Source organism: Pseudomonas sp. SYWMCR5, assembly GCF_057197165.1.
In genome coordinates this window covers 225818-273123 of record NZ_JBXUNH010000008.1, presented here as the reverse complement: position 1 = coordinate 273123, position 47306 = coordinate 225818, and the positions used below count along the sequence as shown (strand labels likewise).

At 61.3% G+C, this 47306-nt stretch carries 34 protein-coding genes and 2 pseudogenes (1 of these 36 cut by a window edge); 12 read left to right on the top strand and 24 right to left on the bottom strand.

What is annotated here, in order from left to right; genetic code table 11:
* The first annotated feature begins 64 nt into the window (after positions 1 to 64).
* Positions 65 to 391 (top strand): hypothetical protein, encoded by a 327-nt coding sequence (locus tag AC2CGW_RS20710; RefSeq protein WP_484574512.1) that lies wholly within the window; start codon positions 65 to 67, stop codon positions 389 to 391.
* A 19-nt stretch (positions 392 to 410) separates the two neighbouring features.
* On the opposite strand, the gene AC2CGW_RS20705 is transcribed toward AC2CGW_RS20710, so the two are convergent.
* Positions 411 to 2141: a DUF4209 domain-containing protein gene (locus AC2CGW_RS20705; protein WP_484574511.1), complete on the bottom strand. Its 1731-nt coding sequence runs from the start codon at positions 2139 to 2141 to the stop codon at positions 411 to 413.
* Positions 2142 to 2705: 564 nt separating this feature from the next.
* Between AC2CGW_RS20705 and AC2CGW_RS20700 the strand changes: the two are divergent.
* Positions 2706 to 4034, top strand: a pseudogene (locus AC2CGW_RS20700) (tyrosine-type recombinase/integrase).
* 1381 nt (positions 4035 to 5415) lie between these two features.
* Positions 5416 to 7041 (top strand): TIGR04141 family sporadically distributed protein, encoded by a 1626-nt coding sequence (locus AC2CGW_RS20695; protein WP_484574510.1) that lies wholly within the window; start codon positions 5416 to 5418, stop codon positions 7039 to 7041.
* A 184-nt stretch (positions 7042 to 7225) separates the two neighbouring features.
* On the opposite strand, the gene AC2CGW_RS20690 is transcribed toward AC2CGW_RS20695, so the two are convergent.
* The 8 genes and pseudogenes from AC2CGW_RS20690 to AC2CGW_RS20655 all read right to left on the bottom strand — a co-directional run bounded on the left by AC2CGW_RS20690 (position 7226) and on the right by AC2CGW_RS20655 (position 16998).
* Complete coding sequence (locus tag AC2CGW_RS20690) at positions 7226 to 10456, bottom strand: RNA-directed DNA polymerase (protein WP_484574509.1); 3231 nt, start codon at positions 10454 to 10456, stop codon at positions 7226 to 7228.
* A gap of 409 nt (positions 10457 to 10865) precedes the next feature.
* Positions 10866 to 11164: pseudogene (locus AC2CGW_RS20685) on the bottom strand (type II toxin-antitoxin system RelE family toxin).
* On the bottom strand, positions 11154 to 11393 hold the full coding sequence (locus AC2CGW_RS20680; protein WP_186711455.1) for a type II toxin-antitoxin system RelB/DinJ family antitoxin: 240 nt from the start codon (positions 11391 to 11393) through the stop codon (positions 11154 to 11156). The pseudogene AC2CGW_RS20685 and the gene AC2CGW_RS20680 overlap by 11 nt, the downstream one beginning before the upstream one ends.
* A 243-nt stretch (positions 11394 to 11636) precedes the next feature.
* On the bottom strand, positions 11637 to 12290 hold the full coding sequence (locus AC2CGW_RS20675) for a glycosyltransferase family 25 protein (protein ID WP_186665716.1): 654 nt from the start codon (positions 12288 to 12290) through the stop codon (positions 11637 to 11639).
* A 186-nt stretch (positions 12291 to 12476) separates the two neighbouring features.
* On the bottom strand, positions 12477 to 12947 hold the full coding sequence (locus AC2CGW_RS20670) for an arsenate reductase ArsC (protein WP_484574508.1): 471 nt from the start codon (positions 12945 to 12947) through the stop codon (positions 12477 to 12479).
* A gap of 27 nt (positions 12948 to 12974) precedes the next feature.
* A complete protein-coding gene (locus AC2CGW_RS20665; RefSeq protein WP_484574507.1) occupies positions 12975 to 14258 on the bottom strand; it encodes an arsenic transporter in 1284 nt (427 codons plus the stop codon).
* Between the two features lie 18 nt (positions 14259 to 14276).
* The gene (locus tag AC2CGW_RS20660) at positions 14277 to 14624 is read right to left on the bottom strand and encodes a metalloregulator ArsR/SmtB family transcription factor (protein ID WP_186665710.1); all 348 of its coding nucleotides are present in this window, start codon (positions 14622 to 14624) and stop codon (positions 14277 to 14279) included.
* Positions 14625 to 14700: 76 nt separating this feature from the next.
* Positions 14701 to 16998: a TonB-dependent siderophore receptor gene (locus AC2CGW_RS20655; RefSeq protein ID WP_288376532.1), complete on the bottom strand. Its 2298-nt coding sequence runs from the start codon at positions 16996 to 16998 to the stop codon at positions 14701 to 14703.
* A gap of 139 nt (positions 16999 to 17137) precedes the next feature.
* On the opposite strand from AC2CGW_RS20655, the gene AC2CGW_RS20650 reads away from it, so the two are divergent.
* The 6 genes from AC2CGW_RS20650 to AC2CGW_RS20625 all read left to right on the top strand — a co-directional run bounded on the left by AC2CGW_RS20650 (position 17138) and on the right by AC2CGW_RS20625 (position 25329).
* On the top strand, positions 17138 to 17854 hold the full coding sequence (locus AC2CGW_RS20650) for a response regulator (RefSeq protein WP_186711458.1): 717 nt from the start codon (positions 17138 to 17140) through the stop codon (positions 17852 to 17854).
* Position 17855: 1 nt separating this feature from the next.
* Positions 17856 to 19223: an ATP-binding protein gene (locus AC2CGW_RS20645; protein ID WP_484574506.1), complete on the top strand. Its 1368-nt coding sequence runs from the start codon at positions 17856 to 17858 to the stop codon at positions 19221 to 19223.
* Between the two features lie 100 nt (positions 19224 to 19323).
* Positions 19324 to 19839: a sigma-70 family RNA polymerase sigma factor gene (locus AC2CGW_RS20640; RefSeq protein WP_186665702.1), complete on the top strand. Its 516-nt coding sequence runs from the start codon at positions 19324 to 19326 to the stop codon at positions 19837 to 19839.
* Complete coding sequence (locus tag AC2CGW_RS20635; protein ID WP_288376529.1) at positions 19836 to 20804, top strand: FecR domain-containing protein; 969 nt, start codon at positions 19836 to 19838, stop codon at positions 20802 to 20804. Before AC2CGW_RS20640 ends, AC2CGW_RS20635 begins: the two co-directional genes overlap by 4 nt.
* A gap of 104 nt (positions 20805 to 20908) precedes the next feature.
* A complete protein-coding gene (locus AC2CGW_RS20630) occupies positions 20909 to 23422 on the top strand; it encodes a TonB-dependent siderophore receptor (protein WP_484574505.1) in 2514 nt (837 codons plus the stop codon).
* Between the two features lie 524 nt (positions 23423 to 23946).
* The gene (locus AC2CGW_RS20625) at positions 23947 to 25329 is read left to right on the top strand and encodes an NAD(P)-binding domain-containing protein (RefSeq protein WP_484574504.1); all 1383 of its coding nucleotides are present in this window, start codon (positions 23947 to 23949) and stop codon (positions 25327 to 25329) included.
* A 31-nt stretch (positions 25330 to 25360) separates the two neighbouring features.
* Here AC2CGW_RS20625 and AC2CGW_RS20620 read toward each other — a convergent pair whose 3' ends face one another.
* From AC2CGW_RS20620 to tagH, 15 genes are all read right to left on the bottom strand, one after another.
* Positions 25361 to 25792 (bottom strand): hypothetical protein, encoded by a 432-nt coding sequence (locus AC2CGW_RS20620; RefSeq protein WP_186711101.1) that lies wholly within the window; start codon positions 25790 to 25792, stop codon positions 25361 to 25363.
* The gene (locus tag AC2CGW_RS20615) at positions 25792 to 26253 is read right to left on the bottom strand and encodes a hypothetical protein (protein ID WP_186665696.1); all 462 of its coding nucleotides are present in this window, start codon (positions 26251 to 26253) and stop codon (positions 25792 to 25794) included. The genes AC2CGW_RS20620 and AC2CGW_RS20615 overlap by 1 nt, the downstream gene beginning before the upstream one ends.
* Positions 26253 to 27167 (bottom strand): Ssp4 family T6SS effector, encoded by a 915-nt coding sequence (gene ssp4, locus AC2CGW_RS20610; protein WP_186711099.1) that lies wholly within the window; start codon positions 27165 to 27167, stop codon positions 26253 to 26255. The genes AC2CGW_RS20615 and ssp4 overlap by 1 nt, the downstream gene beginning before the upstream one ends.
* Positions 27168 to 27277: 110 nt before the next feature.
* On the bottom strand, positions 27278 to 28201 hold the full coding sequence (gene tagQ, locus AC2CGW_RS20605; RefSeq protein ID WP_063541541.1) for a type VI secretion system-associated lipoprotein TagQ: 924 nt from the start codon (positions 28199 to 28201) through the stop codon (positions 27278 to 27280).
* Positions 28202 to 28273: 72 nt separating this feature from the next.
* Positions 28274 to 30052 carry a formylglycine-generating enzyme family protein gene (locus AC2CGW_RS20600; RefSeq protein WP_484574503.1) on the bottom strand — a complete coding sequence of 593 codons (1779 nt, stop codon included), beginning with the start codon at positions 30050 to 30052 and terminating at the stop codon, positions 28274 to 28276.
* The gene (locus AC2CGW_RS20595; protein ID WP_484574502.1) at positions 30045 to 31253 is read right to left on the bottom strand and encodes an FtsX-like permease family protein; all 1209 of its coding nucleotides are present in this window, start codon (positions 31251 to 31253) and stop codon (positions 30045 to 30047) included. The genes AC2CGW_RS20600 and AC2CGW_RS20595 overlap by 8 nt, the downstream gene beginning before the upstream one ends.
* On the bottom strand, positions 31253 to 31957 hold the full coding sequence (locus AC2CGW_RS20590; RefSeq protein ID WP_186711096.1) for an ATP-binding cassette domain-containing protein: 705 nt from the start codon (positions 31955 to 31957) through the stop codon (positions 31253 to 31255). Before AC2CGW_RS20590 ends, AC2CGW_RS20595 begins: the two co-directional genes overlap by 1 nt.
* Positions 31957 to 34947 carry a serine/threonine-protein kinase gene (locus AC2CGW_RS20585; protein WP_484574501.1) on the bottom strand — a complete coding sequence of 997 codons (2991 nt, stop codon included), beginning with the start codon at positions 34945 to 34947 and terminating at the stop codon, positions 31957 to 31959. The genes AC2CGW_RS20590 and AC2CGW_RS20585 overlap by 1 nt, the downstream gene beginning before the upstream one ends.
* 8 nt (positions 34948 to 34955) lie before the next feature.
* Positions 34956 to 35675, bottom strand: coding sequence for a PP2C family protein-serine/threonine phosphatase (locus AC2CGW_RS20580; protein WP_186665686.1), 720 nt, complete (start codon positions 35673 to 35675; stop codon positions 34956 to 34958).
* Positions 35672 to 36334 carry a type VI secretion system-associated protein TagF gene (gene tagF / locus AC2CGW_RS20575; RefSeq protein ID WP_186711094.1) on the bottom strand — a complete coding sequence of 221 codons (663 nt, stop codon included), beginning with the start codon at positions 36332 to 36334 and terminating at the stop codon, positions 35672 to 35674. The genes AC2CGW_RS20580 and tagF overlap by 4 nt, the downstream gene beginning before the upstream one ends.
* The gene (tssM, locus tag AC2CGW_RS20570; RefSeq protein ID WP_484574500.1) at positions 36331 to 39837 is read right to left on the bottom strand and encodes a type VI secretion system membrane subunit TssM; all 3507 of its coding nucleotides are present in this window, start codon (positions 39835 to 39837) and stop codon (positions 36331 to 36333) included. Before tssM ends, tagF begins: the two co-directional genes overlap by 4 nt.
* Positions 39834 to 41141 carry a DotU family type VI secretion system protein gene (locus AC2CGW_RS20565; RefSeq protein WP_288376513.1) on the bottom strand — a complete coding sequence of 436 codons (1308 nt, stop codon included), beginning with the start codon at positions 41139 to 41141 and terminating at the stop codon, positions 39834 to 39836. The genes tssM and AC2CGW_RS20565 overlap by 4 nt, the downstream gene beginning before the upstream one ends.
* Positions 41142 to 41147: 6 nt before the next feature.
* Positions 41148 to 42482, bottom strand: a complete 1335-nt coding sequence (gene tssK / locus AC2CGW_RS20560) for a type VI secretion system baseplate subunit TssK (RefSeq protein WP_484574499.1) — start codon at positions 42480 to 42482, stop codon at positions 41148 to 41150.
* 15 nt (positions 42483 to 42497) lie between these two features.
* Positions 42498 to 42995: a type VI secretion system lipoprotein TssJ gene (tssJ, locus tag AC2CGW_RS20555; RefSeq protein ID WP_186721431.1), complete on the bottom strand. Its 498-nt coding sequence runs from the start codon at positions 42993 to 42995 to the stop codon at positions 42498 to 42500.
* Between the two features lie 48 nt (positions 42996 to 43043).
* Positions 43044 to 44375 carry a type VI secretion system-associated FHA domain protein TagH gene (gene tagH, locus AC2CGW_RS20550; RefSeq protein WP_484574498.1) on the bottom strand — a complete coding sequence of 444 codons (1332 nt, stop codon included), beginning with the start codon at positions 44373 to 44375 and terminating at the stop codon, positions 43044 to 43046.
* Positions 44376 to 44771: 396 nt separating this feature from the next.
* On the opposite strand from tagH, the gene tssA reads away from it, so the two are divergent.
* The 3 genes in view from tssA to tssC are tightly spaced (at most 57 nt apart) and all read left to right on the top strand, a layout consistent with a single transcriptional unit that may run on beyond the window.
* Positions 44772 to 45809 carry a type VI secretion system protein TssA gene (gene tssA, locus AC2CGW_RS20545; protein WP_484574497.1) on the top strand — a complete coding sequence of 346 codons (1038 nt, stop codon included), beginning with the start codon at positions 44772 to 44774 and terminating at the stop codon, positions 45807 to 45809.
* Positions 45810 to 45866: 57 nt separating this feature from the next.
* Positions 45867 to 46382 (top strand): type VI secretion system contractile sheath small subunit, encoded by a 516-nt coding sequence (gene tssB, locus AC2CGW_RS20540; protein ID WP_054891229.1) that lies wholly within the window; start codon positions 45867 to 45869, stop codon positions 46380 to 46382.
* 10 nt (positions 46383 to 46392) lie between these two features.
* Positions 46393 to 47306: the 5' portion of a type VI secretion system contractile sheath large subunit gene (gene tssC / locus AC2CGW_RS20535; protein ID WP_186711087.1), read on the top strand. Its footprint extends 580 nt past the window's final position; the window shows 914 of its 1494 coding nt (coding positions 1-914); the start codon lies at positions 46393 to 46395; its stop codon lies off the right edge, out of view.

Sequence of the window (47306 nt, the reverse complement as noted above, 5' to 3'; positions counted from 1 at the left end):
CGTGGAATTGCACACCTCAAATACATAGCTGAGTGCTCTGCCCATCGTTGGTTAGGTGGGGTTCATGGAGCGATTACACTTCAACCTGGTGGTGGGGCAGAAGTTCAATGCGACGATCGGCGGCGACCTGTATGAGCGGATCGAAGGAATGCGGAAATGCATCACGGCAGGTAGTCAGCGCCTGCAGGCGCCTAAAACTTGGCTAGGGTCCAAAGATGTGAACATTATCCAGCTAATTTACGACCTAGCCTTAATAGTTATTGAAATGAATCAACAACTGGCCTTACACAAACACGGACCAACACCACCACCTGACAACCAAGCAATTTTTTCCAACATGTTTGAAAAAACCTCTCTGATTGCCACCTCTTTGGAAGAAGTTAAACTATAGAGAACCCTCACTATCAGGTTTACCCATAGGTCTTTTTCCAGTACCCAGCAAACGGACGCATTATGATTTGTAAAATTTGCCACCAGAAAAAAATGGCGCCGCTGCTATACATGTAATTGCTAGGCACATACCCGTGCGAGACCTGATTTCTTAAATCACCATATATTTTGTCTGTGAGGATTGCCTTTATTCCAAACATGGCATCCTTACCGAGCGCACTCACGACCTCCTCATTGTCAAGCAGTGAGGAAAGACTTTCGCGCTCCTGGGTTCCATCTGAAAATTTTCGAGTATTCTCTCTTGCTTTTTGGCGCAAAATATATCGCAGCGAGTTCTCAACCTGAGGGATAAGAAAATGTGTCGACCCCAGAAAGTCACCCCGTAACCCGGCGTTTAGGCCTCTCAGGTAATATTCTTCGTGCCCTGTTGGGACGAATGGATGATTTCGAAGCAGTCCCATCCAAAATTCATCTTCCCAGTAATAATTCAAAGATAATTCTTGTAGCGCCGGCAATATACGAGCCTGGACCATAAATTCATGCTCAAGCTTCAAATGCTGCATCATTTGAGCCCATATACCCTCCTCATCTTGTTCCTCGGATGTCACACCAGGAACTATGGCGACCGGAAGCCCTTCATGATCTATGTGCTCAGCTCCCATATGAGCAAAGATATTATCGTCTAGGGACTTCAAAGCGTCATCTCGCAACTTGCTTACGCCAGATGGACGAGCAACAAAAAGAACCAACCGAAATAAGCTGTCGAAAAAATCAGTGCCAGCAACCACCTTTTTAGCATCGGCGACATCTTCAGAGATATCTGGCGAAGGAATGGAAAATGAAGACATATACTGTCGCCAGTCTCGTTGATGCTCTCTGAGGTCTGAATACAGTGAATCTCGCTCCGAACGAGTATTAGGTATCCTTTCAAGAGCTTCAATCGCCGAGATAATACACGCACAGCTCATAAAATTATTGTGAGCCCTAGCCTCTGCCAGATGGCAATCAGCAATCTTGCGAAATATTTTATTCACTAACTCTGGATCGGACATTGCACAATTAGCTGCCAACTCCAGTAATGAAACAGCTATGCGATAACTCTTCTTATCAATATGCCGATCGGCAAAGCTCAAGCAAACTGAACAAATCCAACCATTATCCTTGATGCGCAAATCATATAAGACCCTTACTGATTTCAATTGCTGATCGTCAAAAGACCCTAACTCCAATTGATCAATCAGATACTCGGACAAGCCTGAATAGACTTCTCCAAACGCTTTCCTATATCGGAATCCAAGGCGTAGCCCCCGCTCAATCCTCTGGAGCGCCGTGAATATATCTCCGGCAACGATAAGTTCCTTAGCACTTTGCCAGTACGCATTCACAGCGATTTCTGCTTGAGCTACCAGTCTAGGTAATCTAAGCACGACAATATCACTTATCCTAGCCCTTAATTCGGAGCTACTAATCTCCGACGTAATTGCGGCCAAGCAGAAAATATCTTGATCACTGAAGAAGTCTAAGGTGGCACTCGTTTGAGTTCCAAAGCGACACAGCGGTACTAACGGCGCTTGCGCACTCGAAGCGTCGAGCATCATCGAAGTGGCCCACGCCAAAACCTCACTGAGTTCTGAGTCCGCAGCACTGCTTAACTTAGTCATTATCTCCGAACAGCTCATACCTGGAGATAACTTCAACGAATCAATTATTTGCAGCATCTCCAGCGGAGATGCGTGATTAGGCTTATCCATATCCCACCCTAAATTTCTGCTGTTGTTTTCTTAGCAGGTAAACGCTGCTTGGGTAAAGAAAAAAGCGTGAAGAAATCACTTATCCCCCTCCCGCCGACGCGCTTCGCCTCGGAAAAAAATGCAAAGGGCTTGGGCTGTGCAATGGCTGGCTACGGCAGGCGCGACGTGGGCCACAGGGAGCTGGCAGGCATTGCACAGTGTGCAAAGGATTGAAGGGATGTGCAGGGTTGAGCTGCAGGGAGTGTCCACAAAGTGTCCACAGCGCTCTCGGATACCTGACCCAAATATCCCTAAATAACCAACAAAATCAGGTGATAGCTGGCTTTTATCAATGGATGCTAGGCGATAGGGTGGACTTGTAATCAGTAGGTCCCGGGTTCGATTCCTGGTGCCGGCACCATATCCAGCTCCATCGCATTCCACCGAATGCCTTGGAAGCCCCTAAAACCCGCCCTTTGGCGGGTTTTTTCGTTCCAGGACCCTCCGTCGGAATCCAACAAAATACCCCATCCCCGGGGGTATTTTTAGGGTACAGCGTCTTGCCTGCATGGAGAACGTACCCTTATGCCACGTCTAGCCGTTCCTCTCAGCGACCTCAAATGACGTACGGCGAAACCTCGCGAACGTGCCTACAAGCTGTTCGACGGTGGCGGCATGTACCTCTTCGTGAAACCCAACGGCGTGAAAACGTGGCGATTGCGCTATTTCAAGCCCAGCGGCAAGGAAGGCACGCTGATCATCGGCAACTACCCCATCATCTCGCTGGCCGTCGCGAGGACCAAGCGCGATGAAGCCAAGGCCCTGTTGATCGACAACATCGACCCGATGGAAGAGAAGAAGAAAGCGAAGCTTGCTGCTCAACGGGCTTCCCTGCTTTTTGAAACCGTCGCCCTGGTATGGCACGCCGAAATGTCGCGGCGCTGGACGGAGGGACACGCCAAGACCGTCATGAGCCGGTTGCGCACCCACGTCTTCCCCCTGATCGGCCAACGTCCCATCGCTGAGCTTGATACCCATGATCTGCTTGAGATCACTCTGCGTATCAAAGAGCGGGGCACCATGGACGTTGCTCTGCGCGTGCAGAATTATCTCTCCACGATCATGCGGGGCGCGAAGCGGGCACGGCAGATCAGCCAGAATCCTGCGCTCGATCTGGCAGGGTCGATTCATGCCCCGCGTACCGTGCACCGCCCTGCCCTCTCACTCAACCGTCTCCCCGAACTACTCAGCCGGATCGACAACTACAACGGCCGTGAGCTAACCAAGCTGGCTGTATTGCTGACGCTGCACGTATTCGTGCGCTCCAGCGAACTGCGCTTTGCGCGCTGGGATGAGTTCGACCTGCAAAGGGCGATGTGGGAAATCCCGGACACCCGTAAGCCAATCGACGGCGTGCGCAATTCTACCCGTGGCACCAAGATGAGCGGAGACATACAGATGGTGCCTCTCTCTCCCCAAGTCATCGCGATCCTTGGACGGCTGCGCGGCATGAGTCGCTTCTCCGAGCTGGTGCTGCCCGGTGACCACAAGTACTGGAAGCCAATGTCCGAGAACACGGTTAACCAAGTGCTGCGCAACGTTGGCTACGACACCTCCAAGGAGGTATGCGGACATGGATTCAGGACCATGGCTTGCAGCGCCTTGCTTGAGTCAGGGCTGTGGACAGACGCGGCCATTGAGCGGCAGATGAGCCACAAGGAACGCAATCGCGTACGCGCCGCCTATATCCACAAGGCCGAATTTCTGGAGCAGCGTCGGCTGATCATGGCGTGGTGGAGCAATTACATCGATGCCAACAGATCGGGGCATGTCACTCCACATGAGTTCGCCCATCCAGCTGGCGACAACATCACTCCCTTGCCAAGTGGGCGTGGCGCATTCAATCGTCGGTGAACCCTCCAGAACACCGTTGGCCGCTCTTTAATTCGGGTCCATCCAAACAGGGCTGCAAAGCCGCCCTGTTTGGATGGACCTAGCTTTGCAAAGCTAAAAGCCAACACAAGTCCATTGGATACCACTGATTTCCACCGGTGGATAATTTCATGCACAGCCCCAGAGGCCACGAAAAATGGGGCGTTGACCAAAAATATCCACAGGCGTAGAACTGTTGTTGCAAACGCTGTCATTGACAGCACCCCAAGTGACCCGAACCTTAAAGGTCACGCCGCTCCCGCGGTGGTTCTCCCCAAGGGGGATTCGCATCCGGCAGCTCGCCCGGTCACTACCCATGTGATGGATACTCTTACACATACGGCGCTCGTACGCCAATACACCGTACCCAGCTGCCCTGCAGCAACCTATCCGCTTGGCCGACTATTGCGCCAACCTGTGCCCGTCTCTTTCTTCTGGAAAGAGACGGGCACTTCTACCACTGCTGCAGCCCTGATCGCACATGGCTTTGCGGCATTCCCCCTCGTGACAATCTGCGTGACAAACGCCGATGTCACCAGCAACAGCGCTGTAGATGATGGTGCCGCAGACCAAGGAATGGACTGCACCTGACTGACAGTCAGGCATGCCCCGGTCATCGCATTGCTGCTTGCACATGGCTCAGGATCTTCAGGCGCTGGTCTCGTCAGCCAGTGCTGCCTCCACCCGCCCACCGGTATCGGTGCTCAGGAGGCCAGATCATGAGATGCCCTTGCTCCCGGACGTAAGGAGCCGCCAGTCCCGCGTAGTGGACATTCCCCACAGGTCGCAGGGGCCTTGATCCCTGATAACACTCAGCATTCTTGGCGGGATGACGTGGGGACTACTCTAGATCTAGCTGCTAAAGGCTATTTCTAATAGCGTTGATTGAACGTCACGGTGAATTTGTGACGGGCAGCTGTGCCGTCCCGAGAACACTACCCCGTACTGTCAATTTTCGTAATCGATTCAGTCGGACCCACTGCAGGCTGGAAAATGGATATCAGGCCCGGCCAAGCTGGCCGGCCAATGGTCAACCTTGGTCCTGATACGAAGGCCCGCCAACCCAATATAGAAATCCTTATATTTCAATTAGTTAATTACATTATTGAGTTTTTAGATGACACTCGATACCTGGAGTGCAAGAAAACTACTTTCATCCACAACCTCATAAAAAACAGCACGCGAAGACACCACCATAGTTTTTAAGTCGATAGGCCGAATTACCAATTAGTCATTACCGTCACAGGCTACCGCTACCATTGGCCTGTGTGCCGACTAAACAGGGGTTGTCAAAGCTAGCAGATTGAAGCAATATCAATGAATAAAGGCTGATAGCCACTACACTAAATTTAGGGAAGACGCGATGCCAGGGAAAAAATATCGCCATCTGAATATTTTCTTGAAAAAACCCGAAGTCACCTACAATGGCTTTGCTGATCTTCTCGCTGCGGATAAAGACGTAGTGGGATATGAGACCGCCTCAAACCTTGATCTTAATGGCGTGTTATACGTAAAGCGTGCAACTGAAAAAAAGCCAAACTGGTCAGACATAGCTGACGAAATTGCTGGACAAACCGTTGCGGATATCGGTAACAAATCCAGTTCCGCGGTTCTATTCATAAGGGTTGATAATGATGTATTTGCAATAGCCTTCGGTTATGGCAGGCACTTAATAGATCTATCATTTTTTGTCCAAGACTTTGGGCTTAAAACAGCATTAAATACTCTTGATCATGAAAGCCTTCGAAGTATTGATATACATACCCTTGACGATCAGCCTGTGCAGAAAAAGTCACAAGCCACCCGAGATTCTGAAATAAGTGTTTTTGGCATCGATATTTCTAAAGACATTTTGCGAGCGGTCACAGGCACTCCAAAAACCGGCGTCGAATTTAAGAATATATCGGGTGGTGACGCTATGTTTTCTTTCGGGATAGAAATGGAGATAGGCGATCTAACCGATATAGCCAGGACGCTGAAATCTCAATATCAAAAAAATGACTACAAAGCTAACTTTCTATGGGTTGACAACGTCAGAAAAGTCAAGGAAAAGTCTCAAATAGATCATTTTGATGCTATTCTATTGGCAGCCATTAAAGCTCGCGACTCAAATTTAGTTTTAACTTTGCCTGAAATTGAAAAGTGGGATTCAATCGCGGGGTTCAGCTTTACACGCACAAAATCAAATCAAACGCCCACAATTTCCACCGACCTATACTTGGCTAATATCGACGCCTCTAAGGTCTCAATCGAATCAATTAAACGGGACCAGCTACACGTTTTTGACATACACGACAATGAGTTTAGCCACTCGATTTACAAATGCATATACTACGAAGTTTCTGAAGCAAACAAAACCACAATAATTTTTGGTGGGACGTGGTATGAAATTGACAACTCGTTCATGGGAAGAACGAATGCAAGCTTGACGCAGATCGCCGTTTCACCTCTTCGATTCCCGCAAATTCATACATGGGAAGAAAGCAATAAATCCAAAATCGAAGCAGAGGGCGACTATAACATCAGAGCGGCTCAAGCGCATAGCTATTACTTACTAGATAAAAGACTTATTAAAAGTAACAAATCAACAAGCTCCGTTGAGCTATGCGACCTGCTCACATCAGCAAAACAGTTTATCCATGTAAAGCATAGAAAAGGTGGTTCAGCCGGACTGAGTCATCTTTTTGCTCAAGGCAGTGTCGCTGCAGAAATATTGCTCGGAGACCGTGACTTTAGAAAATCAGCCAGGAAAGTTCTTGGCACGCTCGGTAATGCCGCTCGAGACCTCATACCAATTGATAATTTTAAGAGCTCGGATTACGAGGTAGTATTTTTAATACTTGGAGATGAGCCAACCACGGTAAAAGATAACTTACCTTTTTTTAGCAAGGTAAATTTAGTGCGCGCCTACGACAATCTTTCCCAGCGCGGTTATACTGTATCCATTTCAGCCGCATCAAAAACAGAAAGACCTCAGACCAACCCATGATTTATAAGTAGAGCCTTACACCTCATCAAGCCAGCGTGGCTGCCCGCGTAAACACTGTAAACGGTTGCTTGCATATGAGGGCTAGACGCTAATGATGAGGCGTAATAAGAGCTACAAAAAATCGCAAGCAGGCAGGCCAGCAACCATACTGATAAGAGCAATTGATGCTGGCGCCCCTACAATATTACTTTGGAGGAAGTCTCCTTCGGCGATGGCTCAGCTTGAAGCCCTCAGGTAGTGGCTTGAATAAATCATCGCTTTGAGGCCATCTTTTTGCCCGGCTTTGGAACGCTCGAAGTGCGTCTATATCCAAAGTTGCCGCAATGATAAAATCATTATCGCCACCACGTACGCGAGCCAACTCTCGCATATGGGGCTCTTTAGAAGGCGCCCTCACGCGACTATCCCCATACTTCCTGTTGTTAGCCAAAATAGTATATGCATGGACATCTAGAGCAGCCGACTCTATAAGTGCCGAAAAAGTCTCAAGATCCTTATTCCAGCTCAACACCATAAGAGCATCAATCTTGCCTTGAAAGTCTACTCTCGCCTTACTATTTTGCAGTTCCGAACAAACCATAACCCCAAAACAAGCGCCATTGTGAATATAAACTGGCTTGCTCGAAATTTTTTTCAGTTTTCCGTAAGCCCAGTACTTACCATAAATTGCAGTAAGCTGCTGATCCTCACCTACGGCAGGTTGAAGCTTAGGCTGCCTAATTATAACGGAGGCAGGGAAGCCAAGGCGATTGTCAGCTAGGACAAGATATGCCTCACTAATCACTTTGTTCTTTGGATAATGCCGATACTCAGTGCCGGCTACCAAACTAATTCCTACAGCGCTAAGTCTCCCCGCTATACTATCAACCCACCTCAACGGTACAGAAAGTTCTGGAAAAAGCACGTAGTCTGGCTTTGGGCTAAGCTGAATAGCTTGATTCACAAGTTCGGCAATTCTGCTGTATCTTTCCAACGAGAGATTTGGCTTATCACAAGCCGTAGCCGCCCAGGAACTATCATCTGTTTTAATGTTAGTTAAAGCCACTACAACTTTTGACTTTCGCTTAGTCCCTATATGCAAATAATTTCCTACATCTGTTGCTTCGCTCTTCCCCTCCTGCTCTAACGCTAGCAATGTAGGCTGTATCCAAACTCCTCTTAGAGCCTGCACGTATTTCGCCCAAATAGCCGCCGGACTTTCTGTGAACACCTCACTACTATTCCCCGGGAGACCTACACATTCAGGGGCAAGCTCTGCAATTTCAGCTGGCGTAAGTGGCCTTGTTGGAAATAGATAAGGCATTAAGCTCTCTTGTTTGCGTGCCGCCGCCGTTACCTTGTGAAGCCGAGATCGTCTGGTTGACTTCAAAAACAGCTTCAAAGCATCAACATCAATTAGTTCAGAACTTGCCAGTAAACTAGAAATTAATTTTTCATCATTCCCTGAATTCCCAACCACTAAATCTTGGACTGACCGAATATTTAGAACACGCTTATAAGGCTCTTTAGCGAGATCAGCCATAGCAATTAGAGGCGCCTTCTTATAAAAATCTTCTGAACCTATTCGAAAATCCAATATATCTCCGAAATCAGTCAACGCCTCAATAATCACTTGTAAAAACAATTCAGCTAAACGTGCCTCCTTCTTTGGACGATCTTGATTTAGTAGCTTCTTGGGATCGTAGTAACGAGCAGCCGCGTCGACAAACATCCAAGCGAGCGTTCCTTTTACATAACGCCAAAGCTCATTACCTGCTTTTGCTTCAGTGCCATTTAAACCAATTAACTTACCCGGCTTAACATGTGCCGCCAACTGGTCAATCGCGGAAAATGCGCGTACTACAATCTGCTCTGCGTGCTCCCACTCATTTAAACTAATTGCAAAACCAAGGAGCCTAGGCAAGTAGACAAAGTGAGCAAAAATATTCTCAGGCCGTACAATATGGTTGTGTGCGAACTGATAAAATTCCTCGCGCTGTTTCACCCACTCATTTGGAGGTAAATCTCTCGCCAGCGTCTCTACATGGCGCAATTGCAAAGACCAGCTCAGCCTCCGAATTGTCAGCCCATCTGCTCTTCGCAGAGTGTCTGCCTGATCACCTACACTCCCTGCTGCTGAAAGCACTCGAGCTGCTGTAGAATCCTCCAGCTGATCTGGAGAAGGCATCAAGCGATGCTCGCTAGACAGCTCGTAAATCTCTTTCTCTATGCTATCTAGCAAATCAAGTCCAGCTCGACCATGCAGGACAAATAGCTTCTGTTTCTCTGCCTGCAGCTTGATCTTAGTTTTCTTTTGCAACCCCTCCCCTTGCTGAATTTCCCACAATTTTTCGTCTTTATTTCGTTGCCTTCCCTCGTCGTCCGATTCTTGAAAAATGCAATCCTCACCTAATCGGCTCTGCAAAAAGAACATGAACTCTTTAGCACTGGTAATATTCCCTGTATCATGTAGCACGATAAACATATCATCTACATACCTACCATAATGGATAGGAGCAATTTCTTCTCTTATCAATCTATCCCAGTGGCTCAACAATACATTAGATATTATTCGAGTTGCCGTCAAACCAATCACCAGTCCACCTGGGATCTCAACAGCTTCTTTAACCAGTTTTTCGCTAAAATCCTGCGCACCCTTTGACCAGTTCGACAGAAACCGCGCCAACATTTTGGTAAACTGTTGTTCATCCCTTGAAAGTTCGATCCCTAATTTTTTCTGTAGCTCCGGAGCAGCAATTGCAAGTGGATCTACAAAATGATAGTAACTTTTCAGGTCCAAGGACACAGCAATCACATCTCGATCTTTCTCAAGCTCGTATCGAATTGCTCTCAAGCCATCATTACGCCATTTTTGGTAAGGTTGGAAGTATGGAGTAAATGAACCAACTGCTCGTACATGAAATGGTTTATGGGAATTTTTATCTAAACTTTCGTCATCCCTAACGCGTTTCAGGCGGGCCCCATAGCAATCTTGACCTAGACAAGCATCAAACTTGTGGCCCACCATGTTTATCCAAAGTGCAGAGACCACATGCGCATCTACTGGAAAATCGCCAACGATCCGAAACTCCGGAATTACATCACTATTGCTTTTTATATGTTCAAACGCTCTCACTGGGCACGAAAAATGAATATGCCCCTTAGACCCATTTCGCTTAGGATCAATGCTAAGTTTTTTGGGGAGAATTCGATATTCACCTAGCATTCTATCGTCATCAAAAAAGCCAGACTTTGAGCTCAATCTTTCCAACAATAAATTGAGATTACCAAGTAAGTCTTGCTCATACTCTGCAAATTTAATGGCAGCCGGAAATGTATTCTCAAAAAAACAGTCAGCCTTTGCTTTTCTATAGGCAACTAGTAAATCTTCAATTGTTAGCTTGCCCCAACCTTTAAAAACCGCCGCATACCCCATACGTTCTTCCTTGCAACAAGACTATTGTGATAGCTGTGAGTTTAATGCAGAGCATCCCCTCTAAACAAGCTCACAAGCTATCGCCTAATAGATCCCAAAATTAATAAGTAAAAAATCAGCAGCCATTCAGAGATGGCCAACTTATTTCGGCAATTCCGCATGGCCAGTTGAAGCTGAGCCGCAGCAGCTAATAAATCTCCCCCCCCAACGTAGGCGAGACCTGACCCCTTCGCGAGATTACTGATTCGTAAGGGTATTTTTAGCGATAGTTTTTTGAATCGGACCTAATAATACTCATGAAAATCAATAAGTTGCCTCATGTTTCGAATCCTGGTGCCGCATCCAGACCCGCTGCATACCAACGAATACCTCCAAAGCCCCCACAACCCGCCCTTTGGCAATTTCTTCGTTATGACGTTTTACCTACCACTCGCTCTGCCGCCTTGCGATAAGCCTGATCTCGCTCGCGCTTATCCACAGCTACCACAAAAAAAACAACCACCTGATCGATCACCTGGTAGACCAATCGGTAGCCGCTGCTGCGCAGCTTGATCTTGTAGCAGTCCGGCAAGCTATGCAGCCGGTTCGCTTCGATCGTCGGATTCAGTAAACCGAGACGAGTTTTTTCTTGAGTTGCTGCCGGACCGTGTCTCCCAGCGTTTGCCATTCCTTTAGCGCTCGCGCATCGAACTCAAGGCTATAGGTCATCCAGAGAAACATTCACTCGCTGAGGGTCAGCAAGGCGCTTGCGAACGGTCGCTAGCAGCGCCTCATCCTCATCGGTCATGAGGACAGGTTTAAAAGGCAGCTGCCCGCGCTCGGCGACGTACTGCAATGCTTGGCGCATAAGCTCGGAGGGCGTAACACCCAACCGCTCAAGCTCACGATAGGCTCGGATTTTGAGATCGTCGTCGATACGAACATTGATGGAGGCCATGGTGGCTTGCTCACTGTAATGACAATGGTCTTTACAGTGACGTAATTCTGGGCACCAGACAAATGGCTTAGGAGCACAAGCCGACGGAGGACAAAGCCCAGAGAGCGCGAGTACAAGCTCTTCAGCCGCGAAGGCCTGACTGCCCTTGGCAGCTATCCAGTGGTCGGGATGGGGACGGCACGCCGCAAGCGCTTCGAGATCAAACAGCGGCTCGCCAACGGCATGGATCCCATCCCCCTCCGGTCAGAAATCCAGACGCAGCACAGTGCGCCAGAAGTTCTTCAGCGGAGAACGCCAGTGCTTGCGCCAGTTACGCTCCCACCAGTCGTCTTCGTTCTTCACCACGTCCTCAAGGTCGCTACCCGTGACAGCGGCGGCATGCTGGCGGAACATCATCGGGAACACACAGTGTTGCCGGATCCGTCGCTTGAACATCACGTCCACAGGCGTACCGTCATACGGTGTCTGCGCCAGGATCGCGCAGCCTTTGCGTGAAAGCACGTATGCATGAAGGGCCACCACGCGGCCCCGGGCAATGAACGGGAACCAGGTCAACCAGGTTCGGCCCATGCTGTAGCCGAGGTGCAAGGCCTCGAATCGATGGCGACGCATGAAGCGGTTTACCCAGGCGATCCGCGAGGCTTTCAGCTCGTAGGGCATCACGTCATCTTCGAAAATCAGAATCCGCTCCAGGCCCTCCTCGAGCGCGCGCTGGGCGAGTTGCTGGTGAGACTCGTAGCAGCCGCGCTTGGGGTCGCCGTGCTTCTGCACGACATGAAATATCACTTGGTTGTCGAGCACCTTGCCAATGCTCTTCCTGAACAACTCACGCCTGTCACTCCGTGCATCGAGCGAGATGCAATAGACGGCGTCAACATCGAAATGAATCCTGCCCACCAATCAATCCCTTTAACTAATGCCTGTCATATGGTGGTGCTGAATAGAGCGGCAATAATATCGGGAGAATCTGGTATCACAAAGCCATGTTTGCGTTGTCTACCCGGGCGCATCCGGTGGCTGTCCGCGCAGGTCGTCGAACAGCGAGGGGTCGAGGTTGGCCAGGGTGTTTGACATGGGGCCTCCTCAGAGCGTGCCGATGCGGTCCAGCTCGCGCTTGAGCTGGTCGCGGTCGAGGGTATCCGGATGCAGCGCGAAGAACGCCTCGAAACGCCGTTGAATATGCGCGAGGGTCGCCCGGAACGCGCCGTCGATCGCGGCTTCGTCGCCCACCACGTCGGAAGGGTCTTCCAACCCCCAATGGGCCTTGAGCGCGGGGCCGAAGTACACGGGGCACGCTTCACCAGCGGCCTTGTCGCAGACGGTGATGACGATGTCTGGCGGGTTGCCTTCGAAGGCTTCGTTGCCCTTGCTGCTCAGGCCGTCGATGGCGATGCCGGCTTGCTGCAGGGTCTGCAGGCTGCGCGGCAGCACCTGGCCTCGTGGGAAGCTGCCGGCGCTGATGGCTTCGTACCCTTGCGGGGCGAGGTGGTTGAACAGGGCTTCGCACAGAATGCTGCGACAGCTGTTGGCAGTGCACATGAACAGGATTCGCATCGCTCGCTCCCCGCCGCGTGGCGGTTTTCAAAGGCCCAGGCGCAGTGCCAGGGCGGAAAGGGTGATCAGCAGCACCGGCAGTGTCAGCAGGATGCCGACCTTGAAGTAGTACCCCCAAGTGATGCGCATGCCTTTGCGGGCCAGCACGTGCAGCCAGAGCAAGGTGGCGAGGCTGCCGATGGGGGTGATCTTCGGGCCGAGGTCGCAGCCGATGACGTTGGCGTAGATCATCGCGTCGCGCACCAGGCCTTCGGCGCCGCTGGCCTGGATCGACAGGGCGCCGACCAGCACGCTGGGCATGTTGTTCATCACCGACGACAGCAACGCTGCAATCAGGCCGGTGCCGAGGGTGGCGGCCCACAGGCCGTGGGCTGCGAGGCGGTCGAGCACGCCGGCCAGGGCGTCGGTCATGCCGGCGTTGCGCAGGCCGTACACCACCAGGTACATGCCCAGCGAGAACACCACGATCTGCCAGGGCGCTTCGCGCAGCACGCGGCGGGTGGAGATCACGTGGCCGCGGGCGGCAACGGCGAACAGCACGGCGGCGCAGGCGGCGGCCACGGCGCTGACCGGGATGCCCAGCGGTTCGAGCACGAACAGGCCCACCAGCAGCGCCAGCAGCACCACCCAGCCGACGCGGAAGGTCGCGCGGTCGCGGATGGCCAGGGCCGGGGCCTTGAGGTCATCCAGGGCATAGCGCGCCGGGATGTCGCGCCGGAAGTACAGGAACAGCACCAGCAGGGTGGCGGCCACCGCCGCCAGGTTGACCGGCAGCATCACCGAGGCGTAGGCGCCGAAGCCCAGCCCGAAGTAGTCGGCCGAGACGATGTTCACCAGGTTCGACACCACCAGCGGCAGGCTGGCGGTGTCGGCGATGAAGCCTGCGGCCATGACGAAGGCCAGGGTCGCGCCGGACGAGAAGCGCAGCGCCAGCAACATCGACATGACGATGGGAGTGAGGATCAGCGCGGCGCCGTCGTTGGCGAACAGTGCCGACACCGCCGCGCCGAGCAGCACGATGAAGGCGAACAGGCGGCGTCCGTCGCCGCGTGCCCAGCGCGCCACGTGCAGGGCGGACCACTCGAAGAAGCCGGCCTCATCGAGCAGCAGGCTGACGATGATGATGGCGATGAAGGTGGCCGTGGCATTCCAGATGATCGCCCAGACGGCGGGAATGTCGTGCAACGACACCGCGCCGAACAGCAGCGCCAGCAGCGCGCCGAAACTGGCGCTCCAGCCGACACCGAGCCCCTTGGGCTGCCAGATGACCAGGATGAGGGTGAAGACGAAGACGCAGGCGGCGATCAGCATCGGCAGGGCCTCGTTCACTCAGCAGCAGGCAGCGGCACGGACGGGGCGATCGTCCATGTGCTGCAGGCGGGCGATGTTGTCCTGGAGCCAGGCGCCATTGGCCTGGGCGGTGACCTGCAACAGCTCGCCGACCCAGGCGGGCAGTTCAGGGTTGAGGCGGTAGTACACCCACTGCCCCTGGCGGCGGTCCAGCAACAGGCCGGCGCTGCGCAACTGGGCGAGGTGGCGGCTGATTTTCGGCTGGCTGTCGTCGAGGGCGCACATCAGTTCGCACACACACAGTTCGCCAAGACGGGCGATCAGCAAGGTGGCGCGGACGCGGGTCTCGTCGGCGAGGGACTTGAAGACCTGGGTGGGGGTGATCATGAGGGGGCACCTGAACATATGGAAATCCGAATATATGGATTTCCATATGCATATTGCAACAGGTGCGGGTGTTTCGTCAGAACGCCGTGCTGACTGTCAGCGACAGGTTGCGCGGATCGCCATAGATCGCTCCGGCGTAGAAGCCGTAGCGGGTGTAGTAGTGCTTGTCGAACAGGTTGTTGGCGTTGAGGCTGACGCTGGTGTCGTCGGTCAGCTGGTACTTGGCCATGGCATTCCAGATCGCATATCCCGACCAGTTGACGTCGCTTGAGCTACGGCTGACACCGTTGGTCGGCTGGCCGGCCGGGGTGGACAGCGCGCGGATGTTGGTCTGCGCGGTGACGCCGGTGCCGAGGGTCAGGCGGTCGAGCGGGCCGGACAACCGGTAGGTGGTCGAGGCCTTGAACAGGTGCGACGGGTCGCTGCGCCCGTCGCTGTCGAGGCGGCGGAAGTGCAGGTAGGTGTAGCCGGCATAGACGTTCCAGTTCTCGGTCAGGGCGCCTGCGAGTTCCAGGTCGATACCGTCGGTTTCCTGGCCGGAACCTGCCTTGTAGGCGGTGGCGCCGGTCGGGGTCAGCAGATCGCCGTCGGTAACGGCCTTGTTCTCCTGCTTGGTGCGGAAGTACGCGGCGGATGCGTTCAGGCGGCCGTCGAACCAGGCGGCCTTGATGCCGGTCTCGTAGCTCTGGCCGCGGATCGGCTCGACCTTGGTGCCGCTGGCGGTCTCTTCAGTCTGCGGGTTGAAGATGTCGGTGTAGCTGGCGTACACCGAGTAGGTGTCGTTGAGGTCATACACCGCGCCCAGGTAAGGGGTGACGATGCCGTTGTTCTGCTGGTTGCTGCGCACGCCGCTGACGTTGCGGGTGGTGGCCGAGTAGTCGGTGCTGCGCACACCGAGGATTACCGACAGCGGGTCGGTGATGCTCAGGCGAGTGGCCGCGTACATGCCTTGCAGGCGGGTAGTGGTCTTGCTGTGACGGCCAGTCCGCGAGGCGAGCATGTCGTAGTCGCTGTCCACGCCATTGAGCCAGTTGCTCAGCGGCAGGCCGTTGTTGGCGCGGAACTGGCAGCCCAGGGCCGGGGCGCTGACGCTGTTGGCGCTGACCATGGTGCAGGTGTATTCCGGCGACCAGGCCACAGTGCGGCTGTCGTTGTAGCCGACCATCGCCTGGTGGGTGCGGCCGAACATCTGGAACGGGCCAGACAGGTCGATCTGCGCCGATTGCTGGGTGGTGTCGCTGGAGCTGTGCAGACCGTTGAGCACCGCACCGCTGCCATCCTGGTCCCAGTAGCCGCCATAGACACCGCGCCCGGACGAGTTGACCTTGGCCAGACCGCGGTGGTTGAGGGCATCACTGGTGCTCTGCGAACCTTTCAGGTCCAGGGTCCAGTCGTTGTCGAAGTGGTGCTGCAGCGAGCCGAAGGTGGTGCGGGTGATGTACTCGCCGAAGCTCCAGCTGGGCACCACGTTGGTGCTGCGCGGCAGGTCGGTCTTGCTGCCGTCGCCATACCAGATCGGGATGTTGGCGCCCCAGCCGCCACCGACCACCTTGTTGTATTCGTACTGGTAACCGGCACCGAGGGTGGTGGCGTCGTCCAGGTCGAACTCGAAGTTGGCCAGCGCTGCGCGAGCGCGCTCGGACTGATTGTCACGGAACGAGTTGGCGTCCTGCTGGGTGACCACGAAGCGCGAGCGCAGGCGGCCGTCTTCGGAGAGCGGCAGGTTGAGGTCGGCGCCCAGGCGGCGTTTGTCCCAGCTGCCGTAGGTGGCGTATGCGCTGCCGCCGAAGGTGCGGGTCGGTGCCTTGCGGATCAGGTTGACGGTTGCCGACGGGTCGCCGGTGCCGCCGAGCAGGCCGTTGGCGCCACGCACTATGTCGATGCGCTCGTACAGGTCCAGGTTCAGCGCGTTGCCGCTGCCGCTGAAGTCAGAGCCGCCGGGGAACTGCAGGCCATCGATCTTCCAGTTGCTGATCGAATAGCCACGGGCGCGGAAATCGGTACGCCCGCCGACTTCCATCTTGCTCATGCTGATCCCCGGTGCAGTGTCGAGCGCCTGCTCGATGCTGTGCACATCGCGGTCGTCCATCTGCTGGCGGGTGATGCTGGTCACCGACTGCGGGGTCTGGCGCGGGGTCAGGTTCAGGCCGGTGGAGCTGCGCGTGCTCTCGACGGTATAGCCGAGCTGGCCGGCGTCGTCGGCACTGGGCAGCGCGCTGTCTTCGATGTTGGTAGCGCCCAGCTCCAGGGGCTGGGGATCAGCCGCAAAGGCACCTGCAGACAGACTGAAGGCGATACACAAGGCAAGCGGTGAGAGGCGGCTGCCGCCGCGGGTGAAGCGGGCGCAGGCGCCGGGGATGCTCTGAGGTTTCATTTGGGAAGGCTTCGTATTCGCAGATGGTTTTTGCTACGATTCTAGGGATGTGCCCTCTGGGCTCCATGCCCGGCTTGTACGGGGATGTAATGGAACGTAACGGGCGCTGCATGGGCGCCCCCGACAGGTGTCCCCCGCAATGAGCACGACCTTGCTGGTCGTCGATGATGACGACGAGATCCGCGAACTTCTCTGCGATTACCTTACCGATGCCGGCTATCAGGTACTGGCTGCCGCCGATGGCGAGCAGATGCGCCAGCAGCTGGCGCGACACAAGGTCGAGCTGGTGGTGCTCGACCTCATGCTGCCTGGCGAGGATGGCCTGAGCCTGTGCCGCCAGTTGCAGGCGCAGCCGGGCCTGGCGGTGATCATGCTGTCGGCCAAGGGCAGCACGCTGGATCGCATCATCGGCCTGGAAGTGGGCGCCGACGACTACCTGTCCAAGCCCTTCGAACCCCGTGAACTCATTGCCCGCATCAAGGCCGTCCTGCGCCGCCCGCAGCGCCTCGACACGCCGAGCGAAGAGCCCGCCAGCCAGGCGCAGCAGTTCGCAGGGTTCAGCCTCGACCATATCAAGCGCCTGCTCACTCATCCCGACGGCCAGGCCCTCACCCTGCCCCGCTCCGATTACCGCGTGCTGCGCGAGCTGCTCGAGGCCAACAACCGCGTGGTATCGCGCGATCACCTGACGCGCAGCGCCTTTGGCCGCGACCACCTGCCCGACGACCGCTCGGTGGACATGTGCATCAGCCGCCTGCGCCAGCACCTGCGCCGCGCCGCCAATGGCAGCGCGCAGATCCTCACCATTCGCAACGAAGGCTACCTGCTCAGCATCGCCTGCGAGCCAGGCGCCTGAAGTGCGCCTGCTGCGCCGCCTGTGGCCACGGACGCTGTTCGGCCAACTGCTGCTGATCATGATCAGCGGCACCCTGCTGATCCAGTTGATGTCCAGCAGCATCTGGTTCGACGTGCGCTTCGCCCAGGTGTTCGAGGCCCCGGTGCGGTTGATCGCTGCGCGCAGTGCGCCGCTGATCGCCCAGGCCGACTGCCATGCCGGGCAGTTGCAGGTGCCGGCGCACTATCACCTGCGCTGCGCCGAATCACTGCCCGAAGCCCAACGTGATGATCGACGCGGGCGGCACCGCATCGAACTGCTGCTGCACCAGGCGCTGGCCTACGAACTCGGCCACGACCAGCCGGCGCGCCTGCTGAAGGTACAACTGACCGATGAGCTTGGTCAGCCGATCGTCTGGCGCAGCCTGTTCGGCCTGCGTACCGCCCAGGCGCACCTGCAGTTCGCCGTGCCGATGGAGGATGGCCACTGGCTGGTGATCGACGGCGAAGAACTGCAGGGCTGGAGTGGCGAGTCGGCCTGGGTGCTGATCAGCGACTATCTGCTGCGCGTCTATGCCCTGCGCATCGTCGCCGTGCTGCTGGTGTGCCTGGTGGCCGTGCGCCTGTGCCTGCGCCCGCTGCGACGCCTGGCCGATGCCGCTCGTGGCCTGGGGCGCAACCTGGAGCAGCCGGCCCTGCCCCTGGAAGGCCCTGAGGAAGTGCGCCAGGCAGCGCAGGCGTTCAACGCCATGCAGCAGCGGCTGATCGCCATGGTCAACGACAAGGCCTACTTTCTCGCCGCCGTCTCCCACGACCTGCGTACGCCCCTGACCCGCATGCGCCTGCGCCTGGAGCGGCTGGAGGATGGCGAACACAAAGAGCGTCTGCGCCAGAACATCGCGCAGATGGATGCCATGATCGGCCAGGTACTGGACTACCTGCGGGCCGGCGAGCAGCAGAACCTGCAGGAGGTGGACCTGGACCGACTGGTGGCGCGCCTGTGCGCCGACTTGGCCAGCGCCGAAGAGCCGCTGCCGATCCAGGGTGAAGTGGGCAAGGTGAAGGTCGATGCCTTGCTGATGCAGCGGTGCCTGCAGAACCTGCTGGTCAATGCCCTGCGTTATGGCAAGGCGGTTTCGCTGCGGCTCGAGGCGGATACGGCGCAGGTGCGGATTCATGTCGAGGATCGCGGGCCAGGTATTGCCGCGGGCCTGCTGGACACCGTGACCGATCCGTTCGTGCGTGGAGAGGGTTCGCGCAACCAGGCGTCCGGTGGGTATGGCCTGGGGTTGAGCATTGCCCAGCGGATTGCGGCCAGCCATGGCGGTGAGTTGCGGCTTTCCAACCGCGATGGCGATGGGCTGAAAGCGACTGTGGTGTTGCCACGCTAGCACCAGCCCGCCCACAGCGCACACCTCAAGCCCCCCATTGCCAAACCCTGCCCAAAAGAGTTCAAATCGCACTAATTCCCATTAACAACTACCCTCCCCCATGCCCCCCACCGATTCTGCCCTGCTCTCCGCCACCGAGGCTCTCTACCTCACCCACAGCGCCTGGCTGCGTGGCTGGCTGCGCAAGCGTCTGGACTCCACCAGCGATGCCGCCGACCTGGTACAGGACACCTTCGTGCGGGTCATCAAGGCGCGTCGTGCCCTGGATATCCGCGAGCCGCGCCAATATCTGAGCACCGTCGCCAAAGGTCTGGTCATCGACCTGTTCCGCCGCCGGGCGCTGGAGCAGAGCTATCTCGAGGCGCTGGCCTCCCTGCCCGCCTGCGACCACCCATCCGAGGAAGACCAGGCGATCGTTCTGGAAACCTTGATGGAAATCGATCGCATGCTAGACAGCCTGGGCGACAAGGTGCGTCAGACGTTCATCCTGTCGCAGTTCGAGGGGCTGACGTATCCGCAGATCGCCGAGCGCCTGGGCGTCTCGGTACGCACGGTGAACAACCACATGGCCAAGGCGATTGAGCAGTGCTGCCTGATGCGCCTGGGGCTGCTGTGAGCACCGTGTCATCACCGTTGAGCACAGCGCAGCGCGAGGCGTTGCGCTGTGCGGCGCAGTGGTATGCGCGGCTGTCGTCGGGGCTCGAGGATGCGGGCGAGCAGCAGCGCTGGCAGCGCTGGCACGATGCAGATCCTCTGCACCAGCAGGCCTGGCAACAGGTTGAGGCAGTTCGGCGGATGGTCGAGGGGGTGCCACGGCAGATTGCAGCGCCGGCCCTGCGTCAGGCGCGGGAGTCGCGCAGGCGGGTGCTGCGTCAGTTGCTGGTGCTGGCGGGCGTCGGTGTGGTGGGTGTGGGCGGCTGGAGAAGCGAACTGCGAACAACGCTGATGGCCAGCCTGCACACCGGGGTCGGTGAGCAGCGTGAGGTGGTGCTGGAGGATGGCAGCCAGATCCTGCTGGACAGCCGTTCGGCGCTGGATGTGCGCTTCGACGCAGCGCAGCGTGTACTGCGTCTGCTGAGCGGGCGGGTGCTGGTGCAAACGGCCGCCGATGCCCTGGCGCGTCCGTTTCTGGTGGAGGTGGCCCAGGGGCAGGTGCAGGCGTTGGGCACCCGCTTCACGGTCGAGGCCGACGAGCGCTTCTGCGAGGTGACGGTGCTGGAAAAGGCCGTACAGGTGCGTCCGCTGAACAGCGCACAAACCCTGCGTCTGGAAGCGGGTCAGCAGGTGCGGTTCGATCGCTCTCGGCTTGGCGAGCCGTGGCGCAGCGACGCTTCGGTGGCGTCGTGGCAAACGGGTAGCCTGATAGCAATCAACCGGCCGCTGGGCGACTTGCTGGAAGAACTGTCGCGCTACCGGCGTGGCTGGCTGCGCTGTGATCCATCGATTGCCGGGCTGCGGATTTCCGGGGCCTTTCCGCTGCACGACATCGACCTCGCCCTCGCCGCATTGGCCAGCGGTTTCGAGCTGCACATCGTGCGGCGTACCGATTACTGGGTCAGTGTCATGCCTCGGGTCGGTTGAGGCGTTGCAAAAAAATCCTCATCTGCGTTGCACTTTTTTCTCACGTCCTTCGGCCATTGCTCAGACATCTGCCGTTTGAGCGGATCAATTGGGGGAGGACCATCATGACGTACCCGTATGCGCGCCGACTGAAACCGGTGGCCGCAGCCATTCGCCTGGGCTTTTGCAGCGTAGTCCTGACTACGCTGCCGGCGTTCGCCCATGCAGCCGAAGTCAGTGAGCTGCGCCAGTACCAGATTCCTGCCGGCAGCCTGACGGAGGCGCTCAGCGCCTTTGCATCGGCCTCGGGCAGTGCCTTCTCCTTCGATGCCGCCTTGACCGACGGCCATCGCTCGCCGGGGCTGCAAGGCCGCTACAGCGTCGCCCAGGGCTTCGCGCTGCTGCTGCAAGGCACAGGGTTGCAGGTGGTCGCGCAGAGCAATGGCAGTTATGTGCTGCGCCCGTCGCCGCGCAATGACGGCTCGCTGGAGCTGGACGCCACGACCATCTCCAGCCAGCGCCTGGACGCCACCTCCGAAGGCACCGGGGCCTACGCCGCGCGGGCGGTGACCATCGGCAAGGGCACACACACGCTGCGCGAGACACCCCAGGCGGTGACCGTGCTGACCCGCAAGTACATGGACGACCAGAACATCAACACCATCGACCAGGCGATGGAGAAAACCCCGGGTATCGCGGTGTACGAATCGCCCATGGGCGGCAAGTACTTCTATTCGCGCGGTTTCATGATGCAGGGCCAGTACCAGTACGACGGCGTGCCGCTGGATGTGGGCGGCGAGTACGTACAGGCCAACAGCTTCTCGGGCGACATGGCCTACTACGACCGGGTCGAAGTGCTCAAGGGCGCGGCGGGCATGATGAAGGGCTCGGGCAGCTCGGCGGGCGGGGTCAATTTCGTGCGCAAACGCGGCCAGAGCACGCCCACCACCAGCCTGAGCCTGTCGGCGGGCTCCTGGGACAACTACCGCAGCCAGATCGACACCGGTGGCCCGCTCAACGCTTCGGGCACGCTGCGTGGCCGGGCGGTGGTAGCGTTGCAGGATCGCCAGTACTTCTACGACCTGGGTAAACGCAAGGACCAGATCCTCTACGGCGCCCTGGACTACGACCTGACGCCGGATACCACCCTGGGCTTAGGCGTCGCCTACGAGAGGCTCGACGCCCGGCCCTGCTGGCACGGCCTGCCAAGGGGGAGCGATGGCAAGGACCTGAAGCTGAGTCGCTCGACCTGCCTGGGCGCTTCGTGGAACACCTGGGACAGCCAGCGCACCACGGTGTTCGCCGACCTCAAGCACCAGTTGAACGATGAGTGGGCGTTCAAGTTCGCCGGGGCCTGGACCCACAACGACCAGGACATCAAGTACGCCCTTTCCGAGACCCCTGGCGGGGTGCCTGCAGGTGCGACCTCGGCGCCATCCTCGGTGTACTCGGGCCTGTTCGACTATGACCAGACCGACTACGGTTTCGACGCGTACCTGGATGGCAAATTCGATGCCTTCGGCCTGCAGCATGAGTTGGTGGTAGGCGCCAACGCCAGCCGCGCCCAGACCCGCGACCACTGGGCGCTGATCAACATGACCGGCCTACTCGGCGCGTCGCAGGATCCGTTCAATCCCAACCCGCACGTCCCCGAGCCCAGCGATGGCTTCTACGCGCCCAACGCTTACCGTGGCGGCCCCTTCCCGACCGAGACCGACACCCGGCAATTCGGCACCTACGCCACGCTTCGCCTGAAGCTGGCCGAGCCGTTGACCCTGGTGCTGGGTTCGCGCGTCAGTTGGTACCGCAACAGTCGTGACTCCTACACCCGGGCATGGGATTACTGGCAGCACGACCGCAGCCAGGAGAACGGTGAAGTGACGCCATTCGGCGCGCTCATCTACGACCTGAACGACAACTGGTCGGTCTATACCAGCTATGCCGCGATCTTCCAGCCGCAGAGCACTTACACCGACCAGGCAGGCAGCCCCTTGCAGCCCAAGACCGGCGCGAGCTACGAGCTGGGGATCAAGGGCGAACTGCTGGATGGGCGTGTGAACACCTCGTTCAACCTGTTCCGCACCATCGAGGAACATCGCGGGGAGGCCAACTACGACAGCAGCTGCCCAGGGTCTTCGGACGGCTTCTGCTACAGCGATGTGGGCAAGGTCCGGGCACAGGGCTTCGAGGCCGAAATCAGTGGCGAGGTGATCGAGCGCTTGCAGGTGCTGGCGGGCTATACCTACACCCAGACCAAGTACCTGGACAGCACCAGTGCCAATCCGCAGGAGCCGGCGTTTTCGACCACCTACTTCCCGCGTCATCTGTTCCGGGCCTCGGCGGACTACCAACTGACGGGAGCACTGGAGCGCTGGAGCGTGGGTGCAGGGGTAACGGCGCAGAGTGATGTCGCGTTCCGGGATGGCAATATCAGGCCCGTGGCGGTGAAATCCGTCCAGCCGGGGTATGGCATCTGGAGTGGACGGATCGGCTATCGGATCGACGAGAACTGGTCGCTGGCGCTCAATGGCAACAACCTGTTCGACAAGAAGTACTACCAGAGTGTGGGGGCGGTTTCGTGGGGTAACTTCTATGGTGAGCCGCGCAACTTCACAGTGACGCTGAGAGGCAACTTCTGATGTAGGGCTTCATTCCCAAGGGCCGTGGACTAAGTGTGGGAGCGCACTTGCCCGGAGCTGTCATTTTTTGCGTTCGGGCCGGCGGTGGCCTGCCGCCAGGCAGGCCCTGATTTTCAACAGGACAAAATTTCTGACACCGTGGCCGCTACAATCCCAAACCTTGAACCCCTTCCCCCAATGCGATATAGCTAAAAAGGCACCCATAACGAAAAGAGGCTAACCACGCCCCCATGCACGAGATCACACGTATCCGTCGGCCGCATGGCCCGCTTGCCAATCTGATCGGCAAGTCTACCGGGCCCTTCCCTGCCGCCGTTTCCAGTCTCGGCTGTTCCCCGCTCTCGACACTCTTCCACACCCTGTCGATCCCGCCCCGCGATGTCCTGCTGGCGCACAAGCGCAAGCGCCCCGTGCCTCCGCCTGCCTGCTGACCCCTGAAGTTTCCGCGCTTCCACCGCCCTCGGCTCGTTGCCGTTCGGGGCTGGGGAAGTCTTGCCTTTCTTCCGTGATCACAGGACTTTTTCATGACTACTCGCGTCGCCATCATCGGCGCCGGCCCTTCCGGCCTGGCGCAACTGCGTGCCTTCCAATCCGCCCACGCCAAGGGCGCGGCCATGCCCGAAATCGTCTGCTTCGAGAAGCAGGCCGACTGGGGCGGCATGTGGAACTACACCTGGCGTACAGGCCTCGACCAGCACGGCGAGCCGGTGCACAGCAGCATGTACCGCTACCTCTGGTCCAACGGCCCGAAGGAATGCCTGGAGTTCGCCGACTACAGCTTCGATGAACATTTCGGCCGCCCGATTTCCTCCTATCCGCCGCGCGAAGTGCTGTGGGACTACATTCAGGGCCGAGTGAAAAAGGCCGACGTGCGCCAGTACATCCGCTTCGACACCGTGGTCAAGGACGTGCGCTTCGACAGTACCAGCCGCACCTTCACCCTCACCGCCCACGACTACGCCAATGGCCAGCGCTACGAACAGGTATTCGACTACGTGGTAGTCGCCAGCGGGCATTTCTCCACACCCCAGGTGCCGTCATTCCCAGGCTTCGAGCGCTTCTCCGGACGCATCCTGCACGCCCATGATTTCCGTGATGCACTGGAATTCGCCGGCAAGGATGTGCTGATCATCGGCAGCAGCTACTCCGCCGAAGACATCGGCTCGCAGTGCTACAAATACGGCGCGCGCTCGATCACCAGTGCCTACCGTACCCAGCCGATGGGCTACAAATGGCCCAAGGGCTGGGAAGAGCGGCCACAGTTGCAAAGGGTGGACGGCGACCGCGCACACTTCGCCGACGGTTCGAGCAAGCGCGTCGATGCGATCATCCTGTGCACCGGCTACCAGCACCACTTCCCGTTCCTGCCCGACGACCTGACCCTGCGCACCGGCAACCGCCTGTGGCCGCTGGGCCTGTACCAGGGCGTGGTATGGGAGGCCAACCCGCAGTTGATGTACCTGGGGATGCAAGACCTGTGGTACAGCTTCAACCTGTTCGACGCCCAGGCCTGGTTCGTACGCGACGTGATCCTCGGTCGCATTGCCCTGCCCGACCCGGCCGCCATGCGCGCCGACAGCGAGCACTGGCGCGCCGAGGAAGAGGCCTTGCAGACCACTGCCTCGATGTACGAATTCCAGGGCAGCTACATCGCCCGCCTGATCGAGCAGACCGACTACCCACGGTTCGACATCGACGCGGTGAACCGCATCTTCCTCAAATGGAAGAACGACAAGAAGCACGACATCATGGGCTACCGCGACCGCTCGTACCGCTCGGTGATGACCGGCACCGCCTCGGTGCCACACCACACCCGCTGGATTAGGGCGCTGGACGATTCGCTGGAAGAGTACCTGCGTGAAACGGCGGAGCCTGGGGATGTGAAGGTGCTGCGACCGGAGCGTTGAGGTAGAGATTGGTGTTGACGGGCCCGGCGCATTAGCGCCGGGTTCGGGCCTGCCGTAGCTCGACGAGCCGTCTGCGCATCTCCCTGTGCCGCTCGCTGTTGAACACCAGCAGCGCCAGCAGAGGCAAGAGCAGGATGGCAGCCAACAACATGAAATGCAGGCCGTTGCCCAACAAGCTCAGGGCGATCAGCAGCGCCATCAGCGGTACTGGCAAAACGGCCCACATTGCCCATCCATACCCACGAATCATCGCCAAGTGCCCCAGGCACAGCAGCGCCGCCAGTGCTGTACTCGAAACTATCGTGTAGACGGGATTATCCGGATGGCTGCGCCAATGCTCGTCGATCCACATGGCAAGAACCAATGCCACCGACAGCACACAGGTGAAAAAGCCCAGCAGGAACGTCGGGAAGTAACGACGCATGAACGCATGGAATTCAAGATGGCGTTGATACTCGCCCATCATCGAGACCGTCGAACTTTGGGTCGCTGGGCCTTTGAAGCTCTATCGGCTTGACGCTTGTGTCGATACTCGGCAAGTAGCACGCGCATCGCTCTGTAGCGCTTGCTGTTGAGTACCAGCAACGCCAGCAGCGCGACGACTATGATGCTCAGGAAGATCCCCATGTGCGGCCTGAAACCGTAGGTCGGCAACAGGAAAACCACGGAGCCGATACAAAGGGCGGCGACCATCCATACCCCCCAGTCACGACCTCGCACTACGGCGGCATGCGCCGTGACCAGCGTCACCACCAGCACACCAAGGCTGAGCGGATAGTTGATCTCCCGGCTGCAGTCACGGCAATAGGTACTCCACACCAAAGAGAACGTCCCGGCCATGGCGTACAGCGAGAGAAAATACCCCGCCAGGAACACCATGAAGTAGCGATCGAGAAACTTCTGAAGGTCAGGGTGCCGACTCATTACTCGAACTCCTCATAGAGCCCCAGAGCGATGCTCTTGGTCTTGTCCTGCACCGTCCCGCTGCCGACAAAACCGATGGAAGCGCCAAGCGAATCCTTGATCAATGTTTGAGTGGCGTGCTTGATCTGGGTGGGCGTGTGACGCTTGATCAGCTCACCTGTGCTCTGTTGCAGCTTGAGTTGCTTCGCGGTAAGCGAAGGATGCTTGATCGACAGCAACTCGCGGGTGAGAGCGCTACGCTGCTGACGGCTCAATGAACGGGTCAGGTCGAGCCAGTTGGCGCCCGTGGCAGCCTTGCGCACCTGCAGGAAGCGTACAGTCGTGAGGGCCGAGCTGCCGACGCCGATCAACGATATACCGTCGAGCAACGGTGTGGCTGCCCTGTACCAGGCCTCCTGATCCATCGCATCATTGGCTGAAGGGTCGTTGACCTCGTTGACCGTCCTGGCAACACCGATAAAGCACTGTGCGGTACTGGCGGTTGCTGCTGCATATCCGGCAACGGTAAGCGCGAGGCTCACACCGCCGGAGAAGGGCACGGCGATAGTACCGCTGAACATGACGACCCAACCCAGGATCGCACCAGCGCAGGAGAGCGTGGTGCCTACCGCCTCCTTGACCACGCGCGATTCACGCGGGTTGGTCTGCAGCTGGTTCATGAACTGTTGGGGCGCAATGTAGCGAGGCGCCTCACGCAGGATGATGCGCTTGGGCTTGATACTGCAGATCGGCTGAAACTCGCGCAGCACGATCACGTTGTAGTCGGCATCGATATACACGACACCCGCACCGACGATGCCAGGGTCGGCATCGATCGCCTTGAACAGCTTCTGCTGGTCGATACGCCCCTGCAGGCGCTGACGCGCCAGAAACTGCGAGGTGTTGGCCAATTCGTTGACCAGAAGGTCTTTCATGAATACGTGTCCTTACTCAGCTACAGGCTGGCCTGTCCACAGCGCAAAGCCGCTCTTTGCAGAAGCGGCCTTGCGTCGCGAAAGGGGCGCGATGCACCCCTGCCATGCCATCAAACGTTCGGGCAAGGCACCGGTGCCCAGTCACCCATGTCCGGGTTGCGGCACATGCTGTTGACCTGATCCACGCCCGCCTTGGCCACTTGCTGGGCCTCGGCCTTCTTGCCGGTGGCGTTCTGCAGGGTCTTCTCGGTAGCGACTGCTTCAGTCGGCACTTTGGTGTTGGTCTTGCCCGCAGCCTGGCCCTTCTTGGTGCCAGACTTGCTGGTCGCTTTCGGTGGCTGGACCACGGCCACCACTTCCGAACGCTGCACGCCCACCTGCTTGAGGTCCTGCTCGTAGGCCTGGGTGTAGTTGTTCAGGTTCTCACCCAGACGACCGTTGACGGTGCCGAGCAGCTGGTTCGACTCGTTCAGGCCGGCAACGATCTCGGCCAGGCGCTTGCGGCCTTCGGTGTCGTTGATGCGGTTGGCCTTGCGGTTCTGGATCAGGCTGGCGAATTCACGCTGGTAACAAGCCTGGGACGCCTTGGCGTATTGGGTGGTGCGGTCCAGGTCGGCGGCGCTCTTGTCGATGTCGGCGGCGTAGGAAGCGATGCGCTGCTTGTCGTCGCTGATCTGCTTCTGGCGCTCGGTGTAGTAGCCCGCCGCGCCGCCGACCAGGGCGCCGCCAGCAGCGCCGATGGCGGCGTTGCGACCACGGTTGTCACCGTCCACCAGGGCGCCGGTCAGGGCACCGCCTACCGCGCCGAGCAGTGCGCCGGTGGCGACCGAGCGAGTCATGTCGCCGTCAGTGGAACGCAGGTGCTGCACCGGCTCGTAGCAGTTGGGGTAATACTCCACCTTGGTCGTTGCACCGATCTTGGAAACCGGCGAACCGGCGCAGCCGGTCAGCAGGACGCTGCTGAAACCGGCAGCCAGCAGCAGAGCGGCACGGGCCTTGGAAGCGGTGATCAGGGAGGTGCGATTCAAGCGCATGGTCGGGTTCTCTCTCGGGTTGTGCTGATCCGGCCTGCTTCATGCGGGCCGGGGTCTTTTTTCAGGGTTTCTTCAAGGTCGCGGAGCAGCCGATGCCAGCAGCTCCTTGAGGATCGTCGCCGGGTCGGCCCGCCGGTTCTGGCGGTACTCCCCGACGTGGCGGACGAACAGGGTGGCGCGGGTCTCCAGGCTCTTGCCCAGCACCGGCTTGCGCTCAAGCTCTTGCTTGACCCGCTGGAACTGCGCCTGGATCACCGCATCGGTGTAGCGCGTGCCGCTGGCCAGGTTGTCGATGTAGATCGCCAGCGCGCCGTCCAGCGCGCTGCGGCCGTTGGCGATGGCGGCGCCATACAGGCTGGCGCTGGCCTGGTCGCCGGAGGCCTGGGCCTTGGCCTGGGTGTTCTGCAGGTTGGTCAGGCGGATGTTGTAGTTGTTGATGGTCTCGGCCACGAGGGCCGCCGACTGGATCAGGTTGCCGGCCGCTTCTTCGCGCTGGCGGGCGATCAGCGAGACATTGCGCTTGAGCTCCTCGTTGACCAGACCCAACTCGGCCTGCAGGCGCGGGTCGCTGGCGCCGGCGATGATGCCGTCCAGGCGCGTGGTCGGGTCATCGGCGGCATTGATGTCGTCGGTGAGGCCGGCCAGGCGCCCCTCTTTCTGCCATTGCTCGAACAGCTCCTGGTAGCGCGAACGCGGCGCCGACAAGGCACCGATGGCGACGCGGAAACCGGTGGTCTCGTTGCGCTGCTCAGTGCCGTCGGCACCGAACAGCGGATACTCGCGACGCATGCCGGTGAACAGCGTGGTCTCGCCTTCCAGGTAGTTGCCGCCCTTGACCACGAAGCCGCCGTAGGCGCCCTGACGGCGACCAGCGTGCACCAGCTGGAAGGATTCCTGGACCATTTCGGCGGCATTGCCGATCACATCGAACAGCCCGAGCGGGTTGGGTTGCTTGGTCCCGATCGGCATCAGTCGCGCAGCCTGGCCGGTGCCACCGGCAACCTGGTTGAACACCGCCCAGTCGGCCAGCGGCCCGTCACTGTCGCTGCCCTCGACCTTGCGCGGGAACAGCCGGCCATCGAGCTCCTGGCGGCTGACCGCCGAACCGCCGCGGGCGGCGAATTCCCATTCCACTTCGGTGGGCAAGCGCACGAAACCGATCCCGCCATCTTCGGCCTTGCTGCCCCGGCCACTGACCGGCAGCAACTCGCGGTGATGCTTCATCAACCAGGCGCTGTACACCGCGGCGAAACGCTCGGCCTCGAACCGCGACAGCTTGACCTTGGGCAGGCGACCGGCGGCCTCGGTGACCGGTTCGCAGGCGGGCTCCGCCTCGCCGCTGGCCAGCGACTGAGCCTGGGCCATGACCTGCGCATACTGGCGCGCAGTCACCTCGTACTTGCCGATGAAATACATCATCGGCTTGAGCGGGCTGCCCGCCTCGACCTTGGGCAGGCTGGCGCCGACCTGTTTCTGCCAGGGGGGGGACAGGTCCTGCAGGCTGAACTGGCCATTGATGAAGTCGCGGCGATACCCGGAGATGAACGACTGCTTGTAACCCGCCTCGCCTTCGCTGAAGGGATAGCCCAGGTTGACCTCGCGGTCGTCGAGGCTGCCTTGCGCCAGCACGTAGACATGCCGGAAGACAATCTCGCCGCCACAGGGCAGCGGCAAGCTGACGTCGTCGGCCAGGGGCTTGGGGTTGTCCAGCTTGCGGGTGGCGGCGGGGTCGGGCGCGGCGGTGTTGACCGCGGAGACCTGGGGCTTGTCCTCGCCATCGGCGGGAGAGCAGGCCACAAGGCCCAGTGTGGTGACGATCAAGGCCGCTACCTTGAGGCGAAGTTCAGACATCACGAATTCCTTGCGAGGCGTCGATCCGCGCCACCCGCCAGCCGCCCAGGGCGGCGGCAGCGGTGCTGGCCGACAACACGGCGAGCAGCGCGACGAGATAGTGCATAGGCAGCAGGTGAGCGGCGTACTCGCCGGGCACCTGCATGAACAGTCGGTTCAGGCCGTGCTCGGCCAGGGCATACAACAGGGCCGCCAGCCCGGCGGCGAGCAGGCCGCTGTACAGCGCCTGCAACACCACGAACAACAGCAGCGCGGCGGTGCCGAAGCCCAGCAGGCGCAACACCGCCAGCTCGCGCTGCTTGCGCTCGACCGCCGCCACCGCACCTGCGGCAACCGCCGCAACCGCCCCGGCCACGGCCAACGCGGCGATGATCCAGAACACCAGGTCGAGGTTGCGCCCGAGCGACTGCACCTGGGCGATCTGCGCCGCCTGGGTCGAGACCAGCAACTGACGTTCGGCGAAGAACTGGCGCAGCGGCTCGACGTCCTCGAGCGTGCGGGCATACAGGCGAAACGCCGGGTAGACCCGCGCCGCGCTGCCGGCCTGCAGCTCGCCCGCCCAGTCCAACGCCGGTACCGCACGCCCGTCGCGGTAGTCCTCGGCGGCCTCCAGCAAGGCCAACGGTGCGAACAAGGCATCGCGCTCGAACGCTGCCAGCGGCAGCACGGCACGCACGTGCAACGAGGTCTGGCGCCATTGCACCTCGCCCGCACGCTGGCGATTGAAACTGGCCTGCAAGCGATCGCCAGGATGGGCGCCGAGCTTTTCCGCCGCAGTGAAACTCAGCACTACGTCGCGCAGGTCGGCTGCATCGGGGGCCACGGCGCCGTCGAGCAGGGGATCGCCGGCCGCGGTCGGCAGCATCTCGACCGTCACCCCACGCCCTTGTGCAGGCAGCAGCAACTCGGCGGTGGCGGCGATCTGGCGGGTGCGCGGGATGGCGAAGGCGACATCCGGACGCGCCGCGAGCCCGGTAATGAAATCGGCAGTGAAACGTCCACCGCCCAAGGGTATGACCTCACGCACGCCCGGGTCGCGCTGCAGGCGTTCGGTCAGGCTGCCGATCAGGCCGAACTTCAGGCCGAACAGCACCAGCAGTGGCGCAATCACCGCCACCAGCGCCAGCACCGCGCAGGCCGACAGCCGCGCGTCGGTGCGGTAGTCCTGCCAGGCCAGCCCGGCGATCAGCAGCGGGCGCATCAGGCAGCCTGCCCCAAGGTCGCGATGACGCCGCCGTCGGCATCGCGCCGACAGTGCATGCGCAGCACCCGCAGCCCGGCGTCGCGGGCCAGTGTCTCGTCGTGGGTGGCGATGACGCAGGTCACCCGATGCGCCTCGGCCTGGCGCAACAGCAACTGCATCACCCGCTCGGCATTGACCGGATCGAGCGCTGCGGTCGGTTCGTCCGCCAGCAACAGCGCAGGCGCATGGGCCAGGGCGCGGGCACAACTGACCCGCTGGCGCTGGCCCAGCGAAAGCGCCGCCGGACGCTTGTCCAACTGGTCGCTCACATCCAGCGCGGCCGCCAGGCGTTCGACGCCACCGTCGTCGGCCAGCCCCAGCAACTGACGCGGCAGGCGGATATTGCCGCGCACATCGAGAAAGCCCAGCAGCCCGCCCGCTTGCAGCACATAACCCAGGTGCCGACTGCGCAAGGCGGCCAGCCGGTCGAGCCGACGACCACGCCACAGCCCGGCGACATCCTGAACGCTGCCTTCAAGTTCCAGGGTGAAGGCGTCCGCCGCATCCGGCGCCAGCACCAATGCCAGCAGGTCGAGCAGCGTGCTCTTGCCGCAGCCGCTGGGCCCAACCAACGCCACCCGCTCACCGGCGCCCAGGCGCAGATCGCCGATCTCCAGGCGGTAGCGCCCGCGCGTCTTGTGCACCCCTTGCAGGCTGATCATCAAGGCAGCGTCGAGAGCGGGACACGGTACAGGGCGTCGCCCGGTTCGGCGTTGCCGAAACGCACCCAGTTGGCCATGTCGTTGTGGAAGGTTTCGTAGAGGCGAATCTTCGAGTCGAGCTCGTCGATGAAATCCTCCTGCTCGGCGACCGACAGCGACAGCCACAGGTCCTGGGTCATGCTCAGCGACTTGCTGCGATACGGCAGGCCTTCGAGGTACTCACCGAGTACGCCGCCCTGGGCAAGGTTGGCGCCCTTGCTCAGCGCGCCGGGGTCGCGGCTCATGTAGGCACTGGCGCTGGCGATTTCATTGAAGAAGTCGCCCGGCGAGCTGCGCGTCTTGCGCGCCGCATCGACGATCAGCTTGAGCGACTGCTGCAGGTCGTTGAGCTGCAGCTTGGTCAGCATCACGCACACCTGCAAGGTCGGCAGCGCCGGGTTGGTCAGGTCACGATCGGCGGTCCAGGCACTCACCAGTTGCGGCGCCTGGCTGGCGCTGCGACGGCCGAGAAAGTCCATGTGCATGGCGTAGCCCACGGCCTGGGTCTTGGCGGCGAGGCTGGAACCGGAGGCGAGCAACGGCACGGCCTGCGGCTGTTGGTTGCGCACCTGATGCACCAGCTCGGCGAAGGTCGAGCCGATCTCCTGCACGCGCTCGCCAAAGGCGTTCACATCGCCCCCCGGCACACCCACGTAGAGGTCGCCGATACGCGGGTTGCTGTCGGCGGTGAGCACGCGGTACTGCTGCTCGGCCGAGCCGTGGTTCTTCACCCCGGCAGGGGTGCGCAGGTGCAGGGCGTAGATCTTGATCTGCTTGCTCAGCGCCGCCTGACGCACCTCGGCTTCGTTCATCCGCGTGCTGCTCTCGGGGTCGCTCTTGCGCAAGGCGCCAGCATCGCTGACCAGCAGCACGATGCGTCCGCCGTAGCCGGACCAGTCCATGCCCTCGACCGCCTGCATGACCCCGGCGAAGGCATCTTCGTTGAACGAATGGCTGGACACGGTGGTGGCCTTGACCTGCGATGCGGCCTTGAGAAAGCGCGCAGGGTCGCGGCCTTCATCGAGGCTGACCAGGGTCTTGCTCAAGTAGTCCAGGCCCGGCGTGCGCTTGACGCTGTTGCGAAAGCCCACCAGGCCAAAGCTGACGCTGTCCAGCTCACCGCGTGCCGCCAGTTGCTGCTGCAACTCGCTGACCACCTGGCGCACCCGGTCGATGTAGGGCTGCATCGACACCGAGGTGTCCACCACCAGCACGATGCCGGTGCGGAAGCTGTTGTCGCCGGCGCTGGCAACGCCTGCGGCCTGCGGCGCGCTGCCAGCCGCACTGCTCCCGGGATCGATCGATGCGATATTGAGCAGTTGCACCGGCTGACCGTCGGCGTCGAAGCTCTCGCGGTAGTCGAAGATCGGCATCAGGTAGAACTGGTCCTGCGGCACCGCGTTGGCCGCAGGCTCCAGCGCCAGCACACGCGGCACTTCGGCCGGATCGTTCTGCGCCTTGAGCAGTTGCGCGCGGGCCTGGGTACTGTCGTCGAGCAACTGCTGCACATCGTCGGGCTCACGCATGAACATCACCGGCGCGCGGCCGGAGCGTTCGGTGAACTTGAGCACCAGGCTCTGCTTCCAGTCGCTGGTCTGCTCTGCAGGCAGCCAGCCTTCGCGCAGGCCATCGCTGGCAGCGCCGACCTGGATCCAGGCTTTGCCGTCGATATCCTTGCGCTGATAAACGTAGAGCACCGAGAAGGCCGGTAGGCTATCGCCGGCAGCGCCACCAGGGCTATCGGCCAGGCGCGCGCCGGGCTTGGTCAGCACGCGCTGGAACAGGGTCTTCTTGCCCGCCATGAGCAGCGGCCGCTGATCGTTCTGCGCCGCGCTGGCGACGGGAGGCGGCGCGCTGGGCTGGACGGGTGTCTGTGCCACCGGTGTGGCGACGGCGGGCTTGTCGTGACCGGCGAACAACCAGTAACCGCCCGCTGCCAGGCCCAGTGCCGCTGCGATGGCCACCGCCAACAGCGCCACCGCGGGCTTTTTCTTTGGCGCAACAACAGGCGCCGGGCGGCTCTGCTGTGACTCACGCCGGGCTGGCTCGGGCTGGGCAGCCGCCTGCGGAATCTCGATGGACACTGGCGTCAACCCTGCCAGTTCGGGGGCCGCCTGTGGCACGACCAGTGGCCTGATCACCGTGCTCTGGCAGTCTTCTTCCGGAAGGCGGTCCAGTGCTGCCAGCAAGGCGGCGGCATCGGCGAAGCGTTCGTTCGGGTCCTTGGCCAGCAACCCGCGCAGGATTTCCTGATAACGCCCATGCTCGATGGGCAGCTCCGGCAGCGGCTCGGTCAGGTGCGCCAGCGCCGTGGACAGCGCATCGGTGCCGCTGTAGGGCAGCTTGCCGACGAGGATCTCGTAGAGCACCACCCCCAAGGCATAAAGGTCGGCGCGCCCGTCGATCTCAAGCCCGCGGGCCTGCTCCGGGCTCATGTAGCTGGGCGTCCCCACCGCGAAACCCGCCTGGGTGAACTGGGTGTGATCGTCCAGGGACTTGGCGATGCCGAAGTCCGACAGCACGGCGTTGCCATCGGCACGGAACAGGATGTTGGCCGGCTTCACGTCGCGGTGCACCAGGCCCTGGGCATGGGCATAGCCCAGCGCCTGGGCCATCTGGCGCACATAGATCAACCCTTGCTCCGGCGTCAGCCCGGCGGCGATGCGCTCCTTGAGCGTGCCGCTGGGCAGATACTCCATGGCCATGTAGTACAGCTCGCCGACATTGCCGATGTCGTGGATGGTGGCAATGTGTGGATGAGCCAGGCGTGCAAGGGTGCGGCCTTCGCGCAGGAAGCGCTCGCAGAAGGTCGGATCGGCCGCCAGGCTCGCGGCCATCACCTTGAGTGCCACCTTGCGCTGCAGCGAGCGCTGGGTGGCCAGGTAGACGCTGGCCATGGCGCCTTGGCCAATCTCGCCGTCGATGTCGAATCCGGGGATCTGCATGTCCATGATGTTCTTCAATTGGCCTTCACCACCACGGCGGTGATGTTGTCGGGCGCGCCTCGGGTCAGGCCCAGGTGGACCAGGCTGCGCACTATCTGGTAGGGGTCGGCATGGCTGAGCACCTCGCCGATCTCGAGGTCTTCGGCGGTCTTGGTCAGGCCATCGCTGCACAGCAGGTAGGTGTCGCCAGGGCGCACCTGCAGGGCCACGGCCTGCAGCTCCAGGTGATCTTCGACACCGATGGCGCGGGTCACGATGTTGCCGCGCGGATGCACCCGGGCCTCGGCCTCGCTGAGCAGGCCGCTGTCCTGCAGTTCCTGGACGTAGCTGTGATCGTGGGACAGACGCTCGATGCGCCCGCCGCGCAGGCGATACAGACGGCTGTCACCGGCCCACAGGCCGATGGCCTGGTCGCCGCGTGCGGCCAGCACCACCACGGTACTGCCCATCATCGCTACGCCACGGCGTGCGGTTTCCTCGCGGACCGTGAAGTTGACCCACGCCAGGCCGTCACGCACTTCGTCGGCGAACTCCGCCAGCGAGTCGAGCATCGGCAGGCGGCGCAGGCTGTCCACCGCCAGGCTGCTGACATAGTCGCCCGCCGCATGGCCACCCATGCCGTCGGCCACTGCCCAAAGGCCCGCCCAGGTCAGGTCCAGGCAGGCGTCCTCGTTGATCTTGCGCACCATGCCGACATGGCTGTAGCTGGCCGCGCTGTACTGCAGGTCGGTCATGCGCGTGCGGCCTCGCTACCCAGAAGAAACCCGGCGAAATCCTCGCTGCGCGGCAGGCCCGGATAGCGCATCAGGCCCGGTGCGATCCGCTCCGAACCCCTGCCCCACCACAGGCTCATGCCCTCGCAGGCGCACTCGGCCAACGCGCGTTCTCGCCCCTCAGGCGTGGTCGCGGCCAGACGTTGCAACCCACCCACCGCAGGCCCACTCGCTATCCCCTGTGGCAGCGGGGTGGTGCCCCGATAGGGCTGCACGGCATGCTCGAACGCTTCGAACTGCGCACCTTCCTCCAGCGTGCCGAGCAAGGCCGCTTCGACCTGTTCGAACCATTCATCCGCACCCACCACCGCAACCGCCACCGAAACCTGCGGCTCCAGCGCCTGCGCCACGGTCAGCGGAAAATACCGCCCGACCCGATCGATGCTCGGCATCACCACCCCGATCATCGCCTGCGGCCCACACACACCCGCTGCCAGGGCAAAGCGCCACAGCGGACTGACCAGATAGGCCTGCAGCCACTGCTCACCCAGTTGCCGCTGGCTGGCCTGGATACCTGCGGCCAGCCACTGGTCCCAGGGCTGGATGAAGCTCTGTGGCAGATCGCGGCTGACGAAGTCACCGCGGCAGGCCATCTTTCCGTAGAAACCAACGTCGTTCACAGGCGCTCCGGCAGGCTGAAACCGCTGACCACTCGGCTGCGGAACGGGTTGAAGGCGCTGCTGGCACGCAGCTCGTAGGACACGCTGGCACCCTCGACCCGCAGGCGCAGGCTGAAGCGCTCGGGTGAGGTGCCGGCAATCAGGTCGGACTGGTCGAGCAGGCGGAACCACGCCCACGGGCCTTCCAGCGTCAGCCCCGAACGGCCACTGGCCGAAGGGGGCGAGATCGACAGGCGTACCACGCCGATGCTGTTCGGGTTCGGCCACTGCAACGACACCGGACGGCTCGGGCCATGGTCATAGCTGACCTGCTGGCCATCGAGGTCGAGCATGAACTGGGTGATCGACGCATCCATCGCCACCGGCTTGAGCTCGAAACGCACGCCTGGCGTCAGGCCGCTGCTGTTGCGGAAGAAGGCATCGCGGATGGTCGCGGCGCGCTGGAAGGTGTTGAGCACACCGGCATTGATCCCCAGCTTCTGCGCCGCCCCTGGCTGCCAGCTCCACGGCGACGTGGAGGTGTTGACGTATGGCTGCAGGTATTTGCGGAAGTAGTTGTCCATCACCCCGCCAACACCGAAGAACTGGCCGAAGTCTTCCAGGGTCGCATCGCGCGGGCTGCCGGCCGTCAGCGGGTAGCGACCGCTGAGGGACTGGCGGTAGACGTTGACCACCTCGCTGGTCCAGGCGGCATTGAGCTGGTTGCGTACGCCGCCCATGACGATGGCGTTGGTCGAGCCGACCACCGAGCCGACCAGGTTCTGCACCACTTTCGGCTGCCGCGCGGCGCCGAGCGAAACCCTCTGCGAGGCAGCCTGAGCCTGGTTCTTGGCCTCGCCCAGCAGGGCTTCGCCACTGGCGCCGACCATCGCACTGACCTGCACGTACAGGGCGTTGAGATCGGCGAGCAGGCCATCGATCGAGCTTGGCTGGCCTTCGCCGCCTTCGACCAGCTCGGCCAGTTCGGCGAAGTGTGCGGTCACGGGGTCCACCTCACGCGCACCTTGCTCGGTGCCCGGGATCGGCGTGTCGCCGAGCAGACCGCCGAGGCGCTGGCGCAGTTGATCGACACCGGCCTGTTCGACCTTGGCCTGGGCCTTGTCGAGCGTGGTGGGCTGCTGCAGGTCGGTTTCCTTGGCCACCGCCTGCAACAGTTTCTTCATCGGCGAGGTAGGGCCGGACAACACCCGCAGCACGTCGGCGGCCTGCCCGACACTGGTGATCGGCACGAAGTCCAGGTCGGCCAACAGCGCGTCCCAGTGGCGGATGTAGTCCTGGTAGTAGAGCTGGCGCACATCGTCGGCCAGGCGCTTGGCATCGCTGGCCTCGCTCAGCTCGCGACCGAGCACCCAGCGCTCCTCGGCGAGGGTTTCGCTGTGGGCGACGCTGGCGGCGAGAAACGCCTTGCGATAACCCTCGACAGTGAAGATCCCCGGCAGCGGCTCGGTCAGCGGCTTGCCGCTCTTGCGCTGGAATACCAGCGCGGCATCGCGCCCGGCGGCGTCGCTGATGCGAAAATCACTGACGCCGGCCGGCAGCTTCTGCCGCTTGACCCGGTCATACACACGTTGCGCCACCGGCAACTGCTGCAACTGGCGGCGGGTGTCGTCGATCAGGCGTTGGTCGAGGCGCGCATTCGGCGGGCGCTTGTCGAACAGCGCCGCCAGGTGCTGTTCAAGTGCCTGGCGCTGCTCGGGAGCCAGATCGCGCGGCAGATGGCGCTCCCAGTCGAGACTGATCCAGGCCTTGAGGAAGTCAGCGTCGTAATGCTCGCCGTCGGCCAGCATCAGATAGGCCTTCAGGCCTTCGTACAGATAGTCGGAGGGACCGCCGGCGTACAGTTGCTCTTCGATGCGGGTGACCAGCCGCGGGGCGAAGATCGCGATCAACAGCTTGCGATAGACGCTGGTGGATTCGGTCTCCAGCATGTCGCCCTGGTACAACCCGAGCCCCTCGGCCCAGGCCGGCGGATCGTCCGCCAGACGGCGCACGGCGTTGAGCAGCGGCAGCACTTCGATCACCTCGCGCTGCGCCGGGCTCAGCTCCTGCACGCTCTTGCCCAGCGGCTTGAGGCGGCTGTCGACTTCGGCGATGTACTGCTGGTTGGCGCGGTAGCTGAGGGTCCACAGGGTGCCGACGACCAGCACCAGAGCCACGCTCAGCGCCAGGGCACCTCGGGTGATCCACTTGCGGCGCTGCTCGACCTTGGGGTTGCTGCCCACCAGCCCACGCTCGGCGAAGGCCACGGCGCTGAACAGCTTCTCGATGAAGTAGCTGCGTCCGGTGCCGGTCTGGCGCGCCAGGTGCGCGCGGTCCAGGCCCATGCTCTGCGCCATGCTGCCGATCAGGCGATCGATGGGGCTGCCTTCCTGGGTGCCGCTGGTGAAGTACACCCCGCGCAGCAGCGCCCGCGCCTCGAAGGCGTTGGGTTTGAACACACCGTCGAGGAAGGTCTTGAGATTGCCGCGCAGTGCCGCGAACTGCTGGACGAAGCCATAGATCAGGTCGCGCCGCGCCGGGTCGCGCTCCTGCTGCAGGCGCTCGACCAGACGCTGGTTGAGGCGTTGTTCGAGCAGGCCGAACTCCTGGTCGAAGCCGGCCAGCGGGCCTTCGCCCTGCTGCCCGTCATCCAGCGCGAAGGTCATGCCCCACACCTGGGCGCGCTCGTCTTTGCTCAGGTTGTCGAAGTACTCCATGAAGCCCGGCACCAGGTCGAGCTTGGTGAGCATCAGGTAGATCGGGAAACGCACGCCGAGCTGGCTGTACAGCTCCTGGATCCGGGTGCGGATCGCCGCTGCATGGGCGGCGCGCTCGGCGTCGCTGCCCAGCAGCAGATCGGACAGGCTGATGGCGATGAACGCCCCGTCGATGGGGCGGCGCGAGCGCTGGGTCTTGAGCAGGTCGAGAAAGCCCAGCCAGGCGGCCTTGTCCACCTGCGCATGGCTGTCCTGGGTGGTATAGCGCCCAGCGGTGTCGAGCAGCACCGCCTGGTCGGTGAACCACCAGTCGCAGTTGCGCGTGCCACCGACACCACGGATGGCGCCCTCGCCCAACTGTGCCGCCAGCGGGAAATGCAGCCCCGAGTTGACCAGCGCGGTGGTCTTGCCGGAGCCCGGCGGGCCGATGATCACGTACCACGGCAGCTCGTAGAGGTTGCGGCGCTCGTCACCGCCCAGGCGCGCTTTCTTCAGCAGCACCAGGGCCTCGTCCATGCGCTGGCGCAGGGTCGCCAGCTCTTCGGCGGTGGCCAGGCTCGCAGGATCCGGCGCGGTTTCGGCGGCCAGGCTCTCCATCACTTTGGCGGCCTGGCGACGCGCCTGGACGATGCGCCAGGTACGGTAAGCGATCCACACCGCGAACAGCAGGACGATCAGGATCCAGCGCGGGGTGGGCGGCGCCAGTACGTCCAACAGCGGCCCGATGAACCAGATGATCAGGCTGAGGGCGATCAGCCCCAGCACCGGGATCACCCAGCGAATGACAAAACTGAAAAACGCCTTCACTCGACGCCCTCCGCCAGAACGGTGATTTCGACCCGGCGATTCTTCGCCCGGCCTTGTGCGGTGTCGTTGGAGGCCAGCGGCTCGGTGTCGCTCAGGCCTTGCGCGCTGAAGCGCTGCGGCTGCCCGGTGCGCGCGGCGAGCATTGCCTTGACCTCTTCGGCGCGAGCCTGGGACAGCGCCCAGTTGGAGGGGAAGCGAATCGTGGCGATGCGCTGGTTATCGCTGTGGCCGGTGACGCGCACGTTGCCCTTCACCTTGGAAATCGCCTCGGCGATACGCAGCATCAGCGGCTCGAAATCGCCCTTGATACTGGCGCTGGCAGACGCGAACAGTTCATCGCCACGAATGGTCACCACCGAGCGATCGACCGCATCCTCCACCGCGACCCGACCGGCCTTGATGTCCTCGGCAAGGAAACCCGCCAGGCGCGGACGCTCGACCGGCTTGGGCTGCACCACCGGGCGGTCCATCGCCTGTACCGGGATTTCACCCAGGGCATGGATGCCGCGGAACACAGGCTCGGCGTCGGCGGCAAGTTTCAGGCGCAGACCGAACAGCAACAGCAGCAGCAAGGCCAGGGCCACCGCGAGCCCTACCCAGGGCGGCACGAACTGGGTCAGACGATCGCGGCTGACCGAAACGCCGCGCCAGTGCGGTGACAATTCGCGTTCGATCTCGCCGCGCGCGCTGCGCAAGGCCGCGGCGGTACGCTCGCGCAGTGCCTCGAGCTGTGCTCGGCCACCGTTCATCACCCGGTAGCGGCCCTCGAAACCGAGGCTGGTGCACAGGTACAGCAACTCCAGCAGGTTCAGGCGTTCGCGCGGGCTCTGCAGGCAATGTTCGAGCAACTGGAAGACCTTCTCGCCGCCCCAGGCTTCGTTGTGCACGGTGATCAAGAGGCTTTGCTTGCCCCAGTCGCTGCTGCTGCCCCAGGGGGTGCTGAGCACGGCCTCATCGAGCGCGGTGCACAGGGCATAGCGCGCCAGCAGCACCTCGTTGCGCGGCACACCGCTGGCTTCGGCGCGCTCTTCGAACTGGCGCAGGTAGGCGAGCAGTTGCGCACGCAGGCTCGCCGGGGCTGGATGGGCGATGGTATTGCGCAAGCGCGTGAGCAACGCCAGCAGGGGCCCGGCCGCCTGCTCCAGCGGATTGAGGCCCTCGCCCTGGCCTGGGGCCAGCGGCTCGGCGGGTACGTTCAGCGGCGTTGGTGCGGCCTGGGGCGTCGCCGTCGGCTGCGGGCCTCGTCCGCCTGGGCGAGGCATGAACTGGGTGCGGTCGTTGGCCTGCGGATCGTCGTGCTGCATCGCGGCTTATCCTCGAATGGCCCAGAAGGCCAGGTTCAGGCCAGGGAACTCGCCAGCGACGTAGAAGGCGAAGCCCCCCGAGTGTTGCAACTGCTTCCAGTGCTCGCTGCCGCGGTCGAGTTCGAAATAGGTGGAGCCTGCATGGAACGGGATCTGCCGCGGCGCCACCGGCAACGGCAGCAGGCCAATGCCTGGCAGTTGCAGATTGACCAGGTCGCGGATGTGCTCCACCGAACCGATCTTGCTCTGCTGGCCGAAGCGGCTGCGCAGGGTCTCGCCTGGCACGTCGGCGCGCACCACGAGGATGAAACTGGCGCTGTCCAGCAGGCTGCGGTCGGCGAGCATGGCCACGTGCACGCCGTAGGCTTTCTCGACGATAGGAATGGCCACCGCCTTGCTGTCGATCAGCATCGACAGCGCTTCACGCAGCGACGCCATCAGCGGCTGGAAGGTCGCCGCGAGGTCATCGTGCTGGTACACCGGGAAGCTCTCGGGGCGACGGCCCTCGCGGGTGAAGGTGGCGAACTCGCCCGCCAGCGCCACCAGCTCGCTGTACAGCCGTTCGGGGTGCAGCGGGCTGAGCTGCCCGAGATGCTCGATCAACGGCTGCGCGCGGTTGACCAGTTGCAACAGCATGAAGTCGGCGATTTCCGAGGCACCGCCATTGGCCGAGGCCACCACCCGCCCGGCCAGTGCCTCGCCACGCTGGTGCAGCAGCCCCAGCAGCTCGCTGCGAAAATTCGACAGCGGGTTACTGGCCGCCACATCCAGCAGCGGCGGGATGTAGCTGTCGTCCAGCACCAAGGCCCGGTCGGCACGTTTTTCACGAATGCGCACCACACCCAGCACGGCGAAATCGCCGAGGCCATCTTCCTCACGCAGCAGGCGCAGCGCGCGGCCACCCAGAGCCAGTGGTGCGCGGTTCTCGAACGGCGCATTGTCGTCGCGCACTTCGCTGACCCGCGCCACATAGCGCGCGCCGTCCAGCGCCTCGCCTTCGTCGACGGTGTCGCGGGCACCGGCACGCTTGAGCGGCAAGCCCAGGTGAATCACCCCGTCGCGCAGGTCGTCGGGAATTTCCAGAGGCGCCGGTGGCAGGTCATCGCGGGGAATGTCGAAGGGGGTGCCGTCCGGCAGCAGGCCACGGGCACTGAGGATCGCCAGCTTGCCCTGGGCCAGCAGGCCCTGGTCGACCAGCAGCTCGGAAAAGCCCCAGGCCGCGCTCGACAGCGGGCGGCTGCGGGCATCGATGAAGTTTTCCAGATAGCGGTCGTGCTGCTGGAAGTGCTGGGTCGTGATGAACATGCCTTCCGACCAGACCACGCGATTGTTCCAGGACATGGGTTCTCCGTTTGCCTAGTGGGCAGGCACAGGTTGTGGGGTGGCCACGGCGCTGCGCACGGCGCGCACATCGAGGCTGATCTGATAGTCGCGAGGTGGCACCGCGAGCACGCTGCGCCACTGCGCCTGGTCGATCTCGCGGTAGCCGACCACCAGGCCGACCTGGCGCGTGGCCGGGTTCAGCGGGCGGTCCAGGTGCAGTTGACGGCCGGGCTGCAGCAGCACTTCGTCCTGGTCGATCAGGTCGGCGCCGAGGGTGTCCTGGGCCCGTTCGGCCAGGGCGAAGTAATCGGCGCGCTCGAAGGCGGCGGCATTCTTCAGCTCGTAGATGCGCACCCGCACAGGCGCTGGTGTGCCATCGGCGCCGGGGTTGAGCCCGGCGGCGGCACTGAAGTACAGGGTGACGCCCGGCACTGCCGGCTCAGCGTCCGAACTCGGTACGACCGGCGCATCCTTGCTGCAGGCACTGAGCAGCACGAAGGCCAGGGCTGCGATCAGTCTTGTTGCACTCATCCTCGTCCTCATGACGTATTGGTGTTCTTCCTGCCTTGAGCATCAGTCTCAAGAGCGTTGCAGTCGGGCGTTGTGGGCCTCGTAGGCGCGGCTGAACTCGCGGCCGAACAAGTCCTGGAAATCGTCCTGGGCTTCACGTGATATCTGCCCGTACAGCTCGGTGAACTGCTGCCAGCAATGGGCCTGGCGCGAGCCACCGAACACCTTCGCCAGGCCCGTTGCCGGGGCCAGGCGAGCCTCCAGTCGGGCGGGCTCGAAACGCGTCAGCACGTGCTTGATCGCCGCCTCGACCCCGGCCATGACGGCCAGCTGGTGGGCACGCAGGTCATCGAAACTGTCGCGTACCGCCTGGTCGGCGGGCATGAACGCCTGGTTGCCCTGGCGCAGCAGCAGCAACAGCGCCTCGTCGGCATTGGGGGCGAATTTCAGCGGGTTGTTCTGCACCGGCGCGATGGTGGTCTGCTGCATGCGGAACTCGCCCTTGAGGCTGCTGCGTGCGCGCAGCACATCGATCAGGCCCTCGACCATCAGGCGGTAGCTGCGGCCCACCGCCTCCATCTGCGCTGCGGCATCGCCAGCGTCGATGCGCAGGTGCTCGATGCCCGCGCCGCGCAGGAAGGCCTGCAGCAACGCCTGGTCGGGCATGGCCTGGGGGGTGGGCGGTGCGGGAACGGGCGCAGGCGGTGGAGGCACTGCGGCAACAGGCGTCATCGGCTCGTGGGCAGGCAGGGGGCTGGAGGCCGGCGCCTCGTCGAAGAGGTTCCAGTCCGCCGGTATCACGCCGGGGGCCGGTGAGGCGGGTGGCGCGGCGGCGGGGACCGGTGCGGGCGGACGAAAGTCATGCTGCTGGGCCGGAACATGGTCAGGTTGGCTCGCCGTCGGCACGCTGGCAGGGCCGAGGAAATCGAAGATGTCGGGCAGTGTGTCGTGGCTCGAAGCCCCCTGCAGGAAAGCAGCCGGCGCGGGTGCAAGGGGGGGCTCGGCGGGCGTCGCCTGGTGGGCCATCAACGCCTCGAAGCTCTGCGCGCCAGGGTGGCGACTCTCCTCCAGCGAGAATCCTGAATCGATGCGTGCCTGAATCTCGTACTCACCAATCCGGATAACTTCGCCATCCATCAATGGCTCGCTGTTTCCTCGGCGCATGCGCACGCCAGCGTGTACCAGTTCCACACCGTTGGTGCTGTTATCGGTCAGGTAATAACGGCCATCCCGAAACTGGATGACGCAATGATTGGACGACACCAACCGCTCTGGATCCGGCAACACCCAATCATTGTTTGGACTTCGCCCGATGGTGACGGCACCAGTTTCCACAATCATCTCCGCGCATTGCCCCGGAGTTATCTTGTGATAACTAGTGATAGTTAGGCAAAGTGCCATCACTCCTCCTGCATATAATATGACTCGTGATTCCATTCAAATGAGTGGATAGCGAAAATCGCCAATAATTTCTTTATAAAACAATGAGTTAAATAACATCCATCACTGTTTTATCGCGGCATATCGGCGAATTTAACCACAACGGCAAGGCACTTTGATGGCATCCGACAGGTGGGCCTTCAAAGCTGCAGACTCGGTCACACCTCCACTCGAGGGCGGGTAGCTTACCTTGACAGCATTTTGGAAATAAACCATAAATGCGCAACTTTGGAGCCGGCCACTGATATCACAACGATATCAACCGCCCGCTCTTCTACAAGTTTTGTGCGCCAGTTCACACTTGCAACTTCGCACAACTAACGCCCCGCCACGGGCCGATATGGAGATCGATTCCTGGTGAACTCACCGCTGCTGCTCGCCGCTGTTTCCGATGACTTCCCCTGCGGTGAAGATCTCGAATATGACGCGGACTTCCTGCAACTCGAACGCGATGCCCAAGGGCGTCCGGAACGGGTCATGGGCGATGCAGTACAGGCGGCCGAGCCCCCCGAGTGGCGAGCGATCGAACAGTCCTGCGCCAGCTTGCTGCAGCGCAGCAAGGACCTGCGCATCACCCACTTCCTGGTGCAGGCCAACCTCGCGCTGCACGGCTTCGCTGGCCTCGCCGCCAGCCTGGAACTGATCCGCGACCTGCTCGGCGAATACTGGCTGCACCTGCATCCGCAGCTCGACGCCTCCGACGACAACGACCCGACCGTGCGCATCAACGCACTGACCGGCCTGACGTGCGAAGCCAACATCGCCCTGCTGCGCGATGCCGTGCTGGCGCGCTCGCGCGCCTTTGGCCCGATCACCTTGCGTGCCGCCCTGCACGCCGCCGGCCTGCAGCATTTCGCCAGCGAGACACTGAGCGTCGAGGCGCTGGCCGCAGCCCTGCGCGATGCCGACGCCGATGAACTCGAACAGACTCGCCAGGCCCTGAACCTGGCCCGCGATGCCTGCGAAGCGATCGAGCGCCGGGTCAGCGACCAGGTCGGCTCGGCCAGTGGCGTCGATCTGTCCGCACTCAAGCAGCCGTTGCGCCTGGCGCAACAGGTACTTGCCGATTACGCCCCTGGGGGCTCGCCGTCAGGCGCGCCAGACGAACAGCCGCAGCAGGACAGCCTCGACGATGCCCCTTCGGCACCCGCTGCCGTCGCCGCGACCGCTCGCCCCGCCGTGCGCCCTGGCGAAATCAGCAGCCGCGACGAAGTTCAGCAAAGCCTCGAGCGCCTGCTCCAGTACTACGCCCGTCACGAGCCTTCCAGCCCGCTGCCGGTGCTGCTGCGCCGGGCGAAAAACCTGGTCAACGCCGACTTCGCGACCATCGTGCGCGACCTGATTCCCGATGGCCTTTCGCAGTTCGAGAACCTGCGCGGGCCCCAGGACGACTGATACCACCGACAGCCGCAACGAACGACAGCGCCCCCAGCGGCGACCAGGAGGAACCACGTGGCCAAAGACAGCTCCCAGAAATTCATCGCGCGCAACCGGGCGCCGCGAGTGCAGATCGAGTACGACGTCGAACTGTATGGCGCCGAGAAGAAGGTCCAGTTGCCCTTCGTCATGGGCGTGCTCTCGGACCTCGCCGGCAAGCCCGCCGAGCCACTGCCCGCGGTGGCCGACCGCAAGTTCCTGGAAGTCGATGTCGACAACTTCGACTCGCGCCTCAAGGCGATGAAGCCACGCGTGGCATTCAACGTCCCCAACGAGCTGACCGGCGAAGGCAACCTGAGCCTGGACATCACCTTCGAGAGCATGGACGACTTCAGCCCGGCCGCCGTGGCGCGCAAGGTCGATGCCCTGAACCAGCTGCTCGAGGCGCGTACCCAACTGGCCAACCTGCTGACCTACATGGACGGCAAGACCGGTGCCGAGGACATCATCCTCAAGGCCATCAAGGACCCTGCCCTGCTGCAGGCCCTGGCCAGCGCCCCGAAACCTTCCGACAACGAGCCGAGCGCCTGAGGAGCCCGCCATGACCGATCCATTGCGCGATACCCAGGCCCAGCCGGCCGCCACCGAGCAGGCCAGCGAGTTCGCCAACCTGCTGCTGCAGGAATTCAAACCCAAGACCGAGCGCGCCAAGGAAGCTGTCGAAAGCGCCGTGCGCACCCTCGCCGAGCAAGCCCTGGCGCAGACCAACCTGGTCTCCAACGACGCCATCGGCTCGATCGAGCAGATCATCGCCGCCATCGACGCCAAGCTCACCGCACAGGTCAACCAGATCATCCACCACGATGACTTCCAGAAGCTGGAAAGCGCGTGGCGCGGCCTGCACTACCTGGTCAACAACACCGAGAGCGACGAGCAACTGAAGATTCGCGTGCTCAACATCTCCAAGACCGACCTGCACAAGACCCTGAAGAAGTTCAAGGGCACCGCCTGGGACCAGAGCCCGGTGTTCAAGAAGCTCTACGAAGAAGAGTACGGCCAGTTCGGCGGCGAGCCCTACGGCTGCCTGGTGGGCGACTACTACTTCGATCAGTCGCCTCCGGATGTCGAGCTGCTGGGCGAGATGTCCAAGGTCTGTGCGTCGATGCATGCCCCCTTCATCGCCGCGGCGTCGCCAACCGTGATGGGCATGGGTTCGTGGCAGGAGCTGTCCAACCCGCGTGACCTGACCAAGATCTTCACCACCCCGGAATACGCCGGCTGGCGTTCGCTGCGCGAATCGGAAGACTCGCGCTACATCGGCCTGACCATGCCGCGCTTCCTGGCACGCCTGCCCTATGGCGCCAAGACCGACCCGGTCGAGGCCTTCGCCTTCGAGGAAGACACCGACGGCGCCGACAGCAGCAAGTACACCTGGGCCAACGCGGCCTATGCCATGGCGGTCAACATCAACCGCTCGTTCAAGCACTACGGCTGGTGCTCGCGCATCCGCGGCGT

Coding starts and splice junctions, on each gene's coding strand:
- AC2CGW_RS20580 (WP_186665686.1), bottom strand. CDS start 35,675: ATGACCGACCTGCAGTACAGCGCGGCCAGCTACAGCCATGTCGGCATG.
- AC2CGW_RS20710 (WP_484574512.1), top strand. CDS start 65: ATGGAGCGATTACACTTCAACCTGGTGGTGGGGCAGAAGTTCAATGCG.
- AC2CGW_RS20600 (WP_484574503.1), bottom strand. CDS start 30,052: ATGTCTGAACTTCGCCTCAAGGTAGCGGCCTTGATCGTCACCACACTG.
- AC2CGW_RS20665 (WP_484574507.1), bottom strand. CDS start 14,258: ATGCTGATCGCCGCCTGCGTCTTCGTCTTCACCCTCATCCTGGTCATC.
- AC2CGW_RS20695 (WP_484574510.1), top strand. CDS start 5,416: ATGCCAGGGAAAAAATATCGCCATCTGAATATTTTCTTGAAAAAACCC.
- AC2CGW_RS20630 (WP_484574505.1), top strand. CDS start 20,909: ATGACGTACCCGTATGCGCGCCGACTGAAACCGGTGGCCGCAGCCATT.
- AC2CGW_RS20650 (WP_186711458.1), top strand. CDS start 17,138: ATGAGCACGACCTTGCTGGTCGTCGATGATGACGACGAGATCCGCGAA.
- tagQ (WP_063541541.1), bottom strand. CDS start 28,201: ATGCGCTTGAATCGCACCTCCCTGATCACCGCTTCCAAGGCCCGTGCC.
- AC2CGW_RS20670 (WP_484574508.1), bottom strand. CDS start 12,947: ATGCGAATCCTGTTCATGTGCACTGCCAACAGCTGTCGCAGCATTCTG.
- AC2CGW_RS20620 (WP_186711101.1), bottom strand. CDS start 25,792: ATGGGCGAGTATCAACGCCATCTTGAATTCCATGCGTTCATGCGTCGT.
- AC2CGW_RS20660 (WP_186665710.1), bottom strand. CDS start 14,624: ATGATCACCCCCACCCAGGTCTTCAAGTCCCTCGCCGACGAGACCCGC.
- AC2CGW_RS20705 (WP_484574511.1), bottom strand. CDS start 2,141: ATGGATAAGCCTAATCACGCATCTCCGCTGGAGATGCTGCAAATAATT.
- AC2CGW_RS20625 (WP_484574504.1), top strand. CDS start 23,947: ATGACTACTCGCGTCGCCATCATCGGCGCCGGCCCTTCCGGCCTGGCG.
- tssJ (WP_186721431.1), bottom strand. CDS start 42,995: ATGAGTGCAACAAGACTGATCGCAGCCCTGGCCTTCGTGCTGCTCAGT.
- AC2CGW_RS20680 (WP_186711455.1), bottom strand. CDS start 11,393: ATGGCCTCCATCAATGTTCGTATCGACGACGATCTCAAAATCCGAGCC.
- AC2CGW_RS20655 (WP_288376532.1), bottom strand. CDS start 16,998: ATGAAACCTCAGAGCATCCCCGGCGCCTGCGCCCGCTTCACCCGCGGC.
- ssp4 (WP_186711099.1), bottom strand. CDS start 27,167: ATGAAAGACCTTCTGGTCAACGAATTGGCCAACACCTCGCAGTTTCTG.
- AC2CGW_RS20565 (WP_288376513.1), bottom strand. CDS start 41,141: ATGCAGCACGACGATCCGCAGGCCAACGACCGCACCCAGTTCATGCCT.
- AC2CGW_RS20640 (WP_186665702.1), top strand. CDS start 19,324: ATGCCCCCCACCGATTCTGCCCTGCTCTCCGCCACCGAGGCTCTCTAC.
- AC2CGW_RS20590 (WP_186711096.1), bottom strand. CDS start 31,957: ATGATCAGCCTGCAAGGGGTGCACAAGACGCGCGGGCGCTACCGCCTG.
- AC2CGW_RS20615 (WP_186665696.1), bottom strand. CDS start 26,253: ATGAGTCGGCACCCTGACCTTCAGAAGTTTCTCGATCGCTACTTCATG.
- AC2CGW_RS20595 (WP_484574502.1), bottom strand. CDS start 31,253: ATGCGCCCGCTGCTGATCGCCGGGCTGGCCTGGCAGGACTACCGCACC.
- tagH (WP_484574498.1), bottom strand. CDS start 44,375: ATGGCACTTTGCCTAACTATCACTAGTTATCACAAGATAACTCCGGGG.
- AC2CGW_RS20690 (WP_484574509.1), bottom strand. CDS start 10,456: ATGGGGTATGCGGCGGTTTTTAAAGGTTGGGGCAAGCTAACAATTGAA.
- tssK (WP_484574499.1), bottom strand. CDS start 42,482: ATGTCCTGGAACAATCGCGTGGTCTGGTCGGAAGGCATGTTCATCACG.
- AC2CGW_RS20585 (WP_484574501.1), bottom strand. CDS start 34,947: ATGGACATGCAGATCCCCGGATTCGACATCGACGGCGAGATTGGCCAA.